This window comes from Streptomyces sp. NPDC000229, from assembly GCF_040300825.1.
Classification (GTDB): Bacteria; Actinomycetota; Actinomycetes; order Streptomycetales; family Streptomycetaceae; genus Streptomyces.
This window is the reverse complement of record NZ_JBEPEL010000042.1, coordinates 1-57,671: the sequence shown is the minus strand read 5'-3', so window position 1 is coordinate 57,671 and position 57,671 is coordinate 1. Positions and strand designations below refer to the sequence as shown.

Here is a 57,671-nt window from a genome sequence, read left to right as displayed (position 1 = left end):
GCAGGTCTTCCCGAGCGATGACCCACATGTGCTGGGGATTGACGGCTGAGCCGCTCCCCCAGCATGCGCGACCGCCCCCGGGACTTTCCGGGGGCGGTCGTCGTTCAAGGTGGTGAAGCTGTCCTGGCCGGCCAGAACATTCCAGTGATCGGCAGCTCCTGGCCCGGTCCGCGACTGCCGTCCCAACCAACACCGTCCCCGGAGCCTGCTCCACCGAGAGGGACGTGGTCCACGGGGGGCTCGGCTCGGCCGGACAGCAGTGCGACGAAACGCGAAGCCCGGCGCTCGCACCGAAGGATGAGCGCGGCAGCGACTTTGGTCGACGGGTGCGCGCCCTTCGGCCGACGCGATCGCCAGCTTCGCGCTGGCCAAGACCTTCCCCACCGGGACGCGGCGCGGCTACGCGGAGACCGGGCAGTGGGAGCCCAAGCGGTCCTTCCACACGGTGGCCCGCCGGTTCCGGTGACACCTGCCGCTCCCGGTGTCACGCGAGGTACCGAGCCCCGAGGAGCCGGTCGCCGCCCGTGTACGACGTGAACCGACCCAATGGGAGGGAACCCGGCAGAGGTCGAGCCGACTGGGACGTCGCCGTCGACTCGACCGCTGTCCGTGCCCACGATCACGCGGCCGGTCGCCCGGTACGCCATCGCCCGCTGCGGCCGGAAAGGGGTCAGCCGCAGGGGCAGTCGCCCCGAACCGGCGCTGCGCGGAGTGCATGCCTAGAGCGGCGGCAGCTTTCCGGCGGAGCGGAGAGCGGCCAGGACCGTGTTGACCGCCTGGGAGGAGTGGTCCTCGCCCGTGGCGCGGCGGTGGTAGTTGAGGCCGCCGGGGTTTTCCATATTGACCTCGATCACGTAGGGGTAGGCCAGGTCGACGCCCACGTAGAAGATTCCGTGGTCCATCATGCGCTTGCCGAGGCGGGCGATGAAGGCGCGCTCGTCGTCGGTGAGTTCCAGGGGCGCGTACCGGGCGCCCACGGTCGCGTTGGCGCGGTTGTCGTTGTCGCGGTGGAAGCGGAGGAAGCCGGAGACGGGGGTGTCACCCGCGACGATGACACGTTTCTCGTTGCTGCGGACGTTGGGGATGTACTCCTGGCACACCGCGTGTCGCTTGGCCATGCCGATGATTTCACGGCCGTAACTCACGTACCGGGATGTGGCGTTGCCGGTCGCGGAGGCGAGGAGGGCCGAGCGGTTGCGGTCCCGCTCGTTGACCACGAAGACGTCCGCACCGCAGCCGCCGTTGGTCGGTTTGACGACCCAGGAGCGGTCGGGGTCCGACTCGACGAGTCCGTTGAGGAAGTCGTAGTCGTTGGACACGTGGGAAACGGGCAGGTTCTCGGGCGGCACGACGGCGCACAGGTTCGTCTTGGTGTTGAGGTAGAAGAGTGCGGACGCGTCGTTGACGAAGGGCACGCGCTGGTTGAGCAGCCAGAGCAGCTGGAAGTAGTCCGTGGTGGCGTCGGGGTGGGTGCCGGCGAGGACCCACACGAGGTCGACGTCCTCCGCGGAGGCGTGTGACTCGCTGAGGGCCGGGAAGGTGCCGCCCGAGACGAACTCCTCCGTCACCTTCATGCGGTCGCAGACGACGACGGAGTCGTGCACGCCCAAGGTGTCGATGTCCCCGATGTACACGTCGTGGCCCTCGCGGTAGAGGGCGCTGGGGATGATCGACTGGTTGTCCAACGTGAACGTGGACGCCTGGGAAATCAGAACCAGGATGCGGTACGGCAAGGGGGTCTCCTCCTCAGGGTTACGCGCCGGGTACTTCTTGCAGGTTGTCGAGGAGCCAGGCCTCCGCCTGGAGGAGGCGCCGCTCCACTTCGGCGGTGTCGGCGCCGCGCACGATGACGAAGCACAGGTGCGAAGCGCTGTAGGTGGTGACGGCGCCCAGTTCGAGCTGTTCGTTGACCACGTAGTCCCGCACCCAGTCGAACGGCGGCGGGACGGCGGGCGCCCGGACGGGGCGGCCCTGGGGCAGGATCGAGACCGACCCGTGCACCTCGGACGGCGGGACGGACGGGGGCGGGTCGACGGGCAGGCCGCACGACTGGCGCAGGACGGCGGTGTGCAGGTCGACGCCGTACGTGGCCCGGGTGAGCGCGGGGATGCGGTCCCCGCCGACACGTGACGCGATCTCGCACAGCACCAGCTCGTCGTCGGGCGTGTGGAACACCTCCAGGTGGTACGCGCTGACCTCCGGGGTGTCGAAGGCGTCCAGGACGCGGTCGAGGAACGCTTCGAGCCGTACGGCCAGTTCGTCCTGGGGATGGAGCTGGAGGGAGCCGTTGTTCTGGCCGGAGAACACCCCGAGGCAGCTGCGCAGGTAGCGGGAGGACGCCACGAACCGGTATCCGGGGGCCAGGACCGCGTCGACGTGGTACATGCGGCCCTCGACGAACTCCTCCACCATCAGGTCGTCGCGCCAGGGCCGGCGGCTGAAGGCGACCAGGTCGTCCTCGTCCCGCAGCACCGCGATGTCGCGGGAGCCGCCCTGCTTCACCGGCTTGACGACGACCGGGTAACCCCATGCGGCCGTGAAGCCCGTCAGGTCCACGATCGTTTCCAGGCGGGTGAAGCGGGGAGTGGGGACCGTACGGCTCGCGACCTCCTTCATGACGACCTTGTCGCGGAACGACAGCGCGCTCGTCGAGGACTGGCCCGGGATGCCGAGGTCCTCGCGGATGCGGGCGGCTCGTTCGAGGTCGTACTCGTTGTCCGTGATGATGTGGGTGAACGGCTTCTCGGCCGCCGCTCTGCGGATCATCAGTTCCACGTACGGGACGGACTCGCAGTTCTCGACGTACTCGTACCACCCGAGGCTCTCGGTGTTCTTCAGCTCGTGGTGGCTGAACACGTGGAGCCGGCCGGCCGCCTCCGGGAACATGGCGGGGTAGTCGAGGTGCGGACTGTAATTGATCACGGCGATGTTGGTCATGGGGTCGGCCTCGGGTTTCGTTCGGGTGGAGTCAGTGGAGACGCCGCTTGCCGGAGGTGGCCCGGTAACGGATGTCCCACTGGTTGCGGCGTACGTAGGTCCGCTGGAGCCAGCGGTCGCGGCCGTCGTAGCGCGCTGTGAAGCGTGAACGGGCGTGCAGGCCCTTGCGGTTGTTGATCAGCAGCGCCTGTCCGGGGCGCAGGAACACCTCGTGCGCCACCTCCCGGCAGGCCGCCTGGAGGCGGTCGAGGGCGGCGCGTGCGACGTCGTTCGTCGGGCGTACGCCGTTGGCCGCGGCGGACACCTCGGGGAAGGCCACCGGGCCCTTGATCATCGGGACGGGGTCGGACAGCACCTCGGCACCGCCGGCGACGTCGCGGACGTAACTGCCGGGGGCGTTCATACGGAACAGGGGACTGCGCAGGGTGTCCAGCGTGCGTGTGTCGAGGGCGCGGCAGATGTCGCGGGCGTCGGCGTAGTAGGTGCCCGCCGTCCCCTCGTGGTCGGCGCGCAGACAGCTCAGCACCAGGAAGTCGGGGCTGGCTATGTCATAACGCCCGGTCGCGTCATGGACGATGTCGTTGTGGAAGTTGAGGAAGACGGAGGAGCCCTGGTTGGTCTGTGTCATCGCCCCGCCCTCGACCGGGACGACGTCGTGCACCAGCCGGCCCTTCTTCTCCGTGGTGAACCCGACCGGTTCGCCGAGCAGGCCGCTCAGTCCCAGCAGCACGCCCTCGGCCACGAAGGTGACCTTCTCGGGGCTCGGATCGCCGTCACGCGGGGTGCCGGGCAGCCGGTCGTCGGTGGGCAGGTTGCGGACGTGGCCGACGCCAGGAGTGTCGGGGTGCCTGCCGAAATCCAGGATCCGCTGGAGCGTCTCGGTGGGGAGCTGGGCGAATATCTGGTGGATGCGGGCCGTGGACCAGTCGATGTCCCGGGTCGGCTCGGGCAGCGTGACCAGCTCGGCACCGAGCGCGGCACGGACGTCGTCCGGCAACTCGATCTCCATGAGGGTGGATTCCGCGGTGGCCACGGGAGACTGGATGGTCATGCGGGTACTCCTGTAGGTCGGGGAACGGGAAGTTCGTCGTGCAGTTTCTGGGCGAGCCGCACCGCCGCTGCCTCGTCGGCGGCGACGTGCACGGTCGTACGGCCGCCTCTGATCTCGGTCACCGGGATGCCGGCCGCCCGGCCGACCGCGATGCCGTGGCGGTGTGCGGACGCCTCGTGGTCCACGTAGCCGCCGATCAGGGCCACGGCCGGGGCGTCGTCGAGGCGGATGGTGTCGACCCCGTCGGAGCGGAATGCCCGGTGCGCCCGGTCGGCCTCCTCGTGGTCGTGGTACCGGAGCACGAGCGAGTGGAGGTTGAGCACCACCGCGTCGGCACGCCCGCCGCCCGGTCCGATCACCGTCCCCGGTGTGAACGGCGGACGGTTGTGCCGGCAGACGATCGTGACCCCGTGCTCCTCGGCGAGGCGTACGGCACGGCGGTGCAGCACCTTCGCGCCGTGCAGGGACACGGCGGCGGCGTCGTCGTACGAGACGTGGCCGAGGAGCCTGGTGCCGGTCACCCGGCGCGGGTCCGAGCTGTGGATGCCCTCGACGTCGGAGTGGATCTCGCAGCGGGGAGCGCCGAGGGCGACCGCCACGGCGACCGCCGAGAGGTCGGAGCTGTTCTTCCCGAGCCACGTCGGCCGTCCCCGGGGGTCGACTGCCTGCCCGCCCGGGACGACGACCACCTCGTACGCGGCGAACGCCTGCTGAAGGGGTTCCGGGTCGATGCGTTCGAGGCGGGCCCACATGAAGGTCTCGTCCGTGATCAGACCGGCCTCGTGCCCCGCCAGCACGGTCGCCCGCCGTCCCAGGCGGTGCAGCGCCGCGGTCAGCAGGTGGGCGCTGATCGTGTCGGCGAGGGTCAGCAGGCCCGCCACCCGGTCGCCGGACGGGTGCGGGTCGACGGCGTGCAGCCGCTCCCTGAGCCCCTCGGTCTCGCCCGGCATGGCACTGACGACGACCGCCAACGGGCGTGCCTCGGCGTCCAGACGACCGGCGAGGGCGCGGGCCAGCTCCTCGTACGCGGCATGCGACGTGAAGCTGGAACCGCCGAACTTGAGCACTCCGGGGCCGGTCGGGGCGTACGCGGGTACGGGCGCGGACACGGCTCGACGGGTCGTGGGGACGGTGGGGGTCACAGGGTTGGTCACAGGGTTCCTCGGTCCGTGAGCGCCTCGGCGATCTGGAGCGCGTTGAGCGCCGCGCCGATCCGCAGGTTGTCCGCCACCAGCCACAGCCAGAAACCACGGGGGTTGTGCGGGGAGACCCGTACCCGGCCGACGTGGACGTGGTCGGGCTCGCCGGCCGTCCGCGGTGTGGGGAAGGCGCCGATGACGTCCTTGTCGTGGACGGTGACTTCGGGCTGGGCCGCCAGCAGACGGACGAGTTCACCGCGGTCGACCACGTCACCGCACTCGATCCACACGGCCTCGGAGTGGCCGTTCACCACCGGGACCCGCACACACGTGGTCGTCACGTCCAGGTGCGGGAGGCCGAGGATCTTGCGGGACTCCTGGAGCATCTTCTGCTCCTCCAGCGTGAACCCGGTGTCGAGGAGCTCGTCGATGAAGGGGACGACGTCGAACGCGAGCGACGGGGTGAACGCGACCGCCGGAGGCCGCGCCGACGAGTCCTCCAGGAGGACGCGGCTGGCCTCCTCCAGCTCCGCGATCCCGAAGTGCCCTCGCCCCGAAGCCGCCTGATAGGTGCTCACGACGGCGTGGCGGATGCCCCACCGGTCCTCGACGGGCCGCAGCAGCCGGACCAGCGGGATGGTGGAGCAGTTCGGATTGGCGATGATGCCGCTCTCCGGCCGCCGGTCCAGTTCGTGCGCGTTGACCTGGGGGACGACCAGCGGTGTCGCCGGGTCCATCCGGAACGCGTTGGTGTTGTCGACCACCAGGGCACCTTGCTCGACCGCCCTGGGCACCCATTTGCGGCTCACGGAGCCACCCGCGGAGAAGAACGCGAGGTCGACGTCCGAGAAGTCGAAGGTGTCGAGGGCCTCGACCGGGTACGTCCGGCCGTCGACCGCGAGTTCCCGGCCCGCCGAGCGGGCGGAGGCGACGAGGCGGACCTCCCGGTAGGGGAATCGGCGCTCCTCGATGAGGCCGATCAGTGTGGTTCCGACGGCGCCGGTGGCACCGACCAGGGCGATACGGGGTCCGGCGTCGGGCGTGAGGGGCATGCTCCTGCTTCCTTTCCTTCTGGCGTGGGCGGGAGGGGGTGTCCGGTCACAGCAGGTGCTTCAGCACTCCGCGCAGTGCGTCGGGCCGTTCGGTGACCGGCAGCGGGTCGACGAAGTGCACCGGTGAGCCCAGAGCGGCCGCCCCGGCGTCGGCCACCCGGTCGTCGCCCACCATCGCCACGTCGGGCGCCGCCAGGCCCAGGGCGTCGTACGCGGTACGGAACAGGCGCGGGTCGGGCTTCTGGACCTCGTGCTCGAACGACAGCACGTAGGCGTCCACGTACGCGTCCAGACCGTGGTGGCGGAACACGGGGCGCAGGTCCCAGCCGATGTTGCTCACCACGACCACACCGACTCCGGCGGCGCGCAGAGCGCCGAGCACCTCCTCGGTGTCCGGGTACGGCTCCCAGGCCGGCGCGGTCATATGACGCTCGTAGAGGGCGTCGACCAGCTCGGGCCAGGGCAGGCCGGCCGCGGTCAGCAGTCCGGTGTACGCCGCGCGGTGGCGTACGGCGTCCAGGTCCCGTTCCCGCCACAACCGGGTGAGCTCGGGGCCCGCGTCGCGCGGTGCCGGACCACCGGGCACGGCCCCGAAGTCCCGTAGGCGCGCCGCCCAGTGACGTACCTCGCTCTCGCCGATGTCCCGGCCGGAGCCCGTGACCACGGCACGCAGCCAGCTTTCCGCGCTCTCGAGGTGGAACAGCGTGCTGGAGAAGTCGAACATGCAGCCTTTGACGGCCATACGGCCCCCTTCGGTGGACGGGTCGGGATGGGCGGGTCGGGGAGGGGACGGGGCGGGCGGGACGGGGTCGTCACGCCGGGGCCGTCCGACGGCGGGCTCGGTCGAGCGCGTGACCGAGCAGGGCGGCCAGTGCGGCGAGCGCGGCGATGGTGGTCAGTGCCCTCGGCAGCCCGAATGCCTCGGTGAGGAAGCCGATGCACGGCGGGCCGAGCAGGATGCCGGAGTACCCCAGCGTGGACGCCACCGCCACGCCGTGGGAGCCGCCGAGCGCGCCGGCTCCGCCGACCGCGACGGGGAAGACGTTGGCGAGGCCCACCCCGGTCAGGGCGTATCCGACCAGCACCAGCCAGAGCTGCGGAGCCAGCGCGCCCGTCAGCATGCCCACCGCCGCGAGCAGGCCGCCGGTCACCAGGACACGGGTGCCGCCGAGCCGTTCCAGGAGCCATGTGCCGGACATCCGCGTGGCGGTCATCGTCAGGGCGAAGACCGCGTATCCGGCCGCCGCGGTGCCGGGCCCGGTGTGCAGGTCCTCGGTGAGGTGCAGGGCGCCCCAGTCGGCCATCGCACCCTCGCCGTACGCCGTGCACAGGGTGATGAGCCCGTAGACGGTGATGAAGAGCCGCAGTCGGACCGGCCTCGCCGTGTCCTCGCCCTGAGGGCCCTGAGGCGCCCGCACCGTCCCGAGGGACGCGTCGCCACCGGTCGCCGTGGACGACGGGGCCGGTGACCCCAGCAGGGTCCGTCCCGCGAAGGCGGTGACGACCAGTCCGATCACCGACAGCAGCAGCAGGTGCCGCAGGGGGCTCAGGTGGGGGGCGAGGAGCCCGCCGAGCCCCGCACCGACGAGACCGCCCGCGCTGAAGGCGGCGTGGAACGAGGGCAGGATCGGGCGGCGGACGGCCTCGGCCAGCTCCACGGCCGCCGCGTTGAACGCCACGTTGAGGCCGCCGTAGGCCGCCCCGAAGACCAGCAGCACCAGACCGAGGTGCACCGCGGAGTGGGTGAGCGGTGGCAGGACCACCGACAGCGACAGCAGGGCGGCCGTCACGACGGTCACCCGCTGGTTGCCGTACCGCCGGCACAGCCAGCCGGTGAGCATCATCGTGGTGACCGAGCCCACCGACACCCCCAGCAGGGCGAGGCCGAGCGCACCGGCCGACGCGTCGAGCTGTTCCTTGATGGACGGGATACGGACGACCCAGCCGGTGAAGATGAAGCCGTCGAGGGCGAAGAAGAGACTGATGGCCCAGCGGAGCCGGGTGACGGGCAGCGCGGCGCCGGCCGGCGTGTGCGGTGCCTGGTGAACGAGCCGGAGCATCGGGTTCCACCCTTTGTGTGAGGCCCGGGCAGGGCGGCGCGGGCGAGGGACTGGCGGGCAGGGTCACGGACGGGTACGGGGGCGGCGGGCGGCCGGGCTCAGTGGCGGGCGTAGGGCCGACAGGGGCGGACCCGGGCGGGGAGGGCCCGCGACCGGGCGCCCGTCGCCCGGTCGCCGGCGGCCCGGTGCGTCGCAGGGCCGTCCCGTCCCGCGCCGATCAGGCCGGACGTGACCGCTGGGCCGCCGTGCCGCCCGTGCGTCCCGGCCACCCGTGCCGCCCGTACCACCCGTGGCGCCGTTCCGCCCGTGCCGAGGGGCTTCACGATCCGCCCTCCTCCGACGGGGCGAGCGGGGAGACGGCCGCCCTGCCCCGTACCCGTCGCGCGCCGGTCACCAGGGCGACGACGACCGTGGCGACGACGGCCTGGAGGGCGGCGTAGAGCCAGAAGCGGCCCGTGTCGCCGCCGGACTGGGCGTACGCGTACAGGTGCCCGCCAGCGATCCCGCTGGTGAACGAACCGACGCCCAGCGCCAGCCGCTGACTGCCGATCGCCAGGGCCGGGCGCCCGGGGACGGCCCGGAGCGCCTCGAGCTCGTTCTTGAGGAAGACGATCCCCTCGCCCACGCTGATCAGCACCGTCCCGACGACGATGAAGAGCACCCCCGGCCGGGAGAACGCCAGCAGTCCGAGGACGAGCGAGGTGAACGCGATGACGGTGGCGGTGGCGTACCGCACCTCGCCGATCCACCGCGCCGCCAGCGGCTGGCCGAGGATGACCAGGGCGCTGTTGAGGACGAGGGCCAGGCTGTAGACGAACGCCGTGTAGCCGTCGGTGATGTACACGCCCAGGTAGTTCTGGAAGTGCCAGAAGACGTACGCGGCGACCAGGGCGACCAGGGCGGGCGGAGTGAGGAAGGCCCGCGCCCAGTCGCCACCGCGGTCCTCCCGGCCCCGGGGTACGGCGAGGTCGCGCTCCAGGACCACCAGGTGCGCCAGCGTCGTCGCCGCGAACATCACGGTGACCAACGAGAACACCAGCAGGGGCATGCGGATGATCAGCAGTCCCGAGACCAGGGTTCCCAGCGCCATCCCGCTGCTCAGTGCGGAGTTGTTGACCGAGAGGAGCACCGGCCGGTGCACCTCCGGGACCCGGCTCACCAGGTACGCCTTGTTCGCGGGCGAGTAGAGCGCGTCTCCGCACGCCGTCAGCAGCACGGCGGCGACCGCCGCCCGTGGTACGGACAGGCAGGCCGTGAACAGGGCGAATCCGCCCGTGCGGATGACCAGCCCGGTCACCATGGCCTTCTTCAGGCCGATGCGTTCGGCGACGAGACCTCCCAGCAGGGCGCCGGAGAACTGGAGGAAGGACATCACCCCCAGCAGCAGCCCGACGAAGCCCATCGCCATGCCGAGGCGGTCGTGCAGCAGGATCGCCAGGTAGGGCAGCACCATGAAGCTGGCGAGCGGCATGAAGAACGAGGTGGCGAGCAGGAATCGCAGCCCGGTGGGCAGGGCGGCGATCCCGGCCCACAGCTCAGAACGACGGGTGCCAGACATCGCCGTCCTCGAACTCGATCCAGTACGTCCGTGCGATGTCCCGCTTGGTACGTTCCGCCGCGGCGTGGTCCGGCACGCGGAGCCAGATGAGACCCGGCCGTTTGGTGTTGGCGGCGACGGGCAGCGGCACCTCGCCCGGCCGTATGTCCATCTCGAAGTCGTCCACCCCTTCGACGGCGCGCAGGAGTTCGGGATCGGCGGTGCGGCGGACCTTCTTCGCGGGAGGGATGAGCGAGACCACCATTCCCACGGCGGTCGTCTCCGGCAGGTGGGGGGAGGTGATGTCCGCGCCACCGGGCAGGAGGCTGCGCAGCACGGTGGCGATCTCGTCGACGCCGCCCGCGTGCTCGACCATGCGGAAGATCCGGTAGCCGCCTATGCGGGTCTGGGACTCGATGATCACCGGCCGCCCGTCGGGCCTGACCTTGACCTCGGTGTGGGTGAGGCCCCAGGTGTGGCCGATCGCGTCGAGGAAGGCCCGGACGGTGTCGCTGATCCGCTGTGTGTGCCGGTCGTGGGGTGGCGGCGGCGGTACGGAGATCTCGGTGATCGCCGGGTTGGGGTGCTGGGCCAGTCGGCACAGGGAGATCCCGGCCACGGCGTGGCGGCCGCCGAGCGTCACGGTCTCGACGCTGTAGAGCGCGTCGCCCTCGACGAGTACCTCGGCCAGGTAGGGCCCCTCCATCCAGAAACGGTTGTCGTCCAGGACGGCGCGCAGTTCGTCCGGGGTGGTGATCTGGCGTACGCCGACGCTTCCCGAGCCGGCGACGGGCTTGACGATCAGTGGCAGCCCGTACCGGGCGTGGAACTTCGCCAGTGCACCGGCGTCGCCGACGCGTGCCCAGCCGAGAGCGAGCTCCGGGTGCGCCTCGAGGATGGCCCGCATCCGGTCCTTGTAGCGGGTGGCGGCCACCGAGGCCACGGGCAGGCCGCGGATGCCGAGCGCGTCGGCGATGACCGCCGAGCTCTCCAGACCGAACTCACCGAAGGAGACGCTCGCGTCGAGGGGATGCTCCTCGTGGATCCGGCGGGCGGCCTCCAGACAGGCGATGGTCTGCTCGGCGGGGATCTCCCGCGTGAACCGGCAGCGATCGAGGACCTCCCGGTCGCGCGGGGTGAAGTCCTCGGTGGATCCGATGAAGCTGACGTCGAACCCCAGGGAAAGGGCGGTCTCCAGTACGCCGGCCCAGCCGCTGAGGACGAGGAGGTGGGGAGCACGCTCAGCCACGGCCGTCACCCTCCATCCGCACCCGCACGTCGCCCGCCGCCGAGAGCGCGTTCTGCAGGGCGAGCTCGGAGGTCGCTCCGGTGGCGAACAGCACGGCGACGCAGCCGTCCTGGTGGGCGACCGTGCGGACGGTCGCCCCGGCAGGCAGCGCCGGGCGGAGGACCGGGGCACCGGGGTGGCCGATGAGGCGATCGGCTCCCTCGCACTCCAGGAACACACCGGGCCTCGGGGCGTACAACCGCACGTGGGCCGCACCGTGGAGGGGGGCCGGCCGTTCGTCCATGAGGGCAGGACGCCGCCGCAGCACGAGGTCGATGAACGCGGCGTACAGGTCGACACCGAGGGACTGGGAGATCTCCTCGCCGAGGAGACCGCCGCCGAGGCGGGGGTTGACCTCGACGGTCTCGAACCCGTCGTCGGTGAGGATGAACTCGGTGTGGGCGAAGCCCTCGGTGTGTCCCACCGCCTTGAGGACCTGCTCGATCCACTGCTCGGCCGCCTTGGCCATGGCGGGTGGCAGGGCGACGGGGAAGGCAAGGGCCTCTTCCCGGAAGAACGGGGGCGGGGACAGGATCCGGCTGCTGACGCCGAGCACCCGCGTCCGGCCTTCCCAGGTCAGCGTTTCGATGCTGTAGAGCGGTCCCGAGAAGTACGGTTCCGCCGTGAGCCGTCCGCGCAGCGGGCAGTGCCGCGCCTCGTCCAGGACGGCGGCGAGCTCCTCCCGTGTACGGGCCAGCCAGACGTGCTCGCTCCCCGTGCCCGAGCTGTCCTTGACGATGAGCGGCAGGCCGGTGCGCGCGGCCAGTGTGGTGGCGTCGTCCCCGTCGGCGAGGGGGAGGCCGTCGGAGCGGGACAGCCCGTGCTCGTACAGGCACCGGCGCAGCCGGGTCTTGTCGCGGACCAGGCGTACACCGGCGGGATCCGGACCGGCCAGGCCGAGGTGTTCGCGGACGGCCAGGGCCACATGGCCCCAGGTGTCCGTGGTGCTGAGGAGGCCCGCCACGTCGCCGATCGCGCGGACGGCGGCGACCACCTCGTCGACATCGTGCGTGTTCACGTCGTGGACGACCAGGTGGGGGCTGTCGACGACGGACAGTTCGTGGACGTACTCGGCTCGGTCGCACGTCAGGAGGTGGACGGTCAGGCCCTCCCGGGCGGCCGCGGCCACGAGCCGGCCGAGCCCGAACTGCAGCCACTCCAGAGCGATGACGTTCCGGCCCGCAGACGCGTTCACAGCTGGTTCTCCTTGCTTCGGGGGTGGAAGGGCCGGCGTCCCCAGTCCATGACCGACCAGGGGTAGGCCAGTTGATCCAGGGACTCGATGAGGGCGGGCGACAGCTCATCGACGTTCCAGGCGTCCCGGGGGCGGGCGTAGACGTTGTCGGCGTAGCGGTGGCCCGTGTCCGCGGCGATGAAGACGCAGGGGCGCCCGGGGGCGCGCGCGGCCTCCCAGCGGGCGGCGAGGTAGTTGCAGCCGGACGACAGGCCCGCGAACAGGCCGTGCCGGCGGAACAGCTCCTGGGTGGCGCCCACCGCCCTCGCGTAGCCCACCCAGTGCACCCGGTCGTACAGTTCGTGGCGCACGTTCCGCATGACGATGGGGCTGCCGATGCCGGAGATGCTGGCCACCGGGTCCTCGACCGGATCGCTGCCGAAGGTGACGCTCTCGAAGGGCTGGACGCCCACGAGTTCCACGTCGTCGTTCAGTTCCCGCAGGTAGGTCGTGAGGCCTCCGGTCGACGCACCGGTGCCGACACCGCCGACCAGGGTGAGAGGTGCGCCGCCGAACTCCTTCTGCAGCAGCTCGGCGCACTCGCGGTAGCCCCGGTAGTGGATCGCGTCGTGGTACTGCTGCATCCAGTGGACGCCGTCTTCCGTGTCGAGGACGTGGGCGACGCGCTCCAGGCGGGCACCCTGGTCCATTTTGTCGACCAACGGTCCCGGCGGAATTTCCACCTGGTCCACGGTGGCGCCCAGCATCTCGAATTGGTGGCGCACCTGGGCGTCAACCTTGGTCGAGCACACGATCCGGCACTTCATCCCGTATTTGTGGCAGGCGAGCGCCAGGGAATACCCGTACGTTCCACTGGAACTGTCCATCAAGGTATCCCCCGGTTTTACGACACCGGTCGCCAGCAATTGCCGAACTGCTTCGAGCGCCGAATAGAGTTTCATCATCTCGAAGCGGACGACATACAGATCGCCGTCCAGCCGGATCACATCCGGCTGCTTCATCGCGTCCGCGATGTGATCGAACACGTCCCCGTCCTGTTCTGTCGAATGGCATGGGTCTGCCGGGCTCATCGGCCGGGGCGCGGCCGGCGCCGGGGGGGAGTGCGCCGGCCGCGCTGTCGGTGGGCGGGAGCCCTCAGGCGGCCGCGGTGACGGCGGGCGCGCCGGCGGGTATCCCGAACGTGCGGTGGGCGGTGCGGGTGGTGAGGAAGCGGATGTCCTCGTCGGACAGGCCGTTGGCCCGGGCGTTCGCGATGTGCCGGGCGAGCGGCTGCGAACCCGCCGCGACGACGCCGTTCTCCTCGTACCACAGGCCGTTGTCACCGGTGTGGTGCAGCGGCCGGCCGCCGAGACGGGCGGAGTCGCACCGGTCCGTCATGATCATCGCGTTGCGTGCACCCATGAGCTGGACGGCACGGGTGGCCAGGGCCAGGTCCACGTGCTCGCCGTCGAAGTTGATGCAGGCGGAGATGCGGCAGTTGACGGCCTGCCGGATGATGGCCCCGGGGACCGGGCCGGCGATCTCGCTGATGTTGTCGAGGGTCCAGTTGGGCACGTCGTACGACTCGATGATCCGGTCCCGCTCCCGGCGGGCGCGCTCCGTGCGGAAGGCGTGCCGGATGTTGAGCGGCATGTCGTTGAACAGGTGGTCGGTCGTCACCCGCACCCCGGTGCCGTTCCACTCCGACTGGTAGGCCGTCTCCACGATGGCGTCGACCGTGTCGGCACTGCGGCGGGGGTCGTCACGGGTGAAGTGGCCGAGGGCCGGGCGCACACCGTGGGCCAGGAGCGTCGGCACGATCCACGAGAAGTCACTGGTGCGCAGGTTGGGGTCGTCCTGGAGGACGGACTCGGGCGAGTAGGCGTCCGGCGACACGACGGTGTAGACGAGGCCGTGGTCGCCCAGGGCGGCCAGCCGCTCCCACTCCTCCCGGCTCGGTGCCCAGACGGTGGACGTGGGGGTGCCGCCGCGGTGGGAGAGGAGCGGCCCCTCCAGCGCGATCCCCGGTACGTGCGGGAGCAGCCCGTCCGCGCGCATCGTCGCGTAGCGGCGCATGAACTCTTCGAACTCGCCGAGCCGGTCACGGTGCAGGTACATCGTGGGCAGGGCGAGCACGCCCTCGCCGGCGCACCACGTGTCGAGGCGGGCGAGGTCCACGCGGGTGAAGTCGGAGAAGTCCACGTCTCCGAATCCATGGCAGTGCACCTCGACCGGACGCATACCGTTCTCGTCCACCTCGAACGGCGTCACGCCTGGTGCGGCTTTCGTCGAACTCATCGGTAAAAGCTCCCTCTTCGGTCGGGCGGTCGCCACGATTCTGGGCCGCCCGCCGGTCCGGTATCCAGAGCGGATCATGGTCATGAAGCTGCATTGCAGCTTCATGAGGGAGCGGAAAGCAGGGCCTTCAGGCGTATTCTCGCGGTGCCGGGCCGCAGGATCTTCACGGGCGATGGACGCGTCAAAGGCCCGCACATTTACGGGTACCACTCGTCACCGCGCCGCCCACCCCCCTATTTTCACGGGAGCCAATCTCCATGCCTCGTCCAACGGTCATGTCCGACCGAGGAACGTCCATGTCCCGCCGACGCCCCCGCGCTTTGGTATCCAGCGTCTCGTCCGATTCCCACACCTGGAACCTCGTCTACCTCCAGCTCGTCCTGGAGGAGCTCGGCCACGAAGTGCACAACGTCGGTGCCTGCGTGCCCGACGAACTCCTCGTCGAGGAGTGCCGCCGCCACCACCCGGACATCGTGGTGGTCAGCAGTGTCAACGGCCACGGCTTCCTCGACGGGCGCCGCCTGATCGCCAGGCTGCGGCGCGAGCCCGACCTGGCCGGGTTACCCGTCGTGATCGGCGGCAAGCTGGGCACCGACGGCGCTGCGGAGGGAACGTACGGTCCGAGTCTGCTCGCCGCGGGATTCACCGCCGTCTTCGAGGGCGACACCGCCGTCCGCGACTTCCGCGCGTACCTGCAGCCGGCTGTCCCGTCCACGTCCCACCCCACCCCCGCCCACCCCGCCGCGGCCCGCAGGACACCATCGGCCATGGCGGGGGCGGCGGCGTGAGGGGCGCCCCCTCCCGCATATCCGTGAGCGGTCTTCCTTCCCGCCCCCGGCCGGTCGGTGACGCGCCGTTCAGGCCGGCCGCACCCCCCTTCGGCGCGGCGGTCGCGGCCGCCAGGGAGGCGGGCGAGCTGATCGTGCAGCCACGGATGGGGTTCGCCACCGGGCCGGCCATGCGGCACGGACTCGAAGCGGTCCGGGACACCGCCGCGCGTACCGTCGGCACGATCACTCTGGACAGCTACACACGGGTGGGCGACCACGACTCCGCGCGGACCGCCCTCCGCAACGGCGACAGCCTCAACGGCTACCCACTGGTCGCCCACGGGCCGGACGCCACCCGCCGGCTGACCGGCGGACTGGGCGGACGGGACTTCGCCGTCCAGGTCCGGCACGGGTCGTCCCTGCCCCTGGACATCTTCCGGGTGCTGCTCGACGCCGGACTCGACGCCACCGAGGGCGGCCCCGTCTCGTACTGCCTGCCCTACAGCCGTACGCCGCTGTCGCGGTCCGTGGACGCCTGGGCCCGGTGCTGCGAACTGCTCGCCGAGCGGTCGCCGACCGCTCACATGGAGAGTTTCGGCGGTTGTCTGCTCGGCCAACTGTGCCCGCCGGGCCTGCTGGTGGCCATGAGCGTCCTCGAAGCGATGTTCTTCGAGCAGCACGGGCTGCGGGACGTCTCTCTCAGTTACGCCCAGCAGACCGACTTCGGCCAGGACGTGGCGGCCGTCGCGGCACTGCGCCGGCTGGCCGGTGAGACGCTGACCCGATCCACCTGGCACATCGTGCTCTACACGTACATGGGCGTCTTCCCGCGCACGGAAGGTGGAGCGCTCGCCCTGCTGCGCCACAGCGCGACCCTGGCCGCCCGCACCGGGGTGGAGCGCCTGATCGTCAAGACCCCGGCCGAGGCCCACCGCATCCCCACCGTCACGGACAACGTCCTGGCGCTGGAGGAGGCGTCCCGCGCGGCGGCCGAGGCGGTCCGTGGGCCGGCGGGCACCACCACCGACCCGGCCGACGACGCCCACGGTGTCTACGAGGAGGCCAGGACCCTCGTCGAAGCCGTGCTGGACCTGCATCCCGACGTGGGCCGGGCCCTCGTCGAGGCCTTCGCCCGGGGTCACTTGGACGTGCCCTACTGCCTGCACGCGGACAACGCCCAGCGGTCCCGCGGCTACATCGACGGCGACGGGCGCCTGCGGTGGCTGTCCGTGGGATCGATGCCGATCCGGGCCACGCCGCCGTCCAGTGGCGCCCGGCTCCGGGCCGACGACTTCCTCGGGATGCTCTCGCACGTCCAGTCGGCGTTCGACTGCTCCGCGGCGCTCGACTGGACCTGACGGCGCGCCGCCGCCCCGCCCCCGACTCCGTTCCCTTCCTCCGTCCGTCGCCACACCGGCGGCGATCCGTGCGGCCCTTGCCGCATCACCCGTGGCACAAGGAGAAACGCAGTGAACATCCCCATACGACCGGACGACGCCCACACCATCGTCGTCGTCGGCACGGGCCCCCGGGGTCTGTCCGTGCTGGAGCGCCTCGCCGTGCTGCTCCGCGAGAACGGCCCCACCGAGCGGCCCGTCCGCATCTACGCCGTGGACGCGGTGGAGGTCGGCGCGGGCCGGGTCTGGCGCACCGACCAGGACGACTGGTACACGATGAACACCGTCATCGGCCAGGTCACCATGTTCTCCGGCGGACCCGACGGCGGGCGCCCCCGTCCTGGCGCGGGCCCTTCGCTCGGCGAGTGGCTGGCGGACTACGCGCCCGAGTCGCCCGGCAGGCCGGCCCTGGGGCCGGACGACTTCGCCTCCCGCCGCGACTACGGGCGCTACCTGCGGTTCGTCTACCGCACCGTCACCGACGAACTTCCCGTCCACGCCCGCCTGATCCCCGTACGCGGCCGCGTGACCGCCGTCCGGCAGGTCCCCGGCGGCGCGTACCAGGTGACCGTCGACGGGTCCCGGACGCTCGTCGCCGACAAGGTCGTGCTGGCCACCGGTCACCCCAGGAACGAGCCCGACGACTTCGACCGCTCCATGCTCCGCTTCACCGAGGGACGTCCTGGCGTGCGGTACCTCGCCGGCGACTCGGCCGCCGACATGGACCTTACCGGTGCCGTCCGCCCCGGGAGCACGGTGGCGATCCGCGGGCTCGGGCTCTCCTTCTACGACGTCCTGCTGTCGCTGACGGTGGGTCGCGGCGGCCGGTTCGTCCGGGACGAAGGGGGCCGCCTGCGGTACGTGGCCGGCGGCGACGAGCCCCACGTCGTCGCCGGTTCGCGCAGCGGCCTGCCGATACCGGCACGCGGGCGCAACCAGAAGGAGCCGGGTTACGTCCATCCCGCCCTGTTCCTCACGCAGGAGGCCGTCGCGGCCGCCCGCGCACGCCGCCGGGCGGCGACCGGCAGCACGCGGCTGGACTTCGCCGAGGACATCCTGCCGCTGGTGCTCAAGGAGGTCGAGCACGTGTACCGCACGACCCATGTGCGGGTCCGGTCCGGTGCTCGGGAGGCGGAGCGCTTCGCCCGTCGGCACGCGCAGAAACTGGCGGCCGGGGAGGACACGGCCGTCCTGCTCAAGGAGGCGGGTCTGGACGACGTGCCCCCGTTGGACCTGTGGGCGCTGGCCCGGCCCTTCCGGGGCGAGACGTTCCCCGACCACGAGACCTGGCACCGGCGCCTGGTGGACGTGATGCGGCGTGACCTCGAAGAGGCGGTGCTCGGAACGATGGACGGCCCGCTGAAAGCGGCGCTGGACGCCCTGCGGGACCTGCGGGGCGTGATCCGGTCGGCCATCGACTACGGCGGTCTGCTCCCCGAGTCCCACCGCGACGCGTTCCTCGGTGCGTACGCCCCCGTCAACGCCCTCCTGTCCGCGGGCCCGCCCATGGTGCGCAGCGAGCAGTTGATGGCGCTCATGGACGCGGGCATCGTGGAGATCGCGGGGCCCGACACCAGGTTCGGCACGGACGAGCGGACCGGCCGGTTCACCATCCACTCCCCGCAGGTGCGGGGGTCGTGGCGGTCTGCCGAGGTACTGATCGACGCGCGCATCCCCACGCCCGCCCTGCCGCGGGACAGCTCCCCGCTCACCCGGCAGCTGCTCGGCGAGGGCGTGGTCCGGGAGTTCGTCAACCGCGACGACGTCACCCGTACCGAATTCGCCACCGGCGGACTGGACGTCGTCCGGGGCACGTTCCAGGTGCGCGACGGCTCCGGACGGGCGCACCCCGGCCTGTACGCGATGGGCATCCCCACCGAGCACGTCCGCTGGTTCACCCAGATCGGCAACGGCCGTCCCGGGGTGGCGACCGACTTCCTGAAGGTGGCCGACACCGTCGCCCGCGAAGTCCTCGCACCGCTCGTCGACCGGTCCGCGCCACGCGAGCGGTCCGCGCGCACCGGCACCGCCGAGCCGGTCCTGGTGGGCCACGACGCTCCCGCGCGCCGTTAGGCCGCCCGTCCCGCGCCATGACCGAGAAGAGAGGCGGCACCGGCATGACCCGTACGTCCCGCACCACAGGCAGTACCCGCACCACAGGCACCACAGGCGCGCCCCGCACGACAGGAGCGGTGGCCACGGCAACCGGCAAGAAAGGCGGCAACGGCCATGCATTCCTCTGACACCGAGGCCACACGCGCGTTCCGCGAGGCGCGTGACGTCCTGCTCGACCACCGGGACGACCTCGAAACGGCCCGCCGGCTGTTCCGGTGGCCCCGTCCGGAGCGTTTCAACTGGGCACTCGACTGGTTCGACACCGTGGCCCGCGGCAACCCCGCGCCCGCACTGCGTGTTCTGAGCCCGGAGGGCCGCACCGACCACTCCTACGACACCATGGCCCGCCGCGCCGACCAGGTGGCCACCTGGCTGCGCGGGCTGGGCGTGCGGCGCAAGGACCCGCTGCTGCTCCTGCTGGACAACCGGGTCGAGCTGTGGGAGACCATGCTCGCCGCCATCAAGCTGGGCGCGGTGATCGTCCCGACGTACACCACCACGACGACGGCCGAACTCGCCGATCGCGTCCAGCGGGCCGGCGTACGGCACGTGGTGGCCGGATCCTCTCTGGCGGACCGCCTGGCGGACGTCCCGGGCGACTGGACGAGGATCGCGGTCGGCGAGCCCCGGCCCGGCTGGGTGCCGTACGCCGACTCCTTCGCGGCGCCGGACCGGTTCACCCCGGACGGTCCCACCCCCGCCGACGACCCGTTGTTCGTCTACTTCACCTCGGGTACCACTTCCCGGCCCAAAATGGTGATCCACACCCACTCCAGCTACCCCGTCGGACACCTCTCGGGGATGTACTGGAACGGGGTCCGCCCCGGTGACTTCCACCTGAACGTCTCCGCCCCGGGCTGGGCCAAGCACGCCTGGAGCTCGTTCTTCGTACCGTGGAACGCCGAGGCCACGGTCGTGGCCCTGGCGGTGGCCCACCCTGGCCCCTCCGACGTCCTCCAGGCGCTGCGGACGGGGGGCGTCACCACGCTCTGCGCTCCGCCCACCGTGTGGCGCGGCATGGTGCGGCACGGGCTGGGCGAGCGGCCGCCCGGGCTCAGGGAGGCGGCCGCCGTCGGTGAGTCGCTGGAACCGGCGCTCTTCCACGCCGTACGGGACGCCTGGGGCATGCCTGTCAGGGACGGTTTCGGGCAGACCGAGACGACCGCCCAGATCGGCAACCCACCGGGGCGGGAAGGCGTCCCGGGCCGGATGGGCTGGGCGCTGCCGGGCTACGACCCGGTGCTGATCGACCGGGAGACCGGCCGCGAGGTTCCCGACGGCACCCCCGGAGAGTTGTGTATCCGGCTGTCGCCGCGGCCCGCCGGGATGATGACGGGGTACGCGGGTGACGCGGAGCGCACGGAGCGCGCGTTCGAGAACGGCGTCTACCACACGGGGGACCTGGTGGTGCGTCACGACGACGGCGGCTTCTCCTACGTCGGCCGTACCGACGACATGTTCAAGTCCTTCGACCACCGGATCTCGCCGCTGGAGCTGGAACGGGTCCTGCTGAGCAGTCCGTTGGTCGCCGAGGCCGCGGTCGTGGCGGTCCCGCACCCGGTGGGGCTGTGGGAGCCGAAGGCCTTCGTCGTGCTCGCCCCGGGCCACGCGAAGGACGCTGTCAGTGCCGAGGCCGTCTTCCGTCACGCGGTCGAGTACCTGCCGCGCGAGAAGTGGGTGCGGCTGCTGGAGTTCGCCGACCGCCTGCCGCTGACGCCCTCCGGCAAGATCCGCCGGGCGGAGCTGCGGGACCGGCCCGAGACGCCCGGGGTCGTCCACCGGATGCCCGTGACACTGGAAGGAGAGGACGATGGAGCACACGACGGACGGGCAGAGCCCGCTGCTGTGCATCTGCGCGCAGGTCACCGAGGGTGAGGTCGCCCGGGCGGTGGAGCGGGGCGCCCACGACCTGGCCGCCGTGCGCGAGGCCACGGAGGCGAACACGGGGTGCGGGGACTGCGCCCACGATATCGAGGACCTGATAGCCGACCACCAGGAGCGGGCGTCGGCCGGCTGACCGTTCCGAGCGGACCGCCGCCCGCCCGCCGGTCCGGGACCGGGACCGGGACCGGGACCGGGGTGGAGCGTGCGGTGTCGGCGGAGAGCCGGGCCGGTGGCCCGGCTCTCCGGCCGCTCAGCGGCGGACACGGCCGGCGAGGAGTGTGCCGGTGGTGGCCAGGGCGAGCCCCGCCAGGGTCATCGGGCCCAGCTGCTGACCGAGCAGTACGGCGGCCAGACCGGCCGTGCTCATGGGCACCAGGTAGAACAGGCTGCTCACCTGACTGGTTCCGTGACGTTGCAGCAGGTGGTAGAGGAGGCCGACCCCGACGATGGAGTTCACCAGCGCGCTCCACAGCAGGACCGGCCAGTACCCCGCGGTGAACTCGACGTCCCAGCCCTCGAGGAGGAGAGCCGGCAGGAACACGACCGCGGCGGCGGCCAGGAGTTGGACGGCATTGCCGCTCACCGGCGCCATGCCGCCGCAGAATCGCCGCTGGTAGACGGTGCCGACCGAGATGCCCAGCAGCCCGAGGGCCAGGAACGCGAGCCCCAGCAGGTGATCGCCGGACAGCCGTACGCCGTCGGACACCGCCAGGGCCACCCCGCCCAGGCCGAGGACCAGGCCGAGCAGTTGGCCCGCGGAGACCCGCTCGTGGAGCAACGGCACCGCCAGCAAGGACGCCGTCAGCGGGTAGAGCGCGATGATCAGGGCCGCCAGTCCCGACGGGACACCGAGGTCCATCCCCACGTAGATGCTGGAGAACTGCACCGCCTGGACGAGGGAGCCCGCGACAGCCAGGTGCAGCAGCGGGCGCCCCCGGGGCAGTTGCTCCCGGCGCATCCGCGCGATGGCCAGCAGGACCAGGCCTGCGATGGCGAAACGTAACGTCGCGAAGGTGTACGGCGCCGCGTGGCGCAGACCGAGCTTCCCGGAGATGAAGCCGGAGCTCCAGACCAGGATCAGGGCCACGCGCGCCGGCAGGTCGGCCGGGCGGGTGGCGCGCCGGCCGGTGGTGGTCGTCGCCGGGGCTCCGCTCGTGGCCGGGGACCGCTCGGCGGCCTCCATGGGCGGGTTCGGACTCGTCACGCTGACCCTCTCCTTCGTGTGCGATAAAAAGTACTGTAGAGCAGAATATCGCTCAAGGGGAGTGGCCCGAGGATGTCCGGTGGTCGCGTTCGCCGCACTCCCGGACATGGAAAAGCCCCACGGACGGGGTCCGTGGGGCGGTGGGGCGAAGGCCCGGGGTCAGTACAGGCTCGAGAAGAGGACACCCACCAACTGGGCGGGCTCGTCGGTGTCGTTGCGGAAGCTGTGGGGACGCCCCGCCGACCACTGGACGCAGTCCCCGGCGCGCAGCGTGTGGTCCACGCCGTTGTACCGGGCCACCAGGGTGCCCCTGGTCACCATGATGAGGTCGGAGCCCTCGTGCTGAAGCTCCTCGTCCAGGCCGCTGTGCGGCGCGAAGTCCCCGGTGACCACCTGGTAGCCGAGCTCCGCGGAGCGCAGCACCCTGTAGACGACACCGGGGGCCCGGTCCAGCTCGTCCTGTTCCTCCCGGGGGAAGACCGAGGGCGTCATCCGGCCCCGGGAGAATCCGAGGAACGAACCGACGTCATGGTCGAAGACCTTGGCCAGACGCCCGAGCCGTTCCAGCGCGATGTCCGTCTCCCCTCGCTCCAGTGCGGCCAGGAAGGACACGGACAGCCCGCACTCCGCGGCGACTTGGCGCAGCGACATCCCCTTGTGCGTACGGAGCCGGTGCAGCACCTCGCCTGGCGGCGGGAAACCCAGCTCCGGATCCCGAGGGAGTCTGGCAGGCGTGGAGGGCTCCGGGGCAGTCATGCCCGCATCCTAAAGGCCGCCGCCGCGCCCTCCGGCCCGGCCCTCACCCCTATCCCTGCCCGAGAAGGCCCGACTGTGCGATCAGGACGCCCAGCTGGCAGCGGCTCCGCGCCCCGAGCTCCTGGTAGATCTTGGCGACGTGGGTGCGACAGGTCCGCACGCTCAGCCCGACGCGCCTGGCGATGGCCTCGTCCGTCTCCCCCTCGGCGAGGAGTTGGATGATGGACATCCGCACTCCGGACACCAGCTCACTCACGTCCACCGCGCGGTTCTGGCTCCCGAAGGGCCGGCCCTTGACCCACGCCCGTTCGAAGACCCCCATCAGGAAGTCGATGACGGCGGGCAGGCGGATCACCACGGCCGCGTCCCGGTTGCTGTCGGCCGGGATGAGGGCCAGCTCGCGGTCGAAGACGACCATCTGCTCGAAGGAGTCGCCGAGGGTGCGGACCTCCCCTCCCGTCCGGCAGATCCGCTCGACATGTTTCCTCGTGGGCGCGTCGAAACGCGTGGCGTGCTGGAACAGGATCCGCGTCCGTACGTCGCGGCCGAACGCCGACTCGGGCGGTTCCCAGGCCCTTTGCACGGCGTCGGTGGTGTCGCGGCCGCCGCCGGGACGGGCGACCAGGATCTCGGAGTCGCACTGCTCGGCGGCCGCGGCGATCTCGGCGGCGATGGCGTCGGCTCCCGTGACGGTCCGGAAGGGCTCGGCGATGCCCGCCTCGCGCATCGTCCGCTCGTGCACGTCCTGGAAGTGCGCCAGTTCCGCCCGGATCTCCTCCGACTGGCGCTCCATGCGGGCTATCTGCGTGTGGAGCGGCGCCAGTCTGCGGGAGGCCGCCGCGTGCGGGGCCACGGGGACCAGGACGGTCCGGTCGGCGGCCAGGGGGCGCAGCAACTCGCCGTCCACCAGCAGCCGGACCGCGCGGGTCACGCGCGCGTCGTCCCAGCCCAGCTCTTCGGCGGCCTGGGAAACACAGAGGACCTGGCACCGAATCGCCAGTCGGTACAGCTCCTCGAGGTCGTCGGTGTCCCGTAACAGGTCGGGGTACCGGGCCGTGAGACCTGCCTGCATCTCTCCCCCTCAGGCGTAACTTATACTGGACGGTCGTACTTAATATTGCACGGGGCTGCTGGGTCGTCAACCACAGCGGACGAGCGCGCTCCGCAGAATGGGATCTTGTCCTTCGTGGCGGACGGCCGCCATCGCTCCGCCGAGAATTGCGTGATCTTTACGAGGTAAGGCCGAGAAAAGGGGGCTCGCCGGTGCCGGCGCGACGTGCGGCGCCCACGGCGCCGTCACACCTCGAACTGCCGCACGGCCGGTGACGCGTACGCGGTGGCCACCTGCACGAGGAAGGACGTCTCCTCGTGCAGGTCCGCGGTGCGGAAGTCGCTCGAGCTCGCCGACGGCGGCCGCGGCGGCGCGCCTTCCAGCATGGCCCGGCGAGCCTGGTGCAGGACGCACGCCAGCACGGCCGCCTCGGTGCTGACGCCCGGCGTCCGGACCGACCGCAGGTACTCCCGTGCCCGGCCGGGCACCGACGGCCGGCAGTAGGGCTGCAGGACCAGCAGGGCGTCACGGATCTCGATGAGCTTGCGGTACTCGAGCAGGCTGAACGGCCCCTGTGGCCGCAGCAGTTCCGCCAGCCGCGAGCGGCGGTGGACCAGCACCACGTGGGGGACGAGCGCCGTGAGGTCGGACCACAGCGGCCACAGCCGCCAGATGGTCGCGACGCGGCCGGCCGTCTCCCGGGCGGCGGCGATCAGCGGCACCGCGATGGCCGCCGCTCTCAGCAGCGCGTGGAGGACCATGCAGTAGGGCAGGACCGCGGCGGTCCAGTCGGCCGGAACCACCAGCCGGACGCTCTTCCCCAGCCAGAACACGCCGGCGAACGCGGTACCCATCCCGAAGAGGTACACCGTGGCCCGCGCCAGTCGGCTGTCGCTTTCGTGGCCGTAGCGCCGGCACACCACCGCGCACACGGCGTCGGCCGTCAGATGGGCGCCGATCAGGACGGTCCAGTAGGCGAGGCCGGGGACGTGGTCGTCCGGGCCGCGGATGGTGTGAGCCGAGTGCGGGGGCGCGATCCGGTCCAGCACGACCAGGGCTCCGATGGCCACGACCGTCGTGCAGTACAACGCGTGCCGGTACCTGCGGCGGCTGCCGGTCCCCGTGACCACGAAGTCCAGCACGGCGCTCGCCGAGACGACCCCGAGGAGATTCGTCGTGAGGCTCAGGCCGTGGAGCGAGTCCCCCGCCCGGCGGGCGAGAAGGCCGCTCAGCACGCTCAGCGTCATGGCCGCCGCCGCGGTCGCCACCGCCAGCCACAGCGCGCGCTGCCGGGGCACCCGGATCGTCGCGGGGGCCCGCAGCACCACAACGGTCCACAGGACGACGACCGCGAGGATCTCCAGTCGCTGCCCCACGGCGGCCCAGTCAGCGATCACGCGTCGTTCCGACTCCCAGCGCGGCTTCCAGCGTGTTCGCCGCACCGGTGGCCCCCGCCGGGTCCGCGCCACCGAAGCGGCCCTGCCAGGTGCGCAGGACGCTGGCGAACATCTCCGCCTCCTGTTCCTCCCGCGTGGTGTAGTCCGTACGGCCCAGGAGGCGCTCGATCAGACGGGGGCTCAGGTCGGACAGCAGGGCGCCAAGGCCACCGAAGTCGTCCGAGCGGACGGGGTGGTGGTCGAACAGCAGGTGACCGATCTCGTGCAGCACGATGTGCTCCTGGTGGGAGCGCGTCGTCTGCTGCTCGAAGAAGATGTGGTCGGCCGCGCTGGTGGCCAGCCACAGACCGCACACCCCGGCCGTCGCGGCGTGCAGCGGCAGCGGATGGAGGTGGAGGGGGCGGCCCCGCAGGGTCTCCAGACTCCCGCAGAGGGCGTCGAGGGAGAACGGGCGCGGCGGATCGAGCTCTTCGAGCAAAGCCTCACAGCGGCGACGGAGTTTGACGTACCTGGCCGGCATGCGGTGTGCCCCCACGTTCCTTTTCCGGCGGTGACTGCGTCGTCGTCGTCAGTGTTGTGCGCCCTGCGGCCCCGCTCCGGCCGTGCGGCCGGGTGGCGACGCGGGCTCCGTTCCGTCGGTGGGCGTCAGGCCCTGAAGCCGCCGGACCTCGTCCACCATCGTCAGCAGGGCGTCGAGGCTGGCGGGGGAAAGACCGTTCGCCCGCAGGGCCAGGTTGCGCACCTGGGCGTCACCGAGGGCGGAGGCGAGCGCCAACTGGGCGTTGACCTTCCGGGCCACACCGTCGTTGACGAAGTACTCCACCGGCACGCCGAAGAACTCGGCGAGCGCTTCCAGGTGGTCGAGCGTCACATTCGACTTCTTGCCCGTGGCCAGTTCCCACAGGTAGGTGCCGGAAATGGCCCGCCCGGTCACCTCCCGGATCTCCTGGGCCAGCTTCGTGTAGCCCGGCCGGCGCCGCTCGTCGGGGTAGACGGCCGTGATCAGGGTGGTGAGCCGCTCGTCGATCTTCCGTTCGCACGCCGGACCCGAGCGCTTGGACCGTGCTCCGCTCATGCTCGTCCGTTCCTTCCGCATGGGGAACACATCTCGTCGGACCCCTTCGCTGATGCGTACGAGTGCGAGCGCGACAACCATACAATTGCCCGCCGAGGTTGACGAGCCGTCACCGTATGCATCCCGTCACCGCACGTGTCACGCCGCCACCGCACGCGGCCCCTTCTCGCCATGCGTCTCCGTACGTCTTTCGTCCCTCACCGGCCGTCACGCGGCTCGACGCGGAAGTCGAAGGCGACCGTGCCCGGATCGACGGCCGTCACCCCACCGTCGACCGTCAGCACCGCCCCGTTGACCAGCGAGGCGGCCGGGGAGAGGAGCCAGGTGATGGCCTCCGCCACCTCGCGCGGCTCACCCGGGCGGCCCGCCGGGCAGAGACGGGTCGCCGTCTCGTAGGCCGTCTCGACGCCGTCCGCCGCGGGCCCCCCGGACCCCAGGCCGGCCTCGTCGGCGAACCGTGCCATCCGCCGGTCCGCCATGTCGGTGCGCACCCAGCTCGGGCACACGGTGTTGGCCCGCAGCCCGCGGCCGCCGTAGTCCACGGCCAGGGAGCGGCACAACTGGAGCAGGGCGGCCTTGGATGTGGCGTACGCGGCGTTGCCCATACCGTTGCGCAGCGCGGACACCGAGGCGACGGCGACGACCGAGCCCCGCGCCTGAAGCAGGTGCGGCAGCGCGGCACGGAGCAGGAGGAAGGGGCCCGTGACGTTGGTGCGCATCACGGTCTCCCAGTCCTCGACGGACAGTTCCCCGACCCCGCCGCCGCGTCCGATGCCCGCGTTGAGCACCAGCCCGTCCAGCCGGCCGTACGCGGCCACGGCGGCGTCCACCAGCCCCTGGACCGCGTCGGGGTCACCGACGTCGGCCGGATGGGCCAGGGCGCCGGTCTCCTCGGCGACGCGCTCCAGCGGTTCGGGCCGCCGCCCCGAGACGACCACGTGGTGCCCCGTCGACCGCAGCAACCGGGCGGTCGCCGCCCCGATGCCCGTCCCGCCCCCGGTGACGACGACGACACGGCGGTCCGTCACCGGCATGAGGCCCTCCTGTCATGATCGCGTGAGCCGTCCATCGTAGGCGGGCCCGTCACCGGGACACTCGTCCGGGGTCGTCGCGAACGGGCGGCGGTGCCAGTCCATGGCCGACCACGGCAGGGAGAGGTCGCCCAGGTCGTCGATCACCTTCGGTTCGAGACCGGTGACGGGCGTGACGGAGGCGTGCTTGCGGTAGACGCTGTCCATGTAGCGGTGGCCGGTGTCGGCCGCGATGAAGACGTACTGGCGGTGCGGGTTGAGCCGGGCCTCCCACGCTGCGGCCAGATAGGTGCAGCCGGACGACATCCCGGCGAACACCCCGTGCTCGCGGTACAGCGCGACGGTGGCGGCGATCGCCTGCTCGTGCGCGATCCAGTGGACCCGGTCGTACAGGGCGTGCCGCACGTTCCTGAACGGGACGGGGCTGCCGATTCCCGAGATGCTCGCCACCGGGTCCTCGACGGGGTCGCTGCCGAAGGTGACGCTCTCGAAGGGCTGTACGCCGATGAGGTCGGTGTCGCCCCGAAGGTCGCGCAGGTAGGTGGTGAGCGCCCCGGTGGAGGCGCCCGACCCCACCCCGCCGACGAGCGTCAGCGGGCCGTCGCCGCACTGCTGGTGGATGAGCCGGGCGCAGTCGCGGTAGCCCAGGTAGTGGTAGTCCTCGTGGTACTGCTGCATCCAGTGGATGTCGTCCCGCTCCGCGAGGAGCTGGTGGACGCGCGCGAGACGCACCTCGAGGTCCATCTTGTCGACCAGCGGGCCGGGCGGGATGGCCACCTGGTCCACCACGGCCCCGAGCAGTTCGAGCTGCACCACGACCGACGGGTCGACCTTGGTGGAGCAGACGATGTGGCACTTCATGCCGTACTTGTGACAGGCCAGGGCCAGCGAGGCGGCGTAGGTGCCGCTGGACGAGTCCATCAGGGTGTCACCGGGCCGGACCCGGCCGGTGCGGAGCAGGTGCTCGACGGCCGCCAGCGCCGAGTACACCTTCATGGTCTCGAACCGTGCGACGACGAGGTTGCCTTCGAGCCGGACCAGGTCCGGCAGCTTCACCGCGTCGGCGATGTGGTCATACATGTCCCCACCCCACGTGAGAGAAGTGGCACTGGTGGCCCAGACTCAGGAAGAACTCGGAGAGTTCGGCGCGCGTCCGCTGGTCGGGGCGCCGCTGGAAGAGGTATCCGACGACCGTGCCGGTGTGGGCCACGAACAGCCCGTCGGCCCCGAGCCGCGCGCGGTGGTCGAGCAGGACGTCGAAGGTCCGCTTGGGGAGGACGCCCTGGGAGAGCGTGGCGCTGCGGGTGGCGGCGGCCGCGACCGCGGCGGCGTCGTTCCGGCCGAAGGCCGTGAGGAGACCGTCGAGGCACTCCCGGTAGGCGCCGCGGTGACGGCTGTAGTGCGCCAGCAGCGCGGGACCGGCCGCCTCCGTGTCGACGGTTCCCTCCTCGGCGATGTAGCAGGCGTGCAGGCCCACCGTGGCGCCGAGCGGCCGTACGATCCTCTGGCCGGCGCTCAGGTAGAGGGCGAACTCGTCGAGGAAGACGCTGTCGGCGCGTTCTATCCGGCCGAGGATGCCGGTGACGGCGTCCTGGTCGTAGGGCAGGGCGAACAGGCGGAAGAGGCAGCGCAGGGCGGCGACGATGTCGGCGGTTGAACTGGCCATGCCCTTGCCGACGGGGAGTTCGCTGTGGAACGCCAGCCGTCCGGTCGGCATCGTCAGGCCGTAGTGGTCCAGGAACAGCTCCACGGCCCGACCGGCCTTCGGCCGCGCGTCCAGGGCGGAGCCGTCGAAGCCGGTGCCGTCCGGGCCGGCGGTGAAATGGCACCAGCTGAACTTGTCGACGGGCAGGGAGACGACGGCGATGTGAGGGACGCCCGCCTCCCAGTGCGGCCCCTGGTACAGCTCCCCCAGGGTGCCGTTGCAGACCCCGCTGCGGTACGCCGGGACCGTGCCCGGCACGGTGGTCCGCCGACCGCCCCCGGGGGTCAGCAGCTCAGGCGACGTGCGCAGCATGGCCAACCCCTTCGGAACCAGGTGCGGTTGCCTCGGTGGCCGAGATCGCGGCGGTGATGACCGCGAGGCCCCGGGCGAGATCCTCCTCATCGATGGTGAGCGGCGGCAGTACACGCAGGACCTCGTCGGCCCGGCCGCAGCGCTCCACCACCAAGCCGTCCTGGAAGCACCGCTGCTGGATACGCCGGGCACGCTCGGGGTCGCCCGTGTCGACCCCGGCGACCAGGCCCCGGCCGCGCACCGGCAGGCCGTGCTCGGCGGTGACCCGGGCGGCGAACCGTGCGAGGGTGCCCGCGTTCGCGGTCAGCCGCTCCAGGAAGTCCGGGTCGCTCCAGTGGCCGAGGGCGGCCGTGGCCGTCACGAACGCCAGTTGGTTGCCGCGGAAGGTCCCGCTGTGCTCGCCGGGAGCCCAGACGTCCAGCTCGGGGGCGATGAGCAGCAGCGCCATGGGAAGTCCGTAACCACTGATGGACTTCGACAGGGTGACGAGGTCCGGGGTGATGCCGGCCTCTTCGAAGCTGAAGAACTCCCCGGTGCGCCCGCAACCGGCGAAGATGTCGTCCACGATCAGCACGATCCCGTGGCGACGCGTGAAGTCCCTGAGGCCGCGGAGGAATTCCGGTGGCGCGCAGTAGACACCGCCGTCGGACTGGACGGTCTCCAGGATGACGGCCGCCGGCGGCGGGTTGCCGCTGGCGCTGTCCGCGACCATCCGCTCCAGGTACGCCAGCGTGTCGAAGCTTCCGGTCGGGCCCTCCGGGTACGGCACGAAGACGGTGCCGTGCGGGTCCAGGCCCAGCGATGCGCGGACCTCCAGATTCCCGGTCACGGCCAGCGACCCGGCGGAGACACCGTGGAAGCCCCCGTAGAACGAGACCGTGCCGCGGCGGCCGGTGGCCTTGCGTGCGAGCTTGAGGGCCGCTTCCACCGCATTGGTGCCGGTCGGCCCGCAGAACTGCACACGGTGGTCCAGGCCGCGGGGGGCGAGGACCGTGTCATGCAGGGCGTCCAGGAACTCCCTCTTCGCGACCGTTAAGAGGTCCAGCCCGTGGGTCAGGCCGTCCGCCGCGATGTGGTCGAGCAGGCGCGCCTTGAGGGCGGGCGGGTTGTGACCGTAGTTGAGGGCTCCTGATCCGCAGAAGAAGTCCAGGTACTCCCGGCCGTCCTCGTCGTAGAGGAAGGACCCGCGACCCCGGGCGAAGACGGCGGGGAACTTGCGGGAGTAGCTGCGTACCTCCGACTCCCGTGGGTGGGAGGTCTTCTCCTGGGGCGGTCGGGGTGTCGTCGTGGTGCGCATCCGGTACTCCTTCGGCCTGTCCTGGCCCGGACTGGCGGGGCGGTGGTGGAGGTGTGGGTGCCTTGGAGGCGTGGCGGCGCCGTGTCGAGGACGTCCCGGGCGGAAGGCCGGGGGCGGTCCCGCATGCGATGGGGCGGAGCCTCGGACGGCAAGGTTCGCGATCGCGATTTTTCCTGGCTCCGGTGGGAGGCGCCCCGACACGGCAGGGGCGCGGGCCACCAGTGCGGCGGCCGCCCGCCCGACGGACGCGGACCGGAGTCCGGGGCGCACACGAAAACCTCGAAGACGGTGCCCGAAGCAGGCCGCCACGAAAGCACCCCGGCCAAGCGACTGTCAACGAGTTGGATCAGCGAGGGGTCTGGGACGAAGGTTCCGCTTCAGCCATGGCTCCCGCTCTGGCCTGCGTATTCAACCGTCCTGAAGATGTTCCGGAAGACCGTCCGCAACCGCCGGCGCGGCCGCGGCACCCTGCAACAACATCCCCCACAGCTTCCTGCGTTGCAGCTTCCTGCCCCCGGACAGCCCTTCAGCTCCGGTCCGTCGACGGAACACACTGGCCGCACTCCCCAGCCCGGCCAACGATCGGAGATACCGGCGTGCACGTCGCAGCTCTCGAATGGCTCACCTTCGGCCTCGCCAGGATGACCGAGGCCGCCCACCGGCGCGGCCTGACACTCCACCTGCTGACCGCCGACCGCACCGAATACGCCTCCGAGCTGCGCCGCATCCCCCCGGGGCACCTCGTCGTCCACGACGTCGACACCTCGGACGCCACACGCGTGGCCAAGCAACTGCGTACGATCCACGGCCTGGCCGGGCTCATCAGCACCACCGACGTGGGCAGTCGGGTGGCCCTGGAGGTCGCGGCCGAGCTGGGGCTGCCCTCCCAGAACGCCGACGCCGTACGGCTCGCGCGGGACAAGGCCGCGCTGCGCCGCCACCTGCACGGCGCCGGCCTGTCGCGCGCCTCCCAGGTGACCGTCGACCCGTTCGCCCCGGATGCCGCGGCCGTGAGCGGCACCCTGAGCTACCCGGCCGTACTGAAGGACGTGTCCGGCACCGGGAGCGAGGGCGTGTGGATCGCCTACGGCCCCGACGACGTCCCCGGCATCCTCGGCGCCGCCCGCAACGGCCGCCTCAGGGGCGGCGCCCTCACCGCCGAGCCGTACTTCACCGGGCCGCTCTACAGCGCCGAAACCCTGAGCTGGGACGGTGAGACACGACTCCTGGGAGTCAGCAGCCGGCTGCTGTCCCCCCTGCCGTACTTCCGCGAGGAGGGTGAGGCGTTCCCCGTCGCCCTTCCCGCACCGCGTCGGGAGGAGCTGAGCGCCTGGGTGTCGGCCGTCCTGGACGGGATCGGCCACCGCGGCTTCTCCCACACCGAGTTCATCGTCACCGACGACGGGTTCGAGATCGTCGAGATCAACCCCCGCATGGGCGGCGGGCTGATCGGCGAACTGCTCTGCGGGGCCTTCGACGCCGACATCCACGCCGCGTTCGTCGACATGGCCCTCGGCAACCGGCCCGCGCTGTTCGACGCCCCGCTGGTCCCGGTGCGCGGCATGTCGGAGGTCCACCTCATCGCCGACCGCACCGGAGTGTTCGACGGCTTCGAAGGAGAGCACCTCCTGACCGGCCACCCCGGCTCGCCCCGGCTCCACTCGGCGCGCGTCCCCGGGCAAACCGTCGACTCGATCACCGACTGGCGTGGCAGCGTCGGGTCCGTGCTGGCGGAAGGGGACACGGCGGAACTCGCCATGCACAACGCGGCGGCGGCAGCCCGGCTCGTACGCCCTCGCATCATCTGACTCCGCCTCGGCCGTTTCCCCCCACGCGGCCGAGGCGGGCACCCCCGTTCCCGGAGGGCGCCTCTCACCGGCGGCGGCATCCCGCGCCTCACCCATGTGTGCGGGCGATCGCGGCCGGCGACCGCCCGATGCTCCCGTCAACGACCCGGCTGCGGAGGGTCGCGTCGCCACCTTCGCCTCGTTCCTGCGACGCCGACCGCGGAAGGGACACAGCAGCCACAGGATGTGCGAGGTGAGGTCGTCGGGACCGCGCACGGTCACGTCTTCCGAGCCGTCCTCGGCGACCCGCAGCGCGGTGCGGGCCTGGGCGAGCGCGGCGCGCGGTCCCCGGTGTGGCCGGCGCAGAGCCGGCACCGATGGAGACGCGGCCCGTGGGGCCGAGCCGGCGTGCGAGCACCGCACCCCGGCCATCCCGGCCGATTACCTCGAGTCGGCGGACCCTAACGCTCCGTACGGACGCGTGGCACAGGAGAGGCCCCGACCAACAAGACGCCGGTACGCCCCGAGCACCTCACCGGCACCCCGTGCAGCCCTCCGGGCGGTGCGTGCCTCCCGGTGCACCGCCCGGGATCACCCACCGCGAGGCGTCCAACACCCCGTTGCGTCACGCCGTGTGCCCCGTCGTCCCCCTCCTCGGGCAGTTGCTGCGGAAGGTCGGGGGCCGCGTCAATGGGAGCTTCCTCCTACCCATCGGCATCTGCCGTGGGTAAACGTATAGAAGCATTGCAAATGCCAGCCTTATCGCTCTAGCGTGGCGCTTATGCAGTCCTACACCATTGGACAGGCGGCACGTCTGCTCGGCGTCAGCCCCGACACCGCGCGCCGCTGGGCGGATGCCGGCCGGGTCGCGACCCATCGCGACGAAGCGGGTCGCCGCCTCATCGACGGCCGGGATCTGGCCGCCTTCTCCATCGAGGTCTCCCAGGGGGGCGGCGGCGAGGAGGACGGCTCGTACACCACGGCCCGCAACGCCTTTCCCGGCATCGTCACCGCCGTCAAGCTCGGTGACGTCGCGGCCCAGGTCGAGATCCAGGCGGGACCCCACCGGATCGTCTCGCTCCTGACCCGGGAGGCCGTGGAGGAGCTGGGTCTCGAAGTCGGCATGCAGGCCACCGCCCGCGTGAAGTCGACCAGCGTGCACATCGACCGCGCCTGAACCCGGCCTCAGGCACACAAGCGGCGTCGCCGTCACCGGCGCGGCTCACCACCGTCCGCTCGGACGCATCCAGCCGACCTGTCCCCAAGGGAGCACCACCGTCATGGCCCTGAACCCCACGAGACGCCGCTCCGCCGCCGCAGTCCTGACGGCCGCCCTTCTCGTTCCGCTCGCCGCCTGCGGCAATGACGGCTCCGACCAGGGAGGGGAGGCCAGGAAGCGCAAGGGCGCGGCCGCCGGAGCTCCCCCGGCCGATCTGACGGTCCTGGCGGCCGCCTCGCTGACCGACGTCTTCAAGGCCGCCGGCGCGGCGTACGAGAAGGAGAACCCGGGCACGAGGATCACCTTCTCCTTCGCCGGGTCGCAGGAGCTGATCGCCCAGGTCAGGCAGGGAGCTCCCGCGGACGCCCTGGTCACCGCCGACACCAGGAGCATGGACAGCGTGAGGGCGGAGACCGGCACCCCGGCCGTCATCGCCAGGAACCGCCTCGTCATCGCCACCACCGAGGGCAATCCGCGTGCGGTCGACGAGCTCAAGGACCTCGGCGACCCGAAGCTGAAGGTCGTCCTCGCCGCCCCCGAGGTGCCGGCCGGCAAGTACAGCAGGAAGATCCTCGACGCCCAGAAGATCGCGGTGAAGCCGGTCTCCCAGGAGCCCAACGTCAGGGCCGTGCTGAGCAAGGTCGAGCTCGGCGAGGCCGACGCCGGACTCGTCTACAAGACCGACGCCGCCGGCGCGCCCGACAAGGTCGACGCCGTCGACATCCCCGACGCGCAGAACGCCGTCGCCCAGTACCCGGCCGCCACGCTGAAGCAGTCCAGGAACACCGAGGCCGCCGCCGCCTTCGTGGCCTGGCTGTCCTCGCCAAAGGCCCAGAAGATCCTTCAGGACGCCGGATTCCAGAAGCCGTGATCAGTGAGTGGCTGCCCTTCCGGCGGATGGGCGGCCCCGTCGTTCGAGTTCACCGCTCCATATGCCCGAGGATTTCTTGATGAAGCTCAGCCGCAGCCGTGAGCCGGGACCTCGCACCCCCGTCACGCTGGCCGTCCCCGCACTGCTGGCGGTCGCCTTCCTGCTGCTGCCGCTGCTCGGGATCCTCGCCCGCACCCCCTGGGGAGAACTCGCCGGCCACCTCACGACGCCCGGCACCGTCGAGGCCTTCCGGCTCTCCCTCGTGGTCGCGTGCTGGGCGCTCGGCCTGTCCCTGGTCCTGGGCGTACCGCTGGCGTGGCTGCTGGCCCGGGTGCGCTTTCCCGGCAAGGCGTTCGTACGTTCCCTCGTGCTGCTGCCGATGGTGCTGCCGCCGACGGTCGGGGGTGTGGCGCTGCTGCTCGGGTTCGGGCGCCGAGGGCTGCTCGGGCCGTGGCTGGAGGACACTTTCGGCATCACCCTGCCGTTCCACACCTCCGGCGCCGTCCTCGCCGCGACATTCGTGGCCATGCCGTTCCTCGTCATCAGCCTGGAAGGCGCGCTGGCCGGACTGCGTCCCCGTTACGAGGAGACCGCCGCCTCCCTGGGTGCTTCTCCGGTACGGGTGTTCTTCACCGTCACCATGCCGATGGTGGCACCCGGGCTCATCGCCGGTGCCGCCCTCACGTGGGCGAGGGCGCTGGGCGAGTTCGGCGCCACCATCACCTTCGCCGGCAACCTTCCCGGCACCACCCAGACCCTGCCGCTCCAGGTGTATCTGCTGCTCCAGGAACAGCCGGAAGCCGCCACGTCGGTGTCGCTGCTGCTGCTCGCCATCGCCATGCTGGTCCTCGTCGCGCTGCGGGGCCGCTGGACGGGCACGCCCACCGCCCCCCGCTCCCCCGAGCCCGGCCCCCAGGTGGACCGGGCCGCCCCGGACGGGGTGCCCGGCCTCGCCGCGTCGCCGCCCGCCACCTCACCGGAGCGCTGGTCCCTGCACGCCGACGTGACCGGCTTCAACCAGTTGGCCCTGGCCGCCGAACCGGGCACCACCATTGCCGTCGTGGGTCCCAACGGCGCCGGCAAGACGACCCTCCTGCGGGCCCTCCTCGGACTCACCCCACGCGCCCACGCCGAGCTGCGGCTCGGCAACACCGACGTCACCGCCCTGCCCCCGCACCGCCGGGGCGTCGCCTGGGTCCCGCAGGACGGCGCGCTCTTCCCCCGTATGAGCGCCCTGGCCAACACCGCGTACGGGCTGCGGGCCCAGCGCGTTCCTCGGGCGGAGGCCCGCCGCGCCGCCCAGGAGTGGCTCGACCGGCTCGGTGTGGGGCACCTGGCCCACCGCAAGCCCGCGCAGCTCTCCGGCGGCCAGGCCCAGCGCGTCGCCCTCGCCCGCGCGCTCGCCGCGCGCCCCAGGCTCCTGCTGCTGGACGAACCGCTGGCGGCACTCGACCAGACGACCCGCGCGCACGTACGCCACACCCTGCGCACCCACCTGGGCGCCTTCGGCGGCGTCTGCCTGATCGTCACGCACGACCCCGTCGAAGCGGTCGCGCTCGCCGACCGGGTCCTCGTCCTCCACGAGGGTCGCGCCATCCAGGACGCACCGCCCGCGGACGTCTCCCGGCACCCCCGCTCCCCCTGGGTCGCGCGCATGCTCGGCCGCAACGCCTGGCCCGGTACCGCGACCGCAGAAGGGATCCGGCTCGCCGATGGCGGCACGCTGACCGTCGCCGAGCCGCTCCCCGAGGGCGTCGACGCCCTCGCGATCTTCGCGCCCGAAGCGGTCGCCCTGCACCGCGAGAAGCCGACCGGGAGCCCTCGCAACGTGTGGCCCGGTACGGTCCGGGAGATCACCGCCGCGGGAAGCCGACTGCGTGTCCTCGTCACCTCCGGACAGGCGCCGGACCTCGTCGCCGAGATCACCCCGGAGGCCGCCGCCGAACTCGGCCTCGCGGACGGAACTCCCGTCTGGACCAGCGTCAAGGCGACCGAGACGACCCTGGTCGCCCTCTGAACCGGACGGCGTGCCCGCGCACGCACCAGGCGCTCCCCCGGACTCGTCGCCTCCGAAGTCCGAACCCGCGGCGGTGCCCCGCCCGGACCGCGGTTCGGCGACCGCGCCGCGCCTGCCACCGGGTTCGGCGGCCGGCGGTCGGCGAGGTGCCGACTGATGGGCGGTGGCCTGATTGCACCGCCGACCGTTGTAGCTGACAGGTACGGTTTGGCCATGGATGTTTCCGGAATGAACTCCGCCGATGAGAACGCCGGGCGCTCGGCGGCCGTCAAGGCCACCGCTCGCCAACTGCTGGTGAAACTGGGCGCCGGAGGGCTGACCCCGGACGCCGTCGCCCAGGCCGGCGGACTGGCCGTCACGGACGTGGAGGCCGTCTTCCCGCATCGGGACGACCTGCTCACCGCGTTGGTCATCGACGCGTACAACGAGTCGGGCGCCGCCATGGAGCAGGCCGATCAGGCGGCCAGGGACGGTGGCGCGTCGGCGGGCGCGCGGCTCCTCGCGGTCACCCGCGCGCTGCGCCAGTGGTCCTTCGACAACACCGCCGAGTTCACGCTGATCTACGGCTCCCCCATTCCGGACTACCACGCCCCGCAGGACACGGTCCCGCCCGCCTCGCGCACCCCCGCGGTGCTGGCCGGCATCGTGCGATCGGCCTTGGAAGCCGGTGAACTGACCGCGCCGCGGCGGGCGGTGGCCGGGCCGCCGCTGCTCCTGCCGGAGGCCGTGGAGCTCTTCGGCGGCGTGCCCGAGGCTCCGTTCTCGGACATCATCGAGCGCGGCATCGTGCTGTGGAGCAGCCTCATCGGGCTCCTGGTGTTCCAGGTCTTCAGCCGTACCCACGACAGCGTCCGGGACGAGTCCGCGTTCTTCGACTTCGCCATCGCCGTGGCCGCCGAAGGAATCGGTCTCGTGGTCCCCTTGGGCGAAACCACCGACTGACCGTTCGCCGCGATGCGCGGCGCCCGCGGGGAACCAGGTTCGTGAACAGCATCAGAACGCTCTGCTTCGTCATTGCGGCGCTCTCGTCGTATGCCGCGCTCGTCTACCGGCTGTGCCAGGTGAGGCGCAGTTGGAGGGAGAACGCCTACCGCACACTCGTCATCACGCTGCTGCTCCAGTGCCTCACCTTCACGATGGGTGCCGTCGCCATGGGGAGCGGCAGCTTCCTCGGCGTCGGCAATCTCGCCATCCTTCTGATGCACCTGTCGGCGGTCGCCTTCTGCGTCAGCGCGCAGATCATCCTGCTGCGCTGGGCGGCGGCCGAGGAGGAGGCGGCACGGAAGTCCCGCTACTGGCTGGTCACCGGCATCGTCCTCGACGCGCTTCTGACGGCGCTCTTCTTCGTCGCGGACGGCCCCGGCCGGCCGGCTTCGGACTTCGACACCGGCAGCGGACAGCCGCTGGTCCTCACCTACCTGCTGCTGTTCATCGTCTCGCAGGCGGTCCCCTGCGTCACGATCTTCCGCCAGTGCGGCCCCTACGCCCGTATGACCGACAAGGCCTCACTGCGCCAGGCCCTGCGGCTGCTCTCCGTCGCCGCGGTGATCCTCTTCCTGTACTGCGTGGCCAGAACGGTCAACATCCTCACCGCCGCGTCCGGGATCGACATCGGTCTGTGGAAGCTCGCCTCCAACGTCTTCAGCGCGGTGGGGATCGTCACCCTGTCGCTCAGCCTGACCATGTCCTCCTGGTCGACCCGGGCCGCCAAACTCCTGGGCTGGGCGCGCAGTTACCGCTCGTACCGCGCTCTGTACCCGCTCTGGCGGGACCTGTACGAGTCCTCCCCGGACATCGTCCTGGAGCCGCCCGGAGCTTCCGTCTCCGACCTCGACTACCGCCTCCACCGCCGGGTCGTCGAAATACGCGACGGGTGGCGGGACTTGCGTCCGTACATCGACCGCACGGCCAACGGCGCCGGCGCGGTGGGGCCCAGCATGAGCGGGGAGTCCCTGCAGGCGTACACCGAAGCGGCACAGATCAGGCAGGCCCTTCGCGCCAAGCGCGCCGGGACCATCCCGGACGACAACAAGGACGCCGGCGACTTCGATGATCGTGATACGGACAACTTCACCGCGGAAGTCGCCTGGCTGACCAAGGTCGCGTCCGCCTACCGTAAGCTCGGCAGAGCTGGTTGAGAGCTCCCGCCCGGTCTGGTCCCCCGTCAGACCGGGCGGGTTTTTCTTCCCCCGCGATTCCCCCGTGGTTCCCCCGCGACTCCCCCGTACTTCCCCCGTTCTTTCCCCGTGGTTCCCCCGCTCTCCGTCGGGCCGGACGGAGTGTGTTCCGCCCGGCCCCGGTCCGGTCCGTCCTCCGAGGGCCGGACCTGCCGACATGACCGCCGACCAACTCGGCCACCCCCGTGAACCAAGTTAGCTGGCAGCTATCGGCGAGCTCCAACGGTGGCGGAGTCCCGGCCAATTGTCAACTGACTGCTAATCTGCGAAACTGACGATTAGCCAAGGGCTAAGCCGAGGAGGTGCCGGGAGGGAGATTCGCAATGTCCGAGACTGATGACCGGCCCGTGCTGGCAGTGCGTCTGGACGACCTCTTCAAGACGGTTCGTCCGAAGGGCAAGCACTGGACCAACGCCGAAGTGGCGGAGGAACTGAAGCGGGCCAACCCCGAACTGCGGGTCGGTGGTGTGTATCTGTCGCAGTTGCGGACGGGCAAGCGCTCCAATCCCTCACCGGACCTGCTGGCCGCGCTGGCGCGCTTCTTCGGCGTGTCGGTGGCCTACTTTTTCGACGACGACGTCGCCGAGTCCGTACTGAGCCAGGTCGCCGCCGTCGAGGCGCTGCGGCAGGCGGGGGTCCGTTCGGTGGCGATGCGGGCCGCCGGGATGAAGAAGGAGAACCTCCAGGCCATCACGGCCATCATGGACCAGTACCGGCAGATGCAGGGGCTTCCGCCCGTCACCGACCCCGCGGAGACCGAGTGAGGGCCGGACGGAAGGGGCGGTCGGCCGACCAGGACCGCCGCAGTCAGATCAAGAGGCTCCGCAAGGCCGGCGCTCAGCGCATCGCCGATCTCGACCTGCCGCAGGTGGCGGATGTCGCCGAGCTCTGCCGCCACCTCAGCGAGGTCCGCGGCCGCCCGATCACGCTGGTGCCGATGCAGATGCCCGCTTCGCATCCGTGCGGGATGTGGGTCGCCGCCCGCGACGAAGACCTGATCTTCTACGACGCCAACACCACCAGCGCGCATCAGGAGCACATCATCTTGCACGAGCTGGGCCACATCATCTGCTGCCATCGCGGGGCGGGTTGGCTGGACGAGGCGAGCGCTCGCCTCCTCTTCCCCAACCTCGACCCCGACCTCGTGCGTGACATGCTCCTGCGCGCGACCTACGACGACGTTCAGGAGCAGGAGGCGGAGATCATCGCCTATCTGCTCTCCCAACGGGTGGGCAGCACCGGGGAACGGCATGACGCACCCTCGGCCGGGTCCGGAGACAGCGCCACGCTCAGCCGGATAGAACGCACCCTCATCTGACGTGGGCCGCGTCCTGCGTGGCGGATGCCACCTCCTCGGCCAGGATCGACACGGCCCGTCGGATGTCGTCCTCGCGGTGTTCGCTGGTGACGAAGAACCGCAGCCTCGTGAGTCCCTCCTCCACGGCGGGGTGCAGGATCGGATCAGCGACGACCCCCCGGTCGAACAGCCGGTCCGCGACGCGCAGGGTCCTCGCCGAGTCGCCGAGGAGACACGGCACGATCGGAGTGTGGGCACTGGAGCCCGTCGCCAGACCGGCGGAGCCGGCCAGCCCCAGGAAGAGCTCCGCGTTCCGGCGCAGGGCCCGCACCCGGTGCGGTTCCGCGACGATCAGCTCCGTGGCGGCCAGCGCCGCGGCCGCGTTGGCCGGGGTCAGGCCGACGCTGTAGACGAAGCCCGGCAGCGTGTGCCGCAGCCACCGCACCATCCGGGCCGAGCCGCCCAGGTAACCGCCGCAGCCGGCGAAGGCCTTGGACAGGGTGCCCATCCACAGGTCCACGTCGCACCGGTCCACACCGAAGAACTCCCCCACGCCGCGGCCACGTTCGCCCACGGTCCCGATGCTGTGCGCCTCGTCGACCATCAGCAGGGCGCCGTAGCGCTTCTTCAGCTCGATCACGGCGGGCAGGTCGACCAGGTCGCCGTCCATGCTGTACGCGCCCTCGACGGCGATCAGCACCCGCCTGAACCGGGACCGGTTGAGCCGCAGCATGTGTTCCAGCCGGCCGACGTCGTTGTGGGCGAACGGGCGCCGCGCCGCGCCGGACAGGGCGCAGCCCTGGAGGATGCTGTCGTGGGCGAGCGCGTCGTGCACGACCAGGTCCCCCGCGCCGACGAGGTGCCCTATCGCGGTGACATTGGTGGCGTGGCCGCTCACCAGTGCCACGCAGTCGTCCACGCCGAGGAAGTCGGCGAGCGCCCGCTCCAGCCGTACGGTCAGGTCCCGTTCGCCGGAGAGCGCCCGGCTCGCGGAGACCGAGGTGCCGTACCGCTCCACCGCCTGCTGAGCGGCCTCGTTGACCGTGGGGTGGCCGGAGAGACCCAGGTAGTTGTAGCTGCCGAAGGACAGGTACGTCCGGTCGCCTATCACGGTCGTGTCGCGGATGGTGCCCTGGTGGACCCGGAAGTACGGGAAGTCCGCACCGCTGCCGGTGATGGCGCTCAGGCGCTCCTCGAACTGCCGCACCTCCGGGAAGTCGTCGACGCACCCGGTCGTGGGGTCCCAGTCCGTCCGTGTCTCCGCGGGGAGCGGCTCAGCGGGCGCCGCCGGCTCCGTGAGCTGCGGATCGGCCGGCGTGACCAGCTCGATCAGCCGCTCGACGGTGAGGTCGGGGGCGTACATCTCCTCGGTGCGGAACCCCGGTACCCGCTTGCCGATGTTGCCTTCCAGCTCGTGCAGCATCAGGGAGTCGAAGCCGAGGTCGGTCACCAGAGCCATCCGCTCGCTCAGGTCGGAGAGGGGGAAGACCCCGACCCGCGCAACCTCTTCGAGCACGAGGGAGGCGGCGGAGGCACCACCTGCGCCACCGGTCCGCACCTCCCCGCGCGCCGTCTCGGGAGCCGCCCCGGGAGCCGCCCCGGGTACGTCCTTCGCCGGCTCGCGTGCCGACTCGTCGACCACCCAGTGGCGGCGCGGGGCGAGCGGACTCGGTGGCAGGGTGGTCGGGGGTATGCGCTCCGTCACCGGAAGAAGCCCCGAGCCGGTGACCGCGCGCTCCGCGAGCCGGGCCAGCGCGGCCGCGCGTGCCTCGGCGGGCAGCGACCCCGGAGCCGGCAGGGCGACGACCTCCGGCGGTGCACCGGGGGGCACCGTCCCGGCCACCTGTCCCGGCCCGAGGTCGCCGGTGCGGCCGGCCGCCATGGCCCGGGCCGCCGCGGTGAGCTTGGTGACGGCGTCGGCCACGTCCTCCGCGACCAGTGCGAGGCGCTCCGGGAAGGGAGCCCGGCGGGCCAGGGTGCTCGCCACCCCGGCCAGCGGCGGCCGGTCGTCGGCGATGGTGGACGCCAGTTCCCCGGCGTACCGGGCCAGCCCGGCGCGGTCGCGGGCGCTGAGGAGCAGGAGCTGCGGTTCCCCGTCCGGGGCCGGGCGGGCCGGTGCGGTGCCGCACTCCTCCAGCACCAGGTGGACACCGGTGCCGCCGAAGCCGAAGGCGCTCACCCCCGCGCGGCGCGGCCGCCCCGTCCCCGGCCAGCGGGTCGGCGTGGTCGGGACGGTCAGCCGCGCGGCCTCGAGTCCGGAACGGTCGGCCAGGCCGAACTCCGGCTGCGGCGGAATCACACCTCGGTGCACGGCCAGGACGGTCTTGATGAGTCCGGCTATGCCCGCGGCGTTGAGCGAGTGCCCGACCACCGCCTTCACCGCTCCGAGGAAGGCCGGTGCGCCCCGCTCACCGCGCAGTTCGCGCAGGACGCCGACCTCGACGGGGTCGCCGACCGTCGTACCGGTGCCGTGCGCCTCCAGGTAACCCACCGTGTCGGGAGTCAGCCCCGCGTCCCGGTAGGCCCGGCGCAGCGCGCGGAGCTGACCGGCCGCCTGGGGGTGCATGCCGCCCTGCACGGTTCCGTCGTTGGCCGTTCCCACACCGCGGATCACGGCGTAGACCCGATCGCCGGCTGCCAGCGCGTCGGCCAGTGGCCGCAGCACCAGGATCCCGGCACCCTCCCCCAGGACGAAGCCGTCGGCCTCGGCGCCGAACGGCAGGCACCTGCCGCTGCCCGAGATGGCGCCGATCCGGCTGAGCCCCACCAGCAGGTCCGGGGTGAGCTGTAGTTGGGCGCCCCCCGCGAGAGCGATACGGCACCGGCCGGCGCGCAGGGCGAACACGGCGTTGGCCACGGCCATGAGCCCACCGGAACACGCCGAGTCCAGCGCGTAGCTCTCTCCGTGCAGATCGAAGACCGAACTGATCGTGTTCGGTCCCATGTTGAGCAGGAGCCCGGCGACGGACGTGCCGTGCAGCCCCGGGACCGCGCGGACCGTCTCCGCCCACCGGGGGTCGGTCGGCCGTGCGCCGAACTCACCGCCGGCCAGCTGTCGCATCCGGATCTGCAGGGTGCTGATCTCGCGATAGCCCCCCTCGGTGAGCGAGGTGATCACCGAGGTCTCCTCGCGGTCGAAGCCCTCGGCCTCCCATCCGGCGTCCTGGATCGCCTCCCGGGCGAGGTCGATCAGCAACCGGGCCTGTGGATCCATCGCGGCGGCCCGCCGCGGCGGGATGCCGTAGTGCGCGGCGTCGAAATGGCCCACGTCCGGCAGCAGCGCCATGGTGTCCGTACGGATCGAGGACGGATCGCGGAAGTTGTCGCCAAGGAACGCTGCGGCGCGCCATCGGGAGTCCGGGACGGTGGAGAACTGCGCCTGCGGAGCCGTGAGGAGGCGCCAGTACTGGTTCAGGTTCGGTGCGCCCGGGAACCGGCAGGACATCCCGACGATCGCGATGTCGTCACGTCGCACTTCGGCTGAACCCATGAGGGAATCTCTTCCTGTCACTGATGTCATCGGGCGGCGGCCGGTCGCCCGCGCCACCAGTCCACCGTCGCCCCGACCTGTTCGTCGAGGGGGGTGGCCCGGACCGCGAACGCGGCTTCGTACGCGCTCGAATCGACGATGAACGGACGGTCGAACTGGTAGCGGATCTCCTTGAGTTCCCGGATCAGCGGGGAGAAGACGGAGGCGAGCCCCAGCGCCGCCGACGGCAGCCTCCGCACCGCGACCGGTCCCGTGCCCGCCTCCGCGGCGAGGCGGTCGACCATCTCCCGGGTGGACGAAGCGGGCTCCGTCGGGACGTGCCAGGCCCGCCCCCAGGCCCGTTCCTCGCCGGCGACCTCGACCAGGGCCCTGGCCACGTCGGGGAGGTAGGTCCAGCTGTGCGGGACGTCGGGGTCACCGAGCGTGGAGACCGGCTTGCCGCGCAGCAGCCGTGGGACGACCCGTCCGGCCAGGTGCCCGCCGTCGGTGACCCCTGGCCCGAAGAAGTCCGAGGCCCGCACCTCGACCGCCTTGATGCGCCCCTGCTCGTGCAGTTTCCGCGCCTGCTCCCACGTGGCGGCACGTACGCGCCCCTTGGGGCCGGTCGCCGCGAGTGGCAGGTCTTCGGTCATGGGGCGGTCGACCGGGCCGTATCCGTAGAGGTTGCCCAGCATGACCAGGACGGCCCCGGTCGCCTCCGCCGCCGTGCAGATCGACGAGGCCAGCGGCGGCCATTCGGTGGTCCAGCGGTGGTAGGGGGGCGCCGCGCAGCTGTGGATGACGGCCGCGCCCTGCGCGGCCTCGGTCAGTCGTTCGCTGTCCGACGCGTCCAGGGCGACATGGTCGATGCCCGGCTCCGGGCTTCTGCCCGACCTGGTGACGACGCGTACGGAATGACCCTGTTCGGCCAGCAGCCGGGCGGTGGCCGCACCGGCGGGCCCGTAACCTATGACGACATGAAGGTTCACGCACGCACGTTAGCGCGAATAACTTTCTGATCTTGTGTCAGGGATGCCCCGGCCGGCCCTGGCACGACGGCTTCCGGGGCCGCCGTGCCAGGGGGACCGCCGGGCCCGCCCGAAGCCCGCGTCCGTCGGTACGCCCGCGAAAGCGGCCTTCTGGAGGCGATCGCCTCGTGGGCGTGTCCGTCGGGGCCGGCGACCGTGCCGTGCGCCCCGGCCGGACTCGCAGGCGCGCCGCAGTCGCCCCCGCGAGACGGTCTGCACCAGCCCGAGCGTCCAGCGCGGCCGGGAACGGCACGGCGTTCTGGATGGCTTCCTTACACCCCAAGTGCCGTGTGGCAGAAGTGGCGTGAGTGTGCGCGAGGGGGGCGCAGGGTAGTGCACCAGATCTCGGCATGGTCACAAGCTGAACGATCTCCGCCATGGCCATAAGGTGTGCCTTACCTAAGTTGTATGGTGGCGTCGTCGAACCGGCAACGGGGAAGGAATGTGGTGTGCATGGGCGACGTCCGCCTGGTGGCGAAGGACCTCGAGGTCGGGCACGGCGGCCGCCCGGTGCTGAAGCAGGTGGACCTGTCGCTCCGGGCCGGTGCGATCACCGTGCTCGTCGGCCCCAACGGCTGCGGTAAATCCACCCTGTTGCGCACAGTGGCGGGCCTTCTGCCGCCGCTCGGCGGTGAGATACGCATCGACGACGCCCCCCTCGGGTCGTTCGCCCGCCGCACGCTGTCCCAGCGACTGGCGTTCCTCCCGCAAACGTCGCAGGCCCCGGCCGGGGTGACGGTCCGTGAGCTCGTGCGGCACGGGAGGTACGCCCACCGCGGGGCCCTCGCCCGGCACACGAGCGAGGACACGGAGGCGATCGACTGGGCGCTCGACGTCACGGACGCGGCTCCGCTGGTCGAACGACGCCTCGACGAGCTGTCGGGCGGCGAGCGCCAACGCGCCTGGCTGGCCATGGTGCTGGCCCAGCGCGCCGGGGTGCTGCTGCTGGACGAGCCCACCACGTACCTCGACATGCGCCACCAGTTCGAGGTGCTCGACGTCGTACGGCGCCTCGCCGAGGAGCACCACATCGCCGTCGGTGTGGTCCTGCACGACCTGATGCAGGCCGCGGCCTACGCCGACGACGTCGTGGTCGTCGCCGACGGCGGGATCGCCGCCGCGGGCGCGGCCGACGACGTCCTCGTCCCCGATGTCATCGAGCGGGCCTTCGGGCTCCGCGTCACCGTCGTGCGCGATCCGGCCACCGGCTATCTCGCCTGTTTCCCCCGGCGGTCCCAGGCTCCCGCCGCGTCCTGAACCCGGGGCCCACGGCGCTCCGCCCGCATCACCAGCACACAAGGAGAGATTCACCATGCAGAGAATGCTGCGCGCCCTCGTGACGGGCGGTACCGCTGTGGCCCTGATACTCACCGCCGCGGGCTGCGGGTCCGGCACGGTCGGCGAGTCCACCGAGGGCAAGACCTCTGGGGACAAGGCCACGAGCGGGAAGATCACCGTCGACACCGCCCAGGGCAAGGTCAGCCTGGACAAGCCGGCGACCAAGGTCGTCGCGCTGGAGTGGACGTACACCGAGGAGCTGATCGCGCTCGGCGTCATCCCGGCCGGCAACGCCGACAACAAGGGCTACAGCACCTGGATCACCGCCAAGGGCGCGGGCCTGCCCGACAAGGTCACCGACGTCGGCGACCGCAACGAGCCGAGCCTGGAGAAGATCCGGGCCCTCCAGCCGGACCTCATCGTCATCGACAACGACCGGTCGAAGGCCAACCTCAAGCAGCTCCAGGCCATCGCGCCCGTGCTGTCGTTCACGTACACCACCAAGCCGCAGCTGGCGACGATGAAGAAGAACTTCACCGAGCTGGCGAAGGCGGTCGGCAAGGAGGACAAGGCCGCCGAGGTCACCAAGCAGATCGACGCCAAGGCCGCCGACCTCAAGGGACGGCTGGACAAGGCCGGCAAGGGCGAGCTGAAGTACGCGCTCGCGCAGGGCTTCACCGCCAACGGCACCGCCTCGATCCGCATGCTCACCGATGACGCGATCGCTCCGCAGGTGCTGAACCTGGCCGGGCTGAAGAACGGCTGGAAGGGCCAGTCCGACGCCTGGGGCATGACCACGGTGGGCGTCGAGGGCCTGACCAAGGTCGAGAAGGACGCGACCTTCCTGTACGTCGCCGCCGACAACGACAACCCGTTCACCGGTGACCTCGCGGGCAACGCGGTGTGGAAGGGCCTGGACTTCGTCAAGAACGACAAGGCCCTGCCGCTCGACCCGGGCACCTGGCTCTTCGGTGGCCCGCTGTCGGCGATGCACATCCTCGACGAGACCGGCAAGGCTCTGAAGGTCTGATGGCCCCGGAAGGACTGACGGCCCCCGTGGCCCGTCCGCTCGGCCGCCGCCCACGAGCCGTGCTCGTGGGCGGCGGTCTGTCCCTCGTCCTGTGCCTGGTGGGCGTGGTCCACCTCGGTCTCGGCGTGTCGGGTGTGGGCATCGGCGACATCGTGGACCTGCTCCTCGGCCACGGCGACGCCCGCACCGAGGACGTGCTGCTCGGCAGCCGCCTGCCGCGCACGCTGACCGGTCTGGTCGTCGGCGTCGCGCTCGGCGTGTCCGGCGTGCTCGTCCAGGGCGCGACCCGCAACCCCCTGGCGGCGCCCGACACGCTGGGCGTGAACGCCGGGGCGTACTTCGCCGTGGTGCTGGTGGCGTTCACCGGGATCAGCCTCGGCCCGCTCCCCGCCGGGGGCGCGGCGTTCCTCGGCGGTCTCGTCGCGGTCGCGGTGGTGTACCTGCTCAGCCGTAGCGGCGTGATGACGCCCGGGCGGGTGCTGCTCGCCGGTGCGACCGTGGCGCTGGCGGGCACCTCCGCGGCCGAGTTCCTCCAGATGCTCGATGTGCAGGCGACCCGCGGGCTGTTCTTCTGGGGCAACGGCACCCTGATGCAGTCCGGTCTGGAACGGCCCCTGACGCTCGGCGCGGTCGTCGCCGTCGGCGCGCTGATCGCCCCGTTCCTGGCCCGCCCGCTGGACCTGCTGGCGCTCGGCGACGAGACGGCGGAGGCCATGGGCGTACGCGTGGAACGCATCCGGCCGGCCGCGTTCCTGGTCGCCGTACTGCTGTCCGCGGCGGCTGTGTCGCTCGCCGGGCCGATCGGCTTCGTCGGGCTCATCGGGCCGGTCATCGTACGGCAGTTGGGCATCCGCAAGCACGCGCTGCTCATTCCGATGGCGGCGTTGCTGGCCTCCGCGCTGGTCCTGGGGGCCGACGCGGCCGCGCAGCTGATCGTGACGCCGTCGGCCACGCAGCCCGCCGAGATCCCGGTCGGTGTGGTGACGGCGCTGATCGGCGGCCCGGTGTTCATGGCGCTGGCCCGCCGGGTGAGCACCGGCGACGCCGACACGGGGGCGGCGGTCGTGGTCTCCGACCAGCGGCGCGCCCCCGCCTACGCGGTCGCGCTCGGCGCCGGGCTGGTGGCCCTGGCCGTCGCGATCGCCGTCTCGCTGCGCGTCGGTGACGTCGAGATCACCTGGAGCCAGCTCGTCGCGTCGCTGTTCGGTTCCGCGGAGCAGATCACCGAAGCGGTGGTGGACTACCGGCTTCCGCGCATCCTGGTGGCGGCGCTGGCCGGGGCGTGCCTGGCGGTCGCCGGGGCGGCGGTGCAGGCGGTGGTGCGCAACCCGCTGGCCGAGCCGGGTCTGGTGGGCGTGACCGGCGGGGCGTCCCTGGGCGCGATCGCGGTCATCGTCGCCGTCCCGTCGGCGCCGCTGGTGGCGCTGCCGGCCGCGGCGGGGATCGGCGGCGTCCTGATGCTCGCCCTCGTGGTGCTGGTCGCGCGCGGGAGCGGCAAGGACGGGCGGACCGGGCTGGACCCGACCCGGGTGGTGCTGGTGGGCCTGGGTGCCGCCGCCACGTCGATGGCCCTGGTCAACATCATGGTGGTCAGCGTGCAGATGAACGTCTCGTCCGCGCTCGGCTGGCTGGCGGGCAGCACCTACGCCCGTGACTTCTCGGCCCTGGGCTGGCTCGCCCTGCCCGCGGTGGTCGCGGTGATCCTGGTGATCGCGGCGCGGCCGGTGAACCTGCTCTCCCTCGGTGACGAGCTGCCGCGGGCTCTGGGGCTGGAGCTGGGCCGCGCCCGGCTGCTGGTCCTCGGGGCGGGCGCGGTGCTGGCGGCGGGTACGGCGGCGGCGGTGGGCGCGGTCGGCTTCGTCGGCCTGGTCGCTCCGCACCTGGCCCGGCGGATCGTGGGCGGCAACACGGCCCGCATGGTGCCGATGGCCGCCGTCCTGGGTGCGGTCCTGGTGGTGTCCTCGGACGCCCTGGGCCGCTGGCTGCTGGCGCCGACCGAGATCCCCGTGGGCATCGTCACGGCGCTGCTCGGCGCCCCCTACCTGGTGTGGCTGCTGCGGCGGCTGTGACGGGGGCGGGTCAGGAGGGCTGGGCGATACGGGACCGGGGGCGCTTCGCGCCGTCCCCGACGGCCTCCGCCTCGGGCCTGAGCGTGCGTGCGGCCAGCACGCCGAGCAGGCAGACGAGTGCGGAGGCCAGGCACACGGCGGTGAACGCACCGGAGAACGCGGTGTGGGCGAGTGGCCGGAGCGCGGGGTCGAGCAGCTCGAACCGCCCGGTCTCCACGGCCTCGCGCACCGGAGCGGTGACCCCCTGACCGGTACCGAGCCCCTCGCCCAGGCGGGCGGAGAACACCGCCCCGAAGAGGGCGACGCCGGTCGCCGTCCCCAGCGGGTAGCAGGCATTGGTGAGCCCGGAGGCCATCCCGGCCCGGTCGGCGGGCGCGGCGCCCACCGCGACGCCCATGAGGGGCGGGAAGATGACGGCTCCTCCGACACCGAGCAGCACGAGGGCGACGGCCGTGACGGCCTGCCCGCCGCCCGAACCAGCGGCTGCCAGCCCGAGCAGCCCCAGCCCTTGGGCCGCGAAGCCCCCGGCGACCAGCAGGTCGGGAGGTAACACCTTCTGCAGGCGGGCGACGAACAGCCCGGCCAGGAGCAGGCTGCCCGTCAGGGGCAGGAGGCGCAGGCCGACTTCCAGGGGTGAGTACCCGTGGGTGCTCTGCAGCCACAGCGTGACGAAGGCGAGTACGCCCAGGCTGGAGAGCCGGGCGAGGAAGCCCAGCACGGCGGCCCCGGAGAACGCCCGGACGCGCAGCAACGTCATGTCGATCAGGCCGTCGCCACGGCGCTGGCTGGCCACGAGGGCCACGACCAGCACGACGCCGACGGCCGCCGGGATCAGCACCTCCGGCGCGGCCCACCCTGCTTCGGGTCCGGCGACCAGCGGATAGTGCAGTGCCAGGAGCGCGCCGACACCGAGGGCGGCACCGAGGAGGTCCATCCGGCGCCGGGTGTCGCGTGGCGCCGCCGACTCGGGCATACGGGTGAGCGCGCCCGCCACGACGAGGACCCCGATGGGCACATTGACGAGGAAGATCCAGCGCCACCCGAGCAGTTCGACGAACAGGCCTCCGACGATGGGGCCGAGCGCGCCGGCGGCGGAGGCGATGGCGGCGAAGGCGGCTATCGCGGCCTGGCGCCGGACACCTTCGTACGCGGCGGCCATCAGCGCGAGGGTGGGCGCGAACACCATGGCGCCGCCCAGCCCTTGGGCGGCGCGGGCGGCGATGAGGGTACCGGCGTCCGGCGCCAGGCCGCACGCGGCGGACGCGAGGGTGAAGAGCGCCATGCCGGCGGTGAACACGGTGCGGCGCCCTATGCGGTCGGAGAGCGCGCCCGCGGTCAGCAGCAGCGCGCCGAAGGCCAGCGAGTACGCCGACACGGTCCACTGCACCCTGCCCAGCCCCGCCTCCAGATCGCGCGCGATGTCCGAGAGGGCGACGTTCACCACCGTCACGTCCAGGGTCATCATCACGCCACCGGCACTGACCAGGGCGAAAGTCCATCGCGGAGTGCATCGCGGGGTACGAGGGCGGGAAGGCACCGCTGGTCACCTCCATGTGACGTCCGGGGCCGGTCAATCGGGCCACAACTGACAGAACGTCAGTTTTCAACTGGGGCTCCGTGGCCGAAAGTTGACCTTGCCCATTAGGTAAGCCTAACCTAATCTAACCCCGCTTGGACGTCCAGGTGTTCGAGCGCATTGATCCGGACAGACATCGGAGCTGCCTGATGCCCACCCCCGCCGACCATCCCGTGCCCGCGTTGCCCGACGTGGCCCCCGCGGCATGGCAGGAAGCCAACCGACGCCTGCTCGCGAAAGCGCTGGGCGAGTGGTGTTTCGAGGACATGATCAAGGCGGTCGAGACCGGTGACGGCGGTTACCGCATCGACCTCGACAGCGGCACCACGTACGCGTTCAGCGCCACCCCCGGCGCGTTCGGCTGGCTGCGTGTCGACCCGGCGTCGATCACCCGCACCTCCACCAGCATGCTCGGCAACTCCATCGCCCAACCGGCCTGGGACGCCCAGCAGTTCCTCATGGAAGCCGCCTCGACGATCGGCAGCGACCCGTCGACCATCGCCACGTACTTCACCGAACTGTCCGCCACCCTCGCCGTCGACGCCGCCCGCATCACCCACGGCGGCGACACCGTGGCCGAGCTGCGCGCCCTGGACCACACCGAGCTGGAGTGCCGCATGACCGGGCACAACCTCCTCGTCGCCAACAAGGGCCGCATCGGTTTCTCCGCCACCGACGTACGCCGCTACGCACCCGAGTCCGCACAGCCGCTGACACTCCAGTGGCTGGCCGTCCACCGCGGCCTCGCCGAGTTCCGCGGCACTTCCGAGCTGTCCGAAAACAGCATCCGCGAGCGCGAGTTGGACGACGAGACCCGGACCCGGTTCACAGGCGTCCTCCAGGAGGCCGGCGTCGACCCCGAGGGCTACGTCTGGATGCCCGTGCACCCCTGGCAGTGGGACCACGCCGTCCAGATCCTGCACGCCGCCGACGTGGCGCAGCGCCGCATCATCCCGCTGGGCGAGAGCACCGACGCGTACCTGCCCGGCCAGTCCATCCGGACGATGGCCAATGTCACCGCCCCCGAGCGGTACGACGTCAAACTCCCGCTGAAGATACTCAACACCCTGGTCTGGCGCGGCATCCCGCCGCACTGCACCATGGGCGCGCCCGTCGTCACCCAGTGGCTGCGCGGGCTCGTGGAGCGCGACGCGTTCCTGACCGAGGAGTGCCGCACCGTGTTCCTCGGCGAAGTGGCGTCGGTGACCGTCCGGCACCCCTACCTCACCACGCTGGAGGACACGCCCTACCAGCACCTCGAGACACTCGGCTGCATCTGGCGCGAGTCGGTGTCGGCGCGCAAGGACCCCGGTGAGCGGGTGCGCACCTTCGCCTCGCTCCTCCACGTCGACAACGCCGGTGACGCCTTCGTCGCCGAACTCGTCCGCGCCTCGGGCCTCGATCCGCAGGAGTGGCTGCGGCGCCTCTTCGGCACTCTCCTCGTGCCGATCCTGCACGTGCTGTACCGGTACGGCGTCACCTTCAACCCGCACGGGCAGAACACGCTGATCGGGTACGACGAGAATGACGTACCGGCCCGCTTGTACCTGAAGGACTTCGTGGACGACGTGTGCGTGTCGTTCACCGATGTGCCCGAGCGCGGCCCGGAGCCCGACGGACACGACCACGTACTGCCCCGCAAACACCCGTCGATCATCAAGCAGCACGTCGTCGACCAGGTCTTCGTCGGCCACTTCCGCTACCTCGCGCCGCTGTGCGCCGAGCAGCTCGGCGTACCGGAGAAGACGTTCTGGCGCCTCGTCCGGCAGACGATCCTCGACTTCCAGCAGCGGTTCCCCGAGCTGTCCGAACGGTTCGCCGAGTACGACCTGCTCGCCCCCGAGATCCCCCGCTACGGCCTCAACCGCGACCGGATCGTCGTCACCCGGTACACCGACCGCGCCCTGCGCCACGCGCTGTACCCGAACGGCACGCACCCCAACCCGCTGGCCGAGCACTGAGGAGACAGGGCGTGACACCGCTGACCGAAACACGACCCCCGCTGTCCCCCTTCCCGCCGGCCCTGCTCGCCGGGTCCTACGACGGCCTCGCCGAGGTCCTGGCCACGCTCACCGAGGCGGTCGACACCGCGTCGACCGCCCGCCGCCCGGACGGCCCGATCCCGGCGGGCACCCCCGCCGAAGTCCTCGCCGCCGCCTCCCGGGCGCTGGGCCCGGCCGAACTCCCCGCCGAGGGGCTCGGCACCAAGGCCGCGCTCCAGCTGCTGACGACCGTGCTGATCGAGCACGGCATCGACCTGTCCCACCCGCGGGCCGCCGCCCATCTCCAGCCACCGTCGCTCGCGGTCGCCGTCGCCGCCGACGCCCTGGCGAGCGCCGGGAACGCCTCCCTGGACACCTACGACTCCGGGGCCTGTGCCCTTGCGGTCGAACGCTGGCTCATCGGCGTACTGATCCGGCTGGCCGGGCTCGGGGAGCGCGCCGACGGAGTCCTCACCCCCGGCGGGTCCCTGTCCAACCTGATGGGCCTGCTGCTCGCCCGGGACGCGGCCGCGCTGCGGCGTGGCATCAACGCCCGCGAGCAGGGGGTGGCGGCCCTGCCGGGCCCGGTGGTGTTCTGCTCCGAACTCGCCCACTTCTCCACCCACCGGGCCTGCGCCGCACTGGGACTGGGCGAGGCCGCCGTACACCCGGTGCCGGTCGACGAGCGCCGGCGCATGCGGCCCGACGCGCTGGCCGCCGCAGTGGAGGCGCTCGGCCCGGACCGGACGCCGATCGCGGTGGTCGCCACCGCCGGGACCACGGACTTCGGCTCCGTCGACCCGCTCCCGGAGATCGCCGAGATCGCCGCCGGGCACGGCATGTGGATGCACGTCGACGCCGCGTACGGGTTCGGCGCGCTGTTCTCGAAGCGGCTGGCCGGCCGCCTGGCGGGTCTCGAACTGGCCGACTCGGTCACGCTCGACCTGCACAAGATCGGCTGGCAGCCCGCCGCGACCAGCGTCCTGCTGGTCTCCGACACGACCGCGTTCACCTCCCTGGACCGCGAGGTCGCCTACCTCAACCCGGTCGACGACTCCGAGGCCGGGTACGACGGGCTCCTCGGCCGCAGCCTCCAGACCACCCGCCGCCCCGACGCGGTGAAAGCCGCCGCCACGTTGCTGGCGTACGGCCGGACCGGCATGGGCCGGATGGTCGACGCGTGCCACGACCTCGCCCGCCATGCCGAACGGCGCATCCTCGCCGAGCCCGAGCTGGAGCTGGTCGCCCCCGCCGAGCTGACCACGGTGCTGTTCCGCTACCGCGCCGAGAACCCGGAGGTCACCGACGAGCTCAACGGCGCCCTGCGCCGGCGGCTGCTGGAGTCCGGCACCGCGCTCATCGGGCGTACCGAGGCCACGACGGGCGGCCCGGGCTCCCCCAAGCGGGTGTGCCTGAAGTTCACCCTGCTCAACCCGACCGCCACCACCGACGACATCGACGGTCTCGTGGACACGGTCCTCGACGCCGGCCGCACCTGTGAACGACTCATCGAGGAGGGCGCCGCATGAGCATCACCACCACGGCGGCAACCACCACCCGCAAAGACCCCCTGCACGAACGGGACGCCCGGGGTGCCGCCGAGCACGCCCACATCGAGGCACTGCTGCGGTGCTGGCTGCGCGAGACCGGCACGCCCGTGACGCCCGGCCCGCTCCGGGTCGAGCTGCCCACCGCGGGGCTCGCCCTCGTCACCGAGGTGACGCACTGCTCCCCCACCGGGTGGCACCGGTTCGCCCCCGCCCGCCTGGAGGGCCCCGGCGGCCCGCTCGGTCCGGCCGCCGACCCGGTGACGGCGGTCGCGCTGCTGTCCACCGAGGCGGCGGTGCGCGGCGGCGGCCGCCCCGGCGGGGTCCCGGCCGGTGAGGTCGCCGACCTGGTGGAGCGCACCGCCGAGTCCGTACGCCGGGTCGCCACGTTCATCGCCGACCGGCGCGCCCATCCGCAGCCGCCGCCCGGCGTGGACGGCTTCCTCGACGCCGAACAGGCGCTGCTCCTGGGCCACTTGAACCATCCGGCGCCCAAGAGCCGCGACGGCATCTCGGACAACGACGCCGCCGCGTTCTCGCCCGAGCTGCGCGGCTCCTTCCGGCTGCACTGGTTCGCCGCCGACGAGTCGGTGGTCTCGCACGACGCCGTCGCCGGCGCCCCCTCGCTGGCGGGCCGCGACACCGTCGCGCTCCTCGCCGACCTGGCCGGGCGGCGCCTGGACGACGGGCGGGTGCTGGTGCCCGCGCACCCGTGGCAGGCCCGTGACCTGCTGCACCGCCCCCGGATCAGGGCGCTCGTCGCCTCCGGCGCGCTCAAGCCGCTCGGCGAGCTGGGGCCCGAGTGGTGGCCCACGTCCAGTGTGCGGACCGTGTACCGGCCGGACGCCGATGTGATGCTGAAGCTGTCCCTCGGGCTGCGGCTGACCAACTCCCGCCGTGAGTCGACCCGCACCGAGCTGCGCCGGGGCCTGGAGATCAACCGGCTCCTCGACGCCGGGTACGCCGACCCCACGTTCCAAGCCCACCCCGGCTTCGCCATCACCCGCGACCCCGCCTGGCTCGCGGTGGACGAACCGGACCGGCCGGAGGGCCCGGAGGTGACCGGCCTCGACGTCGCCGTCCGCGAAGTCCCCGACGGCATCGCCGGCCTGCGTTGCCTGGTGGGCCTGGTCGCCCCGCGCCCCGGGCTCGGCCGCAGCGCGCTCGGCGACCTGGTCTCCGCGCTCGGCCCGGGCGCGGCCGAGCAGTGGACGGCCGACTACACCGACAAGGTGCTGGTGCCGATGCTGCACCTGTACGCCGCCACCGGCATCGGCCTGGAGGCGCACCAGCAGAACACCCTGGTACGGCTGGACGCGGCGGGCCGGGTGACCGGCTCCACGTTCCGCGACAACCAGGGCTACTACCTGGCCACTTCGTACCTGCCCGGGCTGCTGGAGCGGCTGGGTTCCGGCTCCTCCACGCTGGCCGTGGTCGACGACTCCCTCGTCGACGACCGGCTCTCGTACTACCTGCTGCGCAACCAGGCCCTGTCGGTCGTCGGCTGCCTCGCCGTCGACGGGCTGGCGGACGAGCGGGACCTGCTCGCCGTCCTCGCCGGCCGGCTGCGGGCGGCGCTGCCCGCGCTCGCCGAGGCGGGGCCGGACGGCGACCGGCTGGCGCGCCGCTGGCTGGAGGCCGACACCCTGCCGTGCAAGGGCAACCTGCTGACCCGGCTGCACGGCATCGACGAGGTGCTCGCCCCGCTGGACGCCCAGTCCGTCTACCTCGACGCCCCCAACCCACTCCAGGAGGCCTCCGTATGACCTCGGCACCGTCGGCCGCGCACGCCGTCCCGGGCCCGCCGCTGCCCTTACTGCCCACCCCCTGGACGGCCCGGGTGGCGCGGGCGGAGGGCACCGACCTGGACCTGGTGCACGGCTGGATGCAGTCGCCGCACATCGACGCCTTCTGGCACCAGGCGTGGCCGCGGACACGCTGGTACGAGGAGATCGCCGGGCACCTCGCGGGCGACGCGATCCTGCCGGTGCTGATCGACCTGGACGGGACGCCGTTCGCGTACATCGAGGTGTACCGGGTCGTCCGGGACCGGCTCGCCGGTCACTACCCGGAGCTGCCCCACGACCTGGGCGTCCACATCGCCATCGGCGAGGTGGGCCGTACCGGGCAGGGCCTGGGCCGGTCCCTCCTGCGTGCCCTCGCGGAGGGCCTGCTGGCCGCCGACCCGCGGTGCGCCCGGGTGGTCGCCGAGCCCGACGTGGCCAACGCGCCCTCGCTCAGGGCGTTCGAGGCGGCGGGCTTCCGCCCCGCCGGAAAGGTCGCCTTCCCCGACAAGACCGCCGTGCTGATGGTCCATCCGCGACGCGAGGAGGACATGCCCCGATGACCGAGACCGTCCTCACCAGTGACCACGACGTGGTGGCCGTCGGCTGCGGCCCGTTCAACCTGGGCCTGGCCGCTCTGGCGTCGACCGTCGACGACGTCGACCTGGTCGTCCTGGAGGAGCGGCCCGAACTCACCTGGCACCGGGGGATGATGTTCGGCGACGCCTCGATGCAGGTGAACTTCCTCGCCGACCTGGTCACCCTCGTCGCCCCCTGGCACCCCCTGTCGTTCCTCGCCTACCTGCACGACATGGACCGCCTGTACACGTTCACCGTGCGGGAGAACTTCTTCCCCTCGCGTCGCGAGTACGAGGACTACCTCCGCTGGGCGGCGGCGAGACTGCCCTCGGTCCGCTTCGCGCACCGGGTGGAGGAGGTCCGGTGGGACGCGGAGGCGGAGCGCTTCACGGTGGACGCGGTACGCGGTGACGGCACCCGGCTGAGGCTGCGGGCCCGCGACCTCGTGCTGGGCATCGGCACCGCGCCGTACGTACCGGACGCCCTGGCGGGCCTGCCGGCGGACAGGCTGCTGCACACCTCCGACTACCTGTACCGGGCGTCCGACGTGGCGTCCGCCGAGAAGGTCACGGTCGTCGGCTCCGGCCAGTCCGGCGCCGAGGTCGCGGTGGACCTGCTCGGGCGGAACGTCGAGGGCGGGCCGGCGGTGAGCTGGCTGACCCGCACCTCGTCGTTCGCCCCGCTCGACTACACCAAGATGAACCTGGAGCTGACGACTCCGGCGTACATGCAGTACTTCCACTCCTTGCCCGAGGACGTGCGCGACCGCCTGGTCAAGGAGCAGTGGCAGTTCTACAAGGGCATCTCCACCGACACGCTGGAGGAGATCCACGAGCTGCTCTACCGGCGCCAGTTGGAGCACGGACTGGCCGAGGTGGAACTGCGCTTCGGCATCACCGTCGAGTCGGCGGCCGTCGAGTCGGGGTCGGGGCGGGCGGTGCTGACCTGCCGGCACCGCGACACGGGTGAGAGCTTCGAGCACACCACCGACCTGGTCGTGGCGGCGACGGGCTACCGCAACCGGACGCCCGACTTCCTGAAGCCGGTCGACGACCTGTTGCGGCGGGACGGCCGGGGCCGTCCCCGGGTGCGCCTGGACCACTCCGTGGAGCTCACCGAAGGTGTCACCGGGCGGGTGTTCGTGGCCAACGCCGAGATCCACAGCCACGGCGTCTCGGCGCCGAACCTGGACATCGGTGCCGTACGCAACGCCACGATCCTCAACGCGGTCACCGGCAGGGAGACCTACCGCCTGCCGAAACGCTCCGCGTTCACCAGCTTCGACGTACCGAGGCGCGTGTCGTGAACCGGTGGGGTCCGTCGAACCGGTATCCGGGTAGGCGGGGCCCGGGAAGATACTTTGTTAACCGGCGCCCCCCAGGGAGGTTTTTGTATTTGTGCCGCCAGGCGCGTCAACAACAAGCCCCAGTA

General features: G+C 71.9%; 47 protein-coding genes (1 of these 47 running past the window's edge). 22 read left to right on the top strand and 25 right to left on the bottom strand.

The genetic code is table 11. The annotated features are described in order from the left end of the window. A protein-coding gene (locus ABT360_RS20915; RefSeq protein WP_351818402.1) for a hypothetical protein crosses the window boundary here: on the top strand, positions 1-49 show its end. Its footprint begins 488 nt before the window's first position; 49 of the gene's 537 nt are visible here — the last part of the coding sequence; the start codon falls outside the window, past its left edge; its stop codon occupies positions 47-49. A 670-nt stretch (positions 50-719) separates the two neighbouring features. Here ABT360_RS20915 and ABT360_RS20910 read toward each other — a convergent pair. From ABT360_RS20910 to ABT360_RS20855, 12 genes are all read right to left on the bottom strand, one after another. Further along, on the bottom strand, positions 720-1,733 hold the full coding sequence (locus ABT360_RS20910) for an ATP-grasp domain-containing protein (RefSeq protein WP_351818399.1): 1,014 nt from the start codon (positions 1,731-1,733) through the stop codon (positions 720-722). A gap of 19 nt (positions 1,734-1,752) precedes the next feature. Next, entirely contained in the window at positions 1,753-2,937 is a 1,185-nt protein-coding gene (locus ABT360_RS20905) for an ATP-grasp domain-containing protein (protein WP_351818396.1), read from the bottom strand. A gap of 31 nt (positions 2,938-2,968) precedes the next feature. Next, positions 2,969-3,988: a TauD/TfdA family dioxygenase gene (locus ABT360_RS20900; RefSeq protein WP_351818393.1), complete on the bottom strand. Its 1,020-nt coding sequence runs from the start codon at positions 3,986-3,988 to the stop codon at positions 2,969-2,971. Next, positions 3,985-5,142, bottom strand: a complete 1,158-nt coding sequence (locus tag ABT360_RS20895) for an amino acid kinase family protein (RefSeq protein WP_351818390.1) — start codon at positions 5,140-5,142, stop codon at positions 3,985-3,987. Before ABT360_RS20895 ends, ABT360_RS20900 begins: the two co-directional genes overlap by 4 nt. Continuing rightward, positions 5,139-6,179 carry an aspartate-semialdehyde dehydrogenase gene (locus tag ABT360_RS20890; RefSeq protein WP_351818386.1) on the bottom strand — a complete coding sequence of 347 codons (1,041 nt, stop codon included), beginning with the start codon at positions 6,177-6,179 and terminating at the stop codon, positions 5,139-5,141. The genes ABT360_RS20895 and ABT360_RS20890 overlap by 4 nt, the downstream gene beginning before the upstream one ends. Before the next feature lie 46 nt (positions 6,180-6,225). Beyond that, complete coding sequence (locus tag ABT360_RS20885) at positions 6,226-6,921, bottom strand: HAD family hydrolase (protein ID WP_351818383.1); 696 nt, start codon at positions 6,919-6,921, stop codon at positions 6,226-6,228. Positions 6,922-6,991: 70 nt separating this feature from the next. Then, entirely contained in the window at positions 6,992-8,239 is a 1,248-nt protein-coding gene (locus tag ABT360_RS20880; RefSeq protein ID WP_444852290.1) for an MFS transporter, read from the bottom strand. 319 nt (positions 8,240-8,558) lie between these two features. Beyond that, positions 8,559-9,797 carry an MFS transporter gene (locus ABT360_RS20875; RefSeq protein WP_351818380.1) on the bottom strand — a complete coding sequence of 413 codons (1,239 nt, stop codon included), beginning with the start codon at positions 9,795-9,797 and terminating at the stop codon, positions 8,559-8,561. After that, positions 9,775-11,025: an ATP-grasp domain-containing protein gene (locus ABT360_RS20870; protein ID WP_351818377.1), complete on the bottom strand. Its 1,251-nt coding sequence runs from the start codon at positions 11,023-11,025 to the stop codon at positions 9,775-9,777. The genes ABT360_RS20875 and ABT360_RS20870 overlap by 23 nt, the downstream gene beginning before the upstream one ends. Further along, positions 11,018-12,259: an ATP-grasp domain-containing protein gene (locus ABT360_RS20865; protein ID WP_351818374.1), complete on the bottom strand. Its 1,242-nt coding sequence runs from the start codon at positions 12,257-12,259 to the stop codon at positions 11,018-11,020. The genes ABT360_RS20870 and ABT360_RS20865 overlap by 8 nt, the downstream gene beginning before the upstream one ends. Then, complete coding sequence (locus ABT360_RS20860; RefSeq protein ID WP_351818371.1) at positions 12,256-13,284, bottom strand: pyridoxal-phosphate dependent enzyme; 1,029 nt, start codon at positions 13,282-13,284, stop codon at positions 12,256-12,258. Before ABT360_RS20860 ends, ABT360_RS20865 begins: the two co-directional genes overlap by 4 nt. Before the next feature lie 109 nt (positions 13,285-13,393). After that, the gene (locus tag ABT360_RS20855; protein WP_351818368.1) at positions 13,394-14,536 is read right to left on the bottom strand and encodes a hypothetical protein; all 1,143 of its coding nucleotides are present in this window, start codon (positions 14,534-14,536) and stop codon (positions 13,394-13,396) included. Between the two features lie 296 nt (positions 14,537-14,832). Here ABT360_RS20855 and ABT360_RS20850 point away from each other — a divergent pair, with 296 nt between their 5' ends. The 5 genes from ABT360_RS20850 (at position 14,833) to ABT360_RS20830 (ending at position 20,835) form a co-directional block, all read left to right on the top strand. Beyond that, the gene (locus ABT360_RS20850; RefSeq protein WP_351818365.1) at positions 14,833-15,324 is read left to right on the top strand and encodes a cobalamin B12-binding domain-containing protein; all 492 of its coding nucleotides are present in this window, start codon (positions 14,833-14,835) and stop codon (positions 15,322-15,324) included. A 23-nt stretch (positions 15,325-15,347) separates the two neighbouring features. Beyond that, positions 15,348-16,664, top strand: a complete 1,317-nt coding sequence (locus tag ABT360_RS20845) for a methylaspartate mutase (RefSeq protein ID WP_444852289.1) — start codon at positions 15,348-15,350, stop codon at positions 16,662-16,664. Between the two features lie 111 nt (positions 16,665-16,775). After that, on the top strand, positions 16,776-18,776 hold the full coding sequence (locus tag ABT360_RS20840; protein WP_351818362.1) for an FAD/NAD(P)-binding protein: 2,001 nt from the start codon (positions 16,776-16,778) through the stop codon (positions 18,774-18,776). Between the two features lie 156 nt (positions 18,777-18,932). After that, positions 18,933-20,693: an AMP-binding protein gene (locus ABT360_RS20835; RefSeq protein ID WP_351818359.1), complete on the top strand. Its 1,761-nt coding sequence runs from the start codon at positions 18,933-18,935 to the stop codon at positions 20,691-20,693. Next, positions 20,629-20,835, top strand: a complete 207-nt coding sequence (locus ABT360_RS20830) for a (2Fe-2S)-binding protein (protein WP_351818356.1) — start codon at positions 20,629-20,631, stop codon at positions 20,833-20,835. The genes ABT360_RS20835 and ABT360_RS20830 overlap by 65 nt, the downstream gene beginning before the upstream one ends. A 117-nt stretch (positions 20,836-20,952) precedes the next feature. On the opposite strand, the gene ABT360_RS20825 is transcribed toward ABT360_RS20830, so the two are convergent. The 10 genes from ABT360_RS20825 to ABT360_RS20780 all read right to left on the bottom strand — a co-directional run bounded on the left by ABT360_RS20825 (position 20,953) and on the right by ABT360_RS20780 (position 30,530). Then, the gene (locus tag ABT360_RS20825) at positions 20,953-21,906 is read right to left on the bottom strand and encodes a DMT family transporter (protein ID WP_351818353.1); all 954 of its coding nucleotides are present in this window, start codon (positions 21,904-21,906) and stop codon (positions 20,953-20,955) included. Positions 21,907-22,065: 159 nt separating this feature from the next. Then, entirely contained in the window at positions 22,066-22,662 is a 597-nt protein-coding gene (locus ABT360_RS20820) for a cupin domain-containing protein (RefSeq protein WP_351818351.1), read from the bottom strand. A 49-nt stretch (positions 22,663-22,711) separates the two neighbouring features. After that, positions 22,712-23,734: a helix-turn-helix transcriptional regulator gene (locus ABT360_RS20815; protein WP_351818349.1), complete on the bottom strand. Its 1,023-nt coding sequence runs from the start codon at positions 23,732-23,734 to the stop codon at positions 22,712-22,714. Between the two features lie 224 nt (positions 23,735-23,958). Further along, positions 23,959-25,110: an MAB_1171c family putative transporter gene (locus tag ABT360_RS20810; protein WP_351818346.1), complete on the bottom strand. Its 1,152-nt coding sequence runs from the start codon at positions 25,108-25,110 to the stop codon at positions 23,959-23,961. Continuing rightward, positions 25,100-25,588 (bottom strand): hypothetical protein, encoded by a 489-nt coding sequence (locus tag ABT360_RS20805; protein ID WP_351818343.1) that lies wholly within the window; start codon positions 25,586-25,588, stop codon positions 25,100-25,102. The genes ABT360_RS20810 and ABT360_RS20805 overlap by 11 nt, the downstream gene beginning before the upstream one ends. Before the next feature lie 90 nt (positions 25,589-25,678). Continuing rightward, on the bottom strand, positions 25,679-26,185 hold the full coding sequence (locus ABT360_RS20800) for a helix-turn-helix transcriptional regulator (RefSeq protein WP_351818340.1): 507 nt from the start codon (positions 26,183-26,185) through the stop codon (positions 25,679-25,681). 197 nt (positions 26,186-26,382) lie between these two features. Beyond that, positions 26,383-27,213: an SDR family NAD(P)-dependent oxidoreductase gene (locus tag ABT360_RS20795; protein ID WP_351818408.1), complete on the bottom strand. Its 831-nt coding sequence runs from the start codon at positions 27,211-27,213 to the stop codon at positions 26,383-26,385. Positions 27,214-27,231: 18 nt separating this feature from the next. Then, positions 27,232-28,296 (bottom strand): pyridoxal-phosphate dependent enzyme, encoded by a 1,065-nt coding sequence (locus ABT360_RS20790; protein ID WP_351818337.1) that lies wholly within the window; start codon positions 28,294-28,296, stop codon positions 27,232-27,234. Further along, positions 28,289-29,233 (bottom strand): GHMP family kinase ATP-binding protein, encoded by a 945-nt coding sequence (locus tag ABT360_RS20785; protein ID WP_351818334.1) that lies wholly within the window; start codon positions 29,231-29,233, stop codon positions 28,289-28,291. Before ABT360_RS20785 ends, ABT360_RS20790 begins: the two co-directional genes overlap by 8 nt. Continuing rightward, positions 29,214-30,530, bottom strand: a complete 1,317-nt coding sequence (locus ABT360_RS20780) for an aspartate aminotransferase family protein (RefSeq protein WP_351818331.1) — start codon at positions 30,528-30,530, stop codon at positions 29,214-29,216. The genes ABT360_RS20785 and ABT360_RS20780 overlap by 20 nt, the downstream gene beginning before the upstream one ends. Positions 30,531-31,126: 596 nt before the next feature. On the opposite strand from ABT360_RS20780, the gene ABT360_RS20775 reads away from it, so the two are divergent. The 8 genes from ABT360_RS20775 to ABT360_RS20740 all read left to right on the top strand — a co-directional run bounded on the left by ABT360_RS20775 (position 31,127) and on the right by ABT360_RS20740 (position 39,919). Further along, positions 31,127-32,338, top strand: a complete 1,212-nt coding sequence (locus ABT360_RS20775) for an ATP-grasp domain-containing protein (RefSeq protein WP_351818328.1) — start codon at positions 31,127-31,129, stop codon at positions 32,336-32,338. Positions 32,339-33,098: 760 nt separating this feature from the next. Continuing rightward, positions 33,099-33,494, top strand: coding sequence for a TOBE domain-containing protein (locus ABT360_RS20770; protein ID WP_351818325.1), 396 nt, complete (start codon positions 33,099-33,101; stop codon positions 33,492-33,494). A 103-nt stretch (positions 33,495-33,597) separates the two neighbouring features. Then, positions 33,598-34,407 (top strand): molybdate ABC transporter substrate-binding protein, encoded by an 810-nt coding sequence (modA, locus tag ABT360_RS20765; RefSeq protein WP_351818322.1) that lies wholly within the window; start codon positions 33,598-33,600, stop codon positions 34,405-34,407. 79 nt (positions 34,408-34,486) lie between these two features. Continuing rightward, positions 34,487-36,424, top strand: coding sequence for an ABC transporter permease (locus ABT360_RS20760; RefSeq protein WP_351818319.1), 1,938 nt, complete (start codon positions 34,487-34,489; stop codon positions 36,422-36,424). Between the two features lie 213 nt (positions 36,425-36,637). Continuing rightward, on the top strand, positions 36,638-37,366 hold the full coding sequence (locus ABT360_RS20755; RefSeq protein WP_351818316.1) for a TetR-like C-terminal domain-containing protein: 729 nt from the start codon (positions 36,638-36,640) through the stop codon (positions 37,364-37,366). A 41-nt stretch (positions 37,367-37,407) separates the two neighbouring features. Beyond that, complete coding sequence (locus ABT360_RS20750; RefSeq protein WP_351818313.1) at positions 37,408-38,562, top strand: MAB_1171c family putative transporter; 1,155 nt, start codon at positions 37,408-37,410, stop codon at positions 38,560-38,562. A gap of 362 nt (positions 38,563-38,924) precedes the next feature. Further along, positions 38,925-39,365: a helix-turn-helix domain-containing protein gene (locus tag ABT360_RS20745; RefSeq protein ID WP_351818310.1), complete on the top strand. Its 441-nt coding sequence runs from the start codon at positions 38,925-38,927 to the stop codon at positions 39,363-39,365. Next, positions 39,362-39,919: a toxin gene (locus tag ABT360_RS20740; protein WP_351818307.1), complete on the top strand. Its 558-nt coding sequence runs from the start codon at positions 39,362-39,364 to the stop codon at positions 39,917-39,919. The genes ABT360_RS20745 and ABT360_RS20740 overlap by 4 nt, the downstream gene beginning before the upstream one ends. Here ABT360_RS20740 and ABT360_RS20735 read toward each other — a convergent pair. Both ABT360_RS20735 and ABT360_RS20730 read right to left on the bottom strand, forming a co-directional pair. After that, on the bottom strand, positions 39,912-43,388 hold the full coding sequence (locus ABT360_RS20735; protein WP_351818304.1) for an aminotransferase class I/II-fold pyridoxal phosphate-dependent enzyme: 3,477 nt from the start codon (positions 43,386-43,388) through the stop codon (positions 39,912-39,914). The two genes, ABT360_RS20740 and ABT360_RS20735, sit on opposite strands and share 8 nt — an antisense overlap. Before the next feature lie 26 nt (positions 43,389-43,414). Further along, positions 43,415-44,356 (bottom strand): NAD-dependent epimerase/dehydratase family protein, encoded by a 942-nt coding sequence (locus ABT360_RS20730; RefSeq protein ID WP_351818301.1) that lies wholly within the window; start codon positions 44,354-44,356, stop codon positions 43,415-43,417. A gap of 492 nt (positions 44,357-44,848) precedes the next feature. Here ABT360_RS20730 and ABT360_RS20725 point away from each other — a divergent pair, with 492 nt between their 5' ends. The 3 genes from ABT360_RS20725 to ABT360_RS20715 are packed head-to-tail and all read left to right on the top strand — an operon-like array spanning position 44,849 to position 48,772. Next, entirely contained in the window at positions 44,849-45,652 is an 804-nt protein-coding gene (locus ABT360_RS20725) for an ABC transporter ATP-binding protein (RefSeq protein ID WP_351818298.1), read from the top strand. Between the two features lie 55 nt (positions 45,653-45,707). Continuing rightward, positions 45,708-46,703 (top strand): ABC transporter substrate-binding protein, encoded by a 996-nt coding sequence (locus ABT360_RS20720; protein WP_351818295.1) that lies wholly within the window; start codon positions 45,708-45,710, stop codon positions 46,701-46,703. A 26-nt stretch (positions 46,704-46,729) separates the two neighbouring features. Further along, positions 46,730-48,772: an iron ABC transporter permease gene (locus tag ABT360_RS20715; RefSeq protein ID WP_351818292.1), complete on the top strand. Its 2,043-nt coding sequence runs from the start codon at positions 46,730-46,732 to the stop codon at positions 48,770-48,772. A 10-nt stretch (positions 48,773-48,782) separates the two neighbouring features. On the opposite strand, the gene ABT360_RS20710 is transcribed toward ABT360_RS20715, so the two are convergent. Continuing rightward, positions 48,783-50,237, bottom strand: a complete 1,455-nt coding sequence (locus ABT360_RS20710) for an MFS transporter (protein ID WP_351818289.1) — start codon at positions 50,235-50,237, stop codon at positions 48,783-48,785. A gap of 260 nt (positions 50,238-50,497) precedes the next feature. Here ABT360_RS20710 and ABT360_RS20705 point away from each other — a divergent pair, with 260 nt between their 5' ends. The 5 genes from ABT360_RS20705 to ABT360_RS20685 are packed head-to-tail and all read left to right on the top strand — an operon-like array spanning position 50,498 to position 57,546. Continuing rightward, a complete protein-coding gene (locus tag ABT360_RS20705) occupies positions 50,498-52,309 on the top strand; it encodes an IucA/IucC family protein (protein WP_351818286.1) in 1,812 nt (603 codons plus the stop codon). A gap of 11 nt (positions 52,310-52,320) precedes the next feature. Further along, positions 52,321-53,859 carry a pyridoxal phosphate-dependent decarboxylase family protein gene (locus tag ABT360_RS20700; RefSeq protein ID WP_351818283.1) on the top strand — a complete coding sequence of 513 codons (1,539 nt, stop codon included), beginning with the start codon at positions 52,321-52,323 and terminating at the stop codon, positions 53,857-53,859. Next, positions 53,856-55,643 (top strand): IucA/IucC family protein, encoded by a 1,788-nt coding sequence (locus tag ABT360_RS20695; RefSeq protein WP_351818280.1) that lies wholly within the window; start codon positions 53,856-53,858, stop codon positions 55,641-55,643. The genes ABT360_RS20700 and ABT360_RS20695 overlap by 4 nt, the downstream gene beginning before the upstream one ends. Then, positions 55,640-56,224: a GNAT family N-acetyltransferase gene (locus ABT360_RS20690; protein ID WP_351818276.1), complete on the top strand. Its 585-nt coding sequence runs from the start codon at positions 55,640-55,642 to the stop codon at positions 56,222-56,224. Before ABT360_RS20695 ends, ABT360_RS20690 begins: the two co-directional genes overlap by 4 nt. Further along, positions 56,221-57,546 carry a lysine N(6)-hydroxylase/L-ornithine N(5)-oxygenase family protein gene (locus tag ABT360_RS20685; RefSeq protein WP_351818274.1) on the top strand — a complete coding sequence of 442 codons (1,326 nt, stop codon included), beginning with the start codon at positions 56,221-56,223 and terminating at the stop codon, positions 57,544-57,546. Before ABT360_RS20690 ends, ABT360_RS20685 begins: the two co-directional genes overlap by 4 nt. Positions 57,547-57,671: the final 125 nt, after the last annotated feature.

Bases quoted from the DNA above. Each gene is read 5' to 3' on its own strand.
- ABT360_RS20905 (WP_351818396.1), bottom strand. From the start codon at position 2,937: ATGACCAACATCGCCGTGATCAATTACAGTCCGCACCTCGACTACCCC.
- ABT360_RS20900 (WP_351818393.1), bottom strand. From the start codon at position 3,988: ATGACCATCCAGTCTCCCGTGGCCACCGCGGAATCCACCCTCATGGAG.
- ABT360_RS20890 (WP_351818386.1), bottom strand. From the start codon at position 6,179: ATGCCCCTCACGCCCGACGCCGGACCCCGTATCGCCCTGGTCGGTGCC.
- ABT360_RS20885 (WP_351818383.1), bottom strand. From the start codon at position 6,921: ATGGCCGTCAAAGGCTGCATGTTCGACTTCTCCAGCACGCTGTTCCAC.
- ABT360_RS20880 (WP_444852290.1), bottom strand. From the start codon at position 8,239: ATGCTCCGGCTCGTTCACCAGGCACCGCACACGCCGGCCGGCGCCGCG.
- ABT360_RS20875 (WP_351818380.1), bottom strand. From the start codon at position 9,797: ATGTCTGGCACCCGTCGTTCTGAGCTGTGGGCCGGGATCGCCGCCCTG.
- ABT360_RS20855 (WP_351818368.1), bottom strand. From the start codon at position 14,536: ATGAGTTCGACGAAAGCCGCACCAGGCGTGACGCCGTTCGAGGTGGAC.
- ABT360_RS20850 (WP_351818365.1), top strand. From the start codon at position 14,833: ATGTCCCGCCGACGCCCCCGCGCTTTGGTATCCAGCGTCTCGTCCGAT.
- ABT360_RS20835 (WP_351818359.1), top strand. From the start codon at position 18,933: ATGCATTCCTCTGACACCGAGGCCACACGCGCGTTCCGCGAGGCGCGT.
- ABT360_RS20830 (WP_351818356.1), top strand. From the start codon at position 20,629: ATGGAGCACACGACGGACGGGCAGAGCCCGCTGCTGTGCATCTGCGCG.
- ABT360_RS20820 (WP_351818351.1), bottom strand. From the start codon at position 22,662: ATGACTGCCCCGGAGCCCTCCACGCCTGCCAGACTCCCTCGGGATCCG.
- ABT360_RS20815 (WP_351818349.1), bottom strand. From the start codon at position 23,734: ATGCAGGCAGGTCTCACGGCCCGGTACCCCGACCTGTTACGGGACACC.
- ABT360_RS20800 (WP_351818340.1), bottom strand. From the start codon at position 26,185: ATGAGCGGAGCACGGTCCAAGCGCTCGGGTCCGGCGTGCGAACGGAAG.
- ABT360_RS20790 (WP_351818337.1), bottom strand. From the start codon at position 28,296: ATGTATGACCACATCGCCGACGCGGTGAAGCTGCCGGACCTGGTCCGG.
- ABT360_RS20785 (WP_351818334.1), bottom strand. From the start codon at position 29,233: ATGCTGCGCACGTCGCCTGAGCTGCTGACCCCCGGGGGCGGTCGGCGG.
- ABT360_RS20780 (WP_351818331.1), bottom strand. From the start codon at position 30,530: ATGCGCACCACGACGACACCCCGACCGCCCCAGGAGAAGACCTCCCAC.
- ABT360_RS20770 (WP_351818325.1), top strand. From the start codon at position 33,099: ATGCAGTCCTACACCATTGGACAGGCGGCACGTCTGCTCGGCGTCAGC.
- modA (WP_351818322.1), top strand. From the start codon at position 33,598: ATGGCCCTGAACCCCACGAGACGCCGCTCCGCCGCCGCAGTCCTGACG.
- ABT360_RS20760 (WP_351818319.1), top strand. From the start codon at position 34,487: ATGAAGCTCAGCCGCAGCCGTGAGCCGGGACCTCGCACCCCCGTCACG.
- ABT360_RS20755 (WP_351818316.1), top strand. From the start codon at position 36,638: ATGGATGTTTCCGGAATGAACTCCGCCGATGAGAACGCCGGGCGCTCG.
- ABT360_RS20745 (WP_351818310.1), top strand. From the start codon at position 38,925: ATGTCCGAGACTGATGACCGGCCCGTGCTGGCAGTGCGTCTGGACGAC.
- ABT360_RS20735 (WP_351818304.1), bottom strand. From the start codon at position 43,388: ATGGGTTCAGCCGAAGTGCGACGTGACGACATCGCGATCGTCGGGATG.
- ABT360_RS20725 (WP_351818298.1), top strand. From the start codon at position 44,849: ATGGGCGACGTCCGCCTGGTGGCGAAGGACCTCGAGGTCGGGCACGGC.
- ABT360_RS20720 (WP_351818295.1), top strand. From the start codon at position 45,708: ATGCAGAGAATGCTGCGCGCCCTCGTGACGGGCGGTACCGCTGTGGCC.
- ABT360_RS20710 (WP_351818289.1), bottom strand. From the start codon at position 50,237: ATGATGACCCTGGACGTGACGGTGGTGAACGTCGCCCTCTCGGACATC.
- ABT360_RS20705 (WP_351818286.1), top strand. From the start codon at position 50,498: ATGCCCACCCCCGCCGACCATCCCGTGCCCGCGTTGCCCGACGTGGCC.
- ABT360_RS20695 (WP_351818280.1), top strand. From the start codon at position 53,856: ATGAGCATCACCACCACGGCGGCAACCACCACCCGCAAAGACCCCCTG.
- ABT360_RS20690 (WP_351818276.1), top strand. From the start codon at position 55,640: ATGACCTCGGCACCGTCGGCCGCGCACGCCGTCCCGGGCCCGCCGCTG.
- ABT360_RS20685 (WP_351818274.1), top strand. From the start codon at position 56,221: ATGACCGAGACCGTCCTCACCAGTGACCACGACGTGGTGGCCGTCGGC.